45 protein-coding genes and 1 pseudogene (1 of these 46 cut by a window edge) are annotated in these 50,293 nt (G+C 73.0%); 24 read left to right on the top strand and 22 right to left on the bottom strand.

Features of this window, described 5'->3' with window-relative positions; all coding sequences use genetic code 11:
• Positions 1 to 143 precede the first annotated feature (143 nt).
• On the bottom strand, positions 144 to 1,472 hold the full coding sequence (locus ACIA77_RS33550; protein ID WP_395890053.1) for a lactonase family protein: 1,329 nt from the start codon (positions 1,470 to 1,472) through the stop codon (positions 144 to 146).
• 109 nt (positions 1,473 to 1,581) lie between these two features.
• A complete protein-coding gene (locus ACIA77_RS33545; protein WP_395890052.1) occupies positions 1,582 to 1,860 on the bottom strand; it encodes a hypothetical protein in 279 nt (92 codons plus the stop codon).
• Positions 1,861 to 2,052: 192 nt separating this feature from the next.
• Here ACIA77_RS33545 and ACIA77_RS33540 point away from each other — a divergent pair, with 192 nt between their 5' ends.
• Genes ACIA77_RS33540 through ACIA77_RS33530 form a run of 3 tightly spaced genes read left to right on the top strand, consistent with a single transcriptional unit; the run spans position 2,053 to position 3,637 of the window.
• Positions 2,053 to 2,658, top strand: a complete 606-nt coding sequence (locus ACIA77_RS33540; protein ID WP_395890059.1) for a sulfite oxidase-like oxidoreductase — start codon at positions 2,053 to 2,055, stop codon at positions 2,656 to 2,658.
• Positions 2,628 to 3,377: a ferredoxin reductase gene (locus ACIA77_RS33535; RefSeq protein WP_395890051.1), complete on the top strand. Its 750-nt coding sequence runs from the start codon at positions 2,628 to 2,630 to the stop codon at positions 3,375 to 3,377. Before ACIA77_RS33540 ends, ACIA77_RS33535 begins: the two co-directional genes overlap by 31 nt.
• Complete coding sequence (locus tag ACIA77_RS33530; RefSeq protein WP_395890050.1) at positions 3,377 to 3,637, top strand: DUF6510 family protein; 261 nt, start codon at positions 3,377 to 3,379, stop codon at positions 3,635 to 3,637. Before ACIA77_RS33535 ends, ACIA77_RS33530 begins: the two co-directional genes overlap by 1 nt.
• Here ACIA77_RS33530 and ACIA77_RS33525 read toward each other — a convergent pair.
• A complete protein-coding gene (locus ACIA77_RS33525) occupies positions 3,628 to 6,336 on the bottom strand; it encodes an AAA family ATPase (RefSeq protein ID WP_395890049.1) in 2,709 nt (902 codons plus the stop codon). The genes ACIA77_RS33530 and ACIA77_RS33525 overlap by 10 nt on opposite strands.
• A 195-nt stretch (positions 6,337 to 6,531) precedes the next feature.
• Here ACIA77_RS33525 and ACIA77_RS33520 point away from each other — a divergent pair, with 195 nt between their 5' ends.
• Positions 6,532 to 9,732, top strand: coding sequence for an AAA family ATPase (locus ACIA77_RS33520; RefSeq protein WP_395890048.1), 3,201 nt, complete (start codon positions 6,532 to 6,534; stop codon positions 9,730 to 9,732).
• Entirely contained in the window at positions 9,729 to 12,353 is a 2,625-nt protein-coding gene (locus ACIA77_RS33515) for an AAA family ATPase (RefSeq protein ID WP_395890047.1), read from the top strand. Before ACIA77_RS33520 ends, ACIA77_RS33515 begins: the two co-directional genes overlap by 4 nt.
• 6 nt (positions 12,354 to 12,359) lie before the next feature.
• Here ACIA77_RS33515 and ACIA77_RS33510 read toward each other — a convergent pair whose 3' ends face one another.
• The 5 genes from ACIA77_RS33510 to ACIA77_RS33490 all read right to left on the bottom strand — a co-directional run bounded on the left by ACIA77_RS33510 (position 12,360) and on the right by ACIA77_RS33490 (position 17,501).
• Positions 12,360 to 13,592: an urease accessory protein UreD gene (locus ACIA77_RS33510; protein WP_395890046.1), complete on the bottom strand. Its 1,233-nt coding sequence runs from the start codon at positions 13,590 to 13,592 to the stop codon at positions 12,360 to 12,362.
• Positions 13,593 to 13,758: 166 nt separating this feature from the next.
• Positions 13,759 to 15,153, bottom strand: coding sequence for an FAD-dependent oxidoreductase (locus ACIA77_RS33505; protein WP_395890045.1), 1,395 nt, complete (start codon positions 15,151 to 15,153; stop codon positions 13,759 to 13,761).
• A gap of 239 nt (positions 15,154 to 15,392) precedes the next feature.
• Positions 15,393 to 16,589: a PQQ-binding-like beta-propeller repeat protein gene (locus tag ACIA77_RS33500; RefSeq protein ID WP_395890044.1), complete on the bottom strand. Its 1,197-nt coding sequence runs from the start codon at positions 16,587 to 16,589 to the stop codon at positions 15,393 to 15,395.
• A 67-nt stretch (positions 16,590 to 16,656) separates the two neighbouring features.
• Positions 16,657 to 16,884, bottom strand: a complete 228-nt coding sequence (locus tag ACIA77_RS33495; RefSeq protein ID WP_395890043.1) for a hypothetical protein — start codon at positions 16,882 to 16,884, stop codon at positions 16,657 to 16,659.
• A complete protein-coding gene (locus ACIA77_RS33490) occupies positions 16,881 to 17,501 on the bottom strand; it encodes a sigma-70 family RNA polymerase sigma factor (RefSeq protein ID WP_395890042.1) in 621 nt (206 codons plus the stop codon). Before ACIA77_RS33490 ends, ACIA77_RS33495 begins: the two co-directional genes overlap by 4 nt.
• 124 nt (positions 17,502 to 17,625) lie before the next feature.
• Here ACIA77_RS33490 and ACIA77_RS33485 point away from each other — a divergent pair, with 124 nt between their 5' ends.
• From ACIA77_RS33485 to ACIA77_RS33475, 3 genes are read left to right on the top strand one after another with little or no spacing between them, the layout of a single operon-like run.
• On the top strand, positions 17,626 to 18,393 hold the full coding sequence (locus ACIA77_RS33485; RefSeq protein ID WP_395890041.1) for an SDR family NAD(P)-dependent oxidoreductase: 768 nt from the start codon (positions 17,626 to 17,628) through the stop codon (positions 18,391 to 18,393).
• A gap of 36 nt (positions 18,394 to 18,429) precedes the next feature.
• Positions 18,430 to 18,912, top strand: a complete 483-nt coding sequence (locus tag ACIA77_RS33480) for a peroxiredoxin family protein (protein WP_395890040.1) — start codon at positions 18,430 to 18,432, stop codon at positions 18,910 to 18,912.
• Positions 18,913 to 18,944: 32 nt separating this feature from the next.
• Positions 18,945 to 19,292: a hypothetical protein gene (locus ACIA77_RS33475; RefSeq protein WP_395890039.1), complete on the top strand. Its 348-nt coding sequence runs from the start codon at positions 18,945 to 18,947 to the stop codon at positions 19,290 to 19,292.
• Between the two features lie 127 nt (positions 19,293 to 19,419).
• On the opposite strand, the gene ACIA77_RS33470 is transcribed toward ACIA77_RS33475, so the two are convergent.
• From ACIA77_RS33470 to ACIA77_RS33460, 3 genes are read right to left on the bottom strand one after another with little or no spacing between them, the layout of a single operon-like run.
• Positions 19,420 to 19,836 (bottom strand): DUF1707 domain-containing protein, encoded by a 417-nt coding sequence (locus ACIA77_RS33470; protein ID WP_395890038.1) that lies wholly within the window; start codon positions 19,834 to 19,836, stop codon positions 19,420 to 19,422.
• A 22-nt stretch (positions 19,837 to 19,858) separates the two neighbouring features.
• Positions 19,859 to 20,383, bottom strand: coding sequence for an ATP-binding protein (locus tag ACIA77_RS33465; RefSeq protein ID WP_395890037.1), 525 nt, complete (start codon positions 20,381 to 20,383; stop codon positions 19,859 to 19,861).
• A 4-nt stretch (positions 20,384 to 20,387) separates the two neighbouring features.
• Positions 20,388 to 21,080 carry a response regulator transcription factor gene (locus tag ACIA77_RS33460; RefSeq protein WP_395890036.1) on the bottom strand — a complete coding sequence of 231 codons (693 nt, stop codon included), beginning with the start codon at positions 21,078 to 21,080 and terminating at the stop codon, positions 20,388 to 20,390.
• A gap of 377 nt (positions 21,081 to 21,457) precedes the next feature.
• Here ACIA77_RS33460 and ACIA77_RS33455 point away from each other — a divergent pair, with 377 nt between their 5' ends.
• Together ACIA77_RS33455 and ACIA77_RS33450 are read left to right on the top strand one after the other, a co-directional pair.
• Positions 21,458 to 21,820: a BlaI/MecI/CopY family transcriptional regulator gene (locus ACIA77_RS33455; protein ID WP_395890035.1), complete on the top strand. Its 363-nt coding sequence runs from the start codon at positions 21,458 to 21,460 to the stop codon at positions 21,818 to 21,820.
• Between the two features lie 3 nt (positions 21,821 to 21,823).
• On the top strand, positions 21,824 to 22,831 hold the full coding sequence (locus tag ACIA77_RS33450) for a M56 family metallopeptidase (protein ID WP_395890034.1): 1,008 nt from the start codon (positions 21,824 to 21,826) through the stop codon (positions 22,829 to 22,831).
• A 156-nt stretch (positions 22,832 to 22,987) separates the two neighbouring features.
• On the opposite strand, the pseudogene ACIA77_RS33445 reads toward ACIA77_RS33450, so the two are convergent.
• The 3 genes and pseudogenes from ACIA77_RS33445 to ACIA77_RS33435 form a co-directional block, all read right to left on the bottom strand.
• Positions 22,988 to 23,365: pseudogene (locus tag ACIA77_RS33445) on the bottom strand (polysaccharide deacetylase family protein); the annotation flags it as partial.
• A gap of 74 nt (positions 23,366 to 23,439) precedes the next feature.
• Complete coding sequence (locus ACIA77_RS33440) at positions 23,440 to 24,492, bottom strand: glycosyltransferase (protein ID WP_395890033.1); 1,053 nt, start codon at positions 24,490 to 24,492, stop codon at positions 23,440 to 23,442.
• A gap of 108 nt (positions 24,493 to 24,600) precedes the next feature.
• The gene (locus ACIA77_RS33435; protein WP_395890032.1) at positions 24,601 to 26,241 is read right to left on the bottom strand and encodes an alkaline phosphatase family protein; all 1,641 of its coding nucleotides are present in this window, start codon (positions 26,239 to 26,241) and stop codon (positions 24,601 to 24,603) included.
• Between the two features lie 750 nt (positions 26,242 to 26,991).
• On the opposite strand from ACIA77_RS33435, the gene ACIA77_RS33430 reads away from it, so the two are divergent.
• Both ACIA77_RS33430 and ACIA77_RS33425 read left to right on the top strand, forming a co-directional pair.
• A complete protein-coding gene (locus ACIA77_RS33430; protein ID WP_395890031.1) occupies positions 26,992 to 28,275 on the top strand; it encodes a MurT ligase domain-containing protein in 1,284 nt (427 codons plus the stop codon).
• Complete coding sequence (locus tag ACIA77_RS33425) at positions 28,268 to 28,978, top strand: type 1 glutamine amidotransferase (RefSeq protein WP_395890030.1); 711 nt, start codon at positions 28,268 to 28,270, stop codon at positions 28,976 to 28,978. Before ACIA77_RS33430 ends, ACIA77_RS33425 begins: the two co-directional genes overlap by 8 nt.
• 1 nt (position 28,979) lies before the next feature.
• On the opposite strand, the gene ACIA77_RS33420 is transcribed toward ACIA77_RS33425, so the two are convergent.
• The 3 genes from ACIA77_RS33420 to ACIA77_RS33410 all read right to left on the bottom strand — a co-directional run bounded on the left by ACIA77_RS33420 (position 28,980) and on the right by ACIA77_RS33410 (position 30,869).
• On the bottom strand, positions 28,980 to 29,588 hold the full coding sequence (locus ACIA77_RS33420; RefSeq protein WP_395890029.1) for a DedA family protein: 609 nt from the start codon (positions 29,586 to 29,588) through the stop codon (positions 28,980 to 28,982).
• Between the two features lie 75 nt (positions 29,589 to 29,663).
• Positions 29,664 to 30,251: a hypothetical protein gene (locus ACIA77_RS33415; protein WP_395890028.1), complete on the bottom strand. Its 588-nt coding sequence runs from the start codon at positions 30,249 to 30,251 to the stop codon at positions 29,664 to 29,666.
• Between the two features lie 66 nt (positions 30,252 to 30,317).
• Positions 30,318 to 30,869: a dihydrofolate reductase family protein gene (locus ACIA77_RS33410; RefSeq protein WP_395890027.1), complete on the bottom strand. Its 552-nt coding sequence runs from the start codon at positions 30,867 to 30,869 to the stop codon at positions 30,318 to 30,320.
• 71 nt (positions 30,870 to 30,940) lie between these two features.
• Here ACIA77_RS33410 and ACIA77_RS33405 point away from each other — a divergent pair, with 71 nt between their 5' ends.
• From ACIA77_RS33405 to ACIA77_RS33380, 6 genes are all read left to right on the top strand, one after another.
• Entirely contained in the window at positions 30,941 to 31,786 is an 846-nt protein-coding gene (locus tag ACIA77_RS33405) for an NTP transferase domain-containing protein (RefSeq protein ID WP_395890026.1), read from the top strand.
• 19 nt (positions 31,787 to 31,805) lie between these two features.
• Positions 31,806 to 33,614: an aldehyde ferredoxin oxidoreductase family protein gene (locus tag ACIA77_RS33400; protein WP_395890025.1), complete on the top strand. Its 1,809-nt coding sequence runs from the start codon at positions 31,806 to 31,808 to the stop codon at positions 33,612 to 33,614.
• A 53-nt stretch (positions 33,615 to 33,667) separates the two neighbouring features.
• Positions 33,668 to 36,610: a formate dehydrogenase subunit alpha gene (gene fdhF, locus ACIA77_RS33395; protein ID WP_395890024.1), complete on the top strand. Its 2,943-nt coding sequence runs from the start codon at positions 33,668 to 33,670 to the stop codon at positions 36,608 to 36,610.
• Entirely contained in the window at positions 36,607 to 38,337 is a 1,731-nt protein-coding gene (locus tag ACIA77_RS33390) for an NAD(P)H-dependent oxidoreductase subunit E (protein WP_395890023.1), read from the top strand. Before fdhF ends, ACIA77_RS33390 begins: the two co-directional genes overlap by 4 nt.
• Positions 38,334 to 39,554, top strand: coding sequence for a gephyrin-like molybdotransferase Glp (glp, locus tag ACIA77_RS33385; RefSeq protein ID WP_395890022.1), 1,221 nt, complete (start codon positions 38,334 to 38,336; stop codon positions 39,552 to 39,554). The genes ACIA77_RS33390 and glp overlap by 4 nt, the downstream gene beginning before the upstream one ends.
• Before the next feature lie 186 nt (positions 39,555 to 39,740).
• The gene (locus tag ACIA77_RS33380; RefSeq protein WP_395890021.1) at positions 39,741 to 41,648 is read left to right on the top strand and encodes a molybdopterin biosynthesis protein; all 1,908 of its coding nucleotides are present in this window, start codon (positions 39,741 to 39,743) and stop codon (positions 41,646 to 41,648) included.
• 6 nt (positions 41,649 to 41,654) lie between these two features.
• On the opposite strand, the gene ACIA77_RS33375 is transcribed toward ACIA77_RS33380, so the two are convergent.
• Positions 41,655 to 42,149: a DUF3616 domain-containing protein gene (locus ACIA77_RS33375; RefSeq protein ID WP_395890020.1), complete on the bottom strand. Its 495-nt coding sequence runs from the start codon at positions 42,147 to 42,149 to the stop codon at positions 41,655 to 41,657.
• Positions 42,150 to 42,575 (bottom strand): hypothetical protein, encoded by a 426-nt coding sequence (locus tag ACIA77_RS33370; RefSeq protein ID WP_395890019.1) that lies wholly within the window; start codon positions 42,573 to 42,575, stop codon positions 42,150 to 42,152.
• A 451-nt stretch (positions 42,576 to 43,026) separates the two neighbouring features.
• Between ACIA77_RS33370 and ACIA77_RS33365 the strand changes: the two genes are divergently transcribed.
• A complete protein-coding gene (locus ACIA77_RS33365) occupies positions 43,027 to 44,133 on the top strand; it encodes a glycosyltransferase (protein ID WP_395890018.1) in 1,107 nt (368 codons plus the stop codon).
• Between the two features lie 23 nt (positions 44,134 to 44,156).
• Complete coding sequence (locus tag ACIA77_RS33360; RefSeq protein WP_395890016.1) at positions 44,157 to 44,324, top strand: hypothetical protein; 168 nt, start codon at positions 44,157 to 44,159, stop codon at positions 44,322 to 44,324.
• A 64-nt stretch (positions 44,325 to 44,388) separates the two neighbouring features.
• Here ACIA77_RS33360 and ACIA77_RS33355 read toward each other — a convergent pair whose 3' ends face one another.
• A complete protein-coding gene (locus ACIA77_RS33355; protein WP_395890015.1) occupies positions 44,389 to 45,720 on the bottom strand; it encodes an MFS transporter in 1,332 nt (443 codons plus the stop codon).
• A gap of 213 nt (positions 45,721 to 45,933) precedes the next feature.
• On the opposite strand from ACIA77_RS33355, the gene ACIA77_RS33350 reads away from it, so the two are divergent.
• Together ACIA77_RS33350 and ACIA77_RS33345 are read left to right on the top strand one after the other, a co-directional pair.
• Entirely contained in the window at positions 45,934 to 46,524 is a 591-nt protein-coding gene (locus ACIA77_RS33350; RefSeq protein WP_395890014.1) for a TetR/AcrR family transcriptional regulator, read from the top strand.
• Positions 46,525 to 46,544: 20 nt separating this feature from the next.
• Positions 46,545 to 46,763 (top strand): hypothetical protein, encoded by a 219-nt coding sequence (locus tag ACIA77_RS33345; protein WP_395890013.1) that lies wholly within the window; start codon positions 46,545 to 46,547, stop codon positions 46,761 to 46,763.
• Positions 46,764 to 47,001: 238 nt separating this feature from the next.
• Here ACIA77_RS33345 and ACIA77_RS33340 read toward each other — a convergent pair whose 3' ends face one another.
• Positions 47,002 to 47,664, bottom strand: coding sequence for a TetR/AcrR family transcriptional regulator (locus tag ACIA77_RS33340; RefSeq protein ID WP_395890012.1), 663 nt, complete (start codon positions 47,662 to 47,664; stop codon positions 47,002 to 47,004).
• A gap of 159 nt (positions 47,665 to 47,823) precedes the next feature.
• Here ACIA77_RS33340 and ACIA77_RS33335 point away from each other — a divergent pair, with 159 nt between their 5' ends.
• On the top strand, positions 47,824 to 48,813 hold the full coding sequence (locus ACIA77_RS33335; protein WP_395890011.1) for an LLM class flavin-dependent oxidoreductase: 990 nt from the start codon (positions 47,824 to 47,826) through the stop codon (positions 48,811 to 48,813).
• A gap of 20 nt (positions 48,814 to 48,833) precedes the next feature.
• Positions 48,834 to 49,727 (top strand): SMP-30/gluconolactonase/LRE family protein, encoded by an 894-nt coding sequence (locus ACIA77_RS33330; RefSeq protein ID WP_395890009.1) that lies wholly within the window; start codon positions 48,834 to 48,836, stop codon positions 49,725 to 49,727.
• A gap of 238 nt (positions 49,728 to 49,965) precedes the next feature.
• On the opposite strand, the gene mmsB is transcribed toward ACIA77_RS33330, so the two are convergent.
• Positions 49,966 to 50,293 carry the final stretch of a multiple monosaccharide ABC transporter permease gene (gene mmsB / locus ACIA77_RS33325; protein ID WP_395890008.1) on the bottom strand. It continues 896 nt past the right edge of the window, so the window shows 328 of its 1,224 coding nt (coding positions 897–1,224); its start codon lies beyond the right edge, outside the window — the gene reads right to left on this strand; the stop codon is at positions 49,966 to 49,968.

The following is a 50,293-nucleotide window of genomic DNA, read 5'->3' as shown; positions in this document are numbered from 1 at the left end:
CCCCCCCCCCCCCCCCCCCCCCCCCCCCCCCCCCCCCCCGCCCCCCCCCCCCCCCGCCCCCCCCCCCCCCCCCCGCGGCGCCGGGCCCCCCCCCCCCCCCCCCCCCCCCCCCCCCGGGTCCTTCCCCTCCCCGGCCGAAACGGTCAGCTCACGTCGATGCCCGCGGGGCTGCCGAGAGCGCTGAAGTCCGCCGGTGCGTGGTCGCCGTCGGGGGTCTGCGGAAGGCCGCCGAATTCCCCGACCTTCGTGAGCTCACCGTCGGTGCCGATCCGCCAGGCGGCGACCTTGCCCGAACCGGGCAGGACGTCGTAGAGGTTCTTGCCGTCCGGGCTGAGGCCGAGGTCCAGCGGCGTGCTGCCCTGGGTGCTGCCCGGTTTGTCGATGGTGCCGGCGACCTCGTGCAGCAGCGTGAGGCTCCCGTCGCGGTTCACCTTCCAGCTGGAGATGGTGCCGGAGGTGTAGTTGGAGCCGAACGCGTACTCGCCGTTGTTCACGACCCAGCAGGTGTCGATCTGGTGGTCGGCGACGGCCGTGCTGATCGGCGTCAGATGACCGTCGCGGCCGATCCGGTAGCTGCCGGCGGCGCCGGTCGGGTGGCCGTCCTCCACCCCGCCGCCGACGAATTCGGCGAGGTCGACGTTGCCGCGGTTGTCGAAGGAGAAGCCGAACGGGCCGCGGTTGGCGAAGTCGGTGCGGACGAAGTCCTTGCTCGGCCGGCCGGCGAGATCCACCCCGAAGGTCAGCACCCGGCCCGGTCCGGTCGGGTTCGCGCCGGGGATCACGTCGTTGGTGGGACCGTCCTTGATGGACACGAGCAGGTGGTGCCCGTCGGGGCTGAAGGAGATCTGGGTCGGGTCCTTCAGCGCGTCGGGGGCGAAGCGGTCCTGGTTGGCCTGCAGCTGCCGCGTCGAGCCGGGGATCGGGGTGAGCTTGCCGGTGAGCCCGAGCCGGAAACCGGTGATGCTGCCCTGGCCGGCCGCATTGAGCACGTAGACGGTGTTGCCGTGCTGCGTGACGCTGTTCGGGAAGCGCTGCGACGCCGATCCGTCGCCGGTCGGGACCACGTCCACGACCTGCAGCCGGTCGGGCAGGATCCGCAGCACGGACAGGGTGTCGCTGCCGGCGTTGGTCACCAGCAGGAAGCGCCGGTCGGTGGTCACGCGGACCGAGTTGCCCGAGCCGAGGCCGTCGCCGGCGAACCGCTGGCCGGGACCGGAGCCCTCGCCGCCGGTGGCGAACGAGCCGATCAGGGTGAGCGTGCCGTCGGCGCCGCGGTGGTAGTACGCGATCTGGTTGCCCGGCTGGCTCGGGTCACCGCTGTTGTTGTGGTTGGTCCCCACGAACACCGCGCCGGGCACACCCCACGCCGGGGCGGCCGACGCCGTGGCCCCGCTGAACACCGCGGCGAGCGGAACCAGTGCGGCGGCCGCGACTGCGGTGCGCACGATCCGGCGCGACGATGATTTGTTCATTGAATTCCCTCCGGTACCCGCGTCCTCCGAATCGCCGACGCGGCTTGCGATCGACGTTAGGGGCCAAGGGAAATGCCGCGAAAGGCGCGGCGGGGAACCGTAAGATCCCTTACGAAACGGAGAAGTGCAGCCACGCGAGATGCACCACCGTGCATTCGCCGGTGCGGCACAGAATTCCCCCGGCGCTCACCTCGCGCAGAATTCCGGCGCGCACCGCGGCGGCGAGACCGGGAGGGTAGTCGAGCCGGATGCGTTCGCCGGCCGCCTCGACGACAACGTCCAGCCGTCCGTCCTCGGCGGACCGCACCTCGAGCACGCCCGTGAGCACGACCGGACGAGGCGCCGGAATCGCCTGGCTTCCCCGACGGGCGATCAGCACGTCCACCACCTTCGCTCCCTCCACCCCTCGGGTACGCACGATGCCCGGCGCCAAGATCCACTCGCATCGGGGGGAGCCCCGGCCCGCTCCCCCGGTCCGGGTGGTCCCCGTGCCCCGGCTGGGGACTTCCCCGACGCGAAGGAGCCGCCACCCGGCGAAGCATGCCCGCATGAGCTCCAGCGCAAGCCAGAGGTGGTGCCGCTGATGGCGATCTCCCGCGGTTTCCACAGCAAACGCCGCAGCGACGTCGACCCGGCCCGGGTGCCGCCCGGCCAGTACGTGACATCGGGCTTCCCGGTGCTGTCCGCCGGCCCGACGCCGAAGATCACGCTCGCGGACTGGACCTTCACCATCCGCGGCGCGGTCGGCAGTCCCCGGACCTGGACGTGGGACCAGGTGCTCGCGCTGCCCGGCGAAGCGATCACAGTCGACATCCACTGCGTGACCAAGTGGTCGAAGCTCGACACGCGGTGGCACGGGGTTTCGCTCGACACGCTGCTCGCCGGCGTGCACCCGCGGGGCGAACACGCGGTCGCGTTCAGCGAGGGCGGGTACACGACCAACCTGCCTCTGGCCGACCTCACGGGTGGCAAGGCGTGGCTCGTCCACGGCTACGACGGTGCGCCGCTGGCCCCGGAGCACGGCGGGCCGGTGCGCCTGCTGGTCCCCCACCTCTACTTCTGGAAGAGCGCGAAGTGGGTGCAGGGCCTCGAACTGCTCGACGAGGACCGGCCCGGTTTCTGGGAGCACTACGGTTACCACAACTACGGAGACCCATGGCGGGAACAGCGGTACGCGGGCGACTGACCTGGCAGCGGGCCACCGTGGCCGAGCTCGTCGAAGAGTCGCCGACGGCGCGCAGCATCACCCTCGAGCTGTCCTCGTGGGACGGTCATCGCGCGGGCCAGCACGTCGACGTCCGCCTCACCGCGGACGACGGCTACCAGGCCGAGCGCAGCTACTCGATCGCGTCGGCACCCGGCGACGGGCGTGTGGTGCTGACCGTCGAACGCCTCGACGACGGTGAGGTTTCGCCGTACCTCGTCGACGAACTGCGGGCCGGCGACGAGCTGGAGGTGCGCGGCCCGATCGGCGGGTACTTCGTGTGGGAGCCGCAGTTCCGGAGCCCGGCCTTGCTGATCGCCGGCGGTTCGGGGGTGGTGCCGTTCCGGTCGATGCTGCGCGAGCACCACGCGGCGGGCAGCACGGCGCCGATGCGGCTGCTGTACTCGGCCCGCACGCAGGCCGCCCTCCTCTACCGCGCCGAGCTGACCCGACTGGCCGGCAGCGGGGAGATCGACGTGCGCATCACGCTCACGCGCGAGCCGCCCGACGGCTGGCGCGGCTACCGCGGCCGGATCGACCGCGAGTTCCTCGACCGGTTCGGCCGTCCCCCGGCCGAGCGGCCCCTCGTGTACGTCTGCGGGCCCACCGCCTTCGTCGAGGCGACCGCCGACACCCTGGTCGCGCTCGGCCACGAGCCCGGCCGCATCCGCACAGAACGCTTCGGCGGGACGGGAACCTGATGACCACTGTGGACGGCAACGCGATCGCCGGGACCCTGCGCACCACCTTCGGCGCCGAAATGACGGCCGCGAACGGCACGTGCGCGCACTGCGGCGCGAGCGGGCCGCTGGCCGAGCTGCGCGTCTACGCCGAAGCACCCGGCGTCGTCGGCCGGTGCCGGCACTGCGAGAGCATCCTGCTCGTGATCGTCGAACGCCACGGAGTGTCCTGTGTGGACGTATCGGGGTTCGCGACGCTGGAGCAGCCGGCTCACAGGTGAAGCTGCCGGCGCGACGTGACGTTCAGCTTGTCGTAGATCCGCCCGAGGTGCCATTCCACGGTGCGCGGGCTGATGAACAGCCGCGCGCCGATCTCGGCGTTCGACAGGCCGTCGCGTGCCAGCCGCACGATCTGCGATTCCTGCGCCGTGAGGTCGCTGCCCGTCTCGGGCGAGCGGCGGCGAGCGGTGCCACCCGTGGCCCGCAGCTCCCGGGCGGCGCGCTCGGCGAACGCCTCCATGTCCATCGCGGTGAACATCTCGTGGGCCACGCGCAGCTGCTCGCGCGCCTCGACGCGGCGGCGCTGCCGCCGCAGCCACTCGCCGTAGAGCAGGCGCGCCCGGGCGCACTCGCCACGGATGCGCGTGCGCGCGAGCCGTTCGATCGCCTCGCGGTACGCGGCGTCGGCGTCGGCGCCGGTGGCCAGCAGGGCGCGTGAACGCGCCTCGACACCCAGCCCCCAGTCGGTGCCCGCGGCGCGGGTCGTCTCGGTGAGCCGGTCGAACGCTTCGCGCGTCGACGCCGGGTCCCCGCCGCCGCGGACGGCGGCTTCGATCAGCTCGGCGAGCACGAGCCACGGCTCCACGCCCATGACCGGCGGCTGCTGCCGCGCGGCCTCGGCCGCGGCCAGCGCGTCGGCGTAGCGGCCGAGGCTGTTGAACAGCACCGCACGCGCCGAGCCGAGCACGAGCAGGCCGAACCCCTCGCCGCGGCGCAGCGCCTCGGTTTCGGTGGCGCTGATCAGCTCGAGCGCTTCGGTTTCGCGGCCCTGCCACGCAGCGAGCAGCAGTGCGCCGTACGGGGCGGTCGGGATCCTCGTCGCTTCGGTGAACTCGGCGAGCTGATCGCACAACGCCGACGCCGTCGTGAGGTCGCCGGAGTACACGTGCGACCCGATGTGTGACGTGAGGGCCAGCGGCAGCGTGTTCAGCGCGCCTTCGTCCCACGCCAGCTGGACGTGCCGGGCCGTGTCGAGCGTCTGCTCGTCCCACATGTGCCCGGCCATGATGTGCGCGAGCCACAACCAGTGCAGCTCCTTGAGCGACAACGCGGGACCGCGGAAGGCGTCGAGCGCGCGCCGCAGCACCGGCAGCGACGCGGCGTACCCCTCGGTGAACCGCAGTGCGAGACCGTCGAGCAGCAGGTCGGCGGGTCCCGGCGGGTGCCGGGCCGGTGGGGCCGCACGAGCGGCCTCGGCCACCTCGCGCAGGGCGCCGGGGGTGGCCAAGGTGCCCACGAACATGGCCGCGAGCACCGCGTCCAGGTAGGTCTCGCGGGCCGCCTGCACGTCGAGGGCTTCAAGCTGCCGCGCGGCGGCGAACAAGAGCGGGAACGCTTCGCGGCCCCGGTTGACCGTCAGCGAGATCTGCCCGCGCAACCGGTCGGCCCGGGCGTGGGCGAGCTTGCCCATCGGACCCGCCTCAGCGACCGACACGAGCCGCAACGCGTCTTCCGGCACGCCGGCCACGTGGGTGACCTGGGCCGCGTTGAGCGCGCGCTCGGTTCGGACGTGCGGGTCCGGCGTGAGTTCCACCGCGCGCTCCAGCATCGCGGCAGCGGCGGCCAGGCCGCCTCGGGACTGCGAACGGCAGGCCGAGCGCTCGAGTTCGGCCGCGACGTCCTCGTCCGGCCGCTCGGCCGCCCGCGCCGCGTGCCAGGCGCGGCGATCGGCGTCCCCGTCCGGCGAGATGACCTGCGCCAGCGCCCGGTGCGCGCTTCGGCGCTGCGCCGGGGTCGCGGCCTGGTAGACCGCCGAGCGCACGAGGGGGTGGCGGAAGCGCACGCGCGCGCCGATGTCGATCAGCCCGGCCGCGACGGCCGGCGCCAGCGCGTCGGCGGCGATCTCCAGTTCCGCGGCGGCGCGCCACAGCGGCACGGGATCACCCAGTGGTTCGACGGCGGCGACGAGCAGCAGCGTGGTCGTGTCGGCGTCCAGGTGCGCGAGCCGTTCCCGGTAGCGCTGCTCGATCCGGCCGGGGATCGTCGTCGCCCCGGCCAGGGCGAAGCCTTCGGCCAGCTCCGTGGGGCTCAGGCCCTTCGGGAGTTCCACCAGCGCCAGCGGGTTGCCCCGGGTCTCCGCGACGATCCGGTCGCGGACCTCGTCGTCCAGCGGCAGCCTCAGCACCGAGTCGAGCAGCTCGCGCGCCGCCGAGTCCGGCAGCCCGCCGACCACGAGCTGCGGGACACCGGCCGGCTCCGCGGTGCCGGCCGGCTCGCGCACGGCGAACACCAGCCCGACCGACTCGGCGACCAGCCGCCGCGCCACGAACGCGAGCGTCTGCGCCGAAGCCGTGTCGAGCCACTGCGCATCGTCGACGACGCAGACGAGCGGGCGTTCCGTCGCGGCCTCGGCCAGCAGGCCCAGCACCGCGAGCCCGACCAGGAACCGGTCCGGCCGCTCGCCGGCCCGCAACCCGAACGCGGTCTGCAGCGCTTCCCGCTGCGGCGCGGGCAACGCCTCGGCCCAGCCGAGCATCGGCGCGCACAGCTGGTGCAGCCCGGCGAACGCGAGCTCCATTTCGGACTGGACGCCCGCGGCGCGGACCACGCGCGCACCGGCCGCCTGGCCCACCAGGTAGTCGAGCAGGACGGTTTTTCCGGCGCCGGGTTCCCCGCGCAGGACCAGGGCCTGGCTCTTGCCCGCCCGGACGGCGTCCACGAGCCGGTCCAGGGTCACGCGCTCCGCGCGCCGGTCCAGCACCCGTTCTCCCGTCCGTCCTCCGGCCCGCGCGAACTCTCCGCCGGGCGTGTGCAGGATAACCCGGCCCCGCGGTACCGGGCCGGTGCGGGACGTGCCCGGATCGGGCGGGTTTGCGCAGGTCGGAACCTGACACCGGGGGGTGTGCCCGGGCCGCCCCTGGTCCGAACGGACCAGCGCCCCGCAACGGTGGACATCGTGCCCTGCCCGATGCCGCCCGGCCCGGTGGCCGACGCCACACCGCCCGACCGCGCCGCCGAACTCCGCACCCTGGACCGCCTCCTGAGCGAAGCGCGCACCGGGCAGAGCGGGGTGCTGGTGCTGCGCGGCGCCGCGGGGATCGGCAAGACCACGCTCCTCGGTCACGTCGTTCGCGCCGCCCGGGGATTCCGGATCGTGCGCGTGCACCCGCCGGAAGCCGAGGCGGCCGCGCCGTACTCGGGGTTGCAGCGCGTCCTGGCGGCCTTCGGCGAGGACCGTGGGCGGCTGCTCCCGCACCACAGCCGCGTGCTCGACGAACTGAACGAGACCCGCCCGGACCCGTTCCTGGTGGGGGTGGCGACGGTGTCCCTCCTTTCCGAGGCCGCGGAGAGCCGGCCGTTGCTGTGCGTGGTCGACGACGCCGTGCGGCTCGACCCCGCCTCGGCGAAGGTCCTGTGCTTCGTGGCCCGGCGGCTGCAGGCGACGCGGGCCGTGCTGCTGCTGGCCGAAACGGCCACGGCCGGGCCGAGTGCGTTCGCCGGGTTGCCGGAGCTCGTGCTGGGCGGGCTGAGCCGGGAGGCCGCGCGCCGGCTGCTGGACGTGCACCTGCCCGGGCGGGTCGACGAGGTGGTGCTGGACCGCGTGGTCGCCGAGACGCGCGGGAACCCCGGCGCGATCCTGGCCGTCGCCCGCCTCGGCCAGCCGGCCGGCGGCTTCGGGGTTCCGGCACCGCAGGGCGACGACTGGCAGGTCCGGATACCCACGCTCAGCCCGGCCGTCCGCACGGTGCTGCTGATCGCCGCCGCCGACCCGACGGGCGACGCCGCGCTGGTGTGGCGGGCGGCCGCGAGGCTGAGGGTGCCGGCGCTCGCACGTCACGAACTGGCGGCCGGCGGGCTTTCGACGTGCGGGACGCTGGTCGTGTTCGACGATCCGGAGCTGCGAGCCCGGGTGTACGGGCTGGCCACGGTCGGTGAACGCCGCGCTGTGCACCGGGCGCTGGCGGACGCGACGGACGCCGACACCGATCCCGACCGCCGCGCCTGGCACCTGGCCCACGCGGTCCCCGGCACGGACGAGCACACCGCGGACGAACTCATCGTGCAGGCGACGAAGGCGCGCGAACGCGGTGGCCCCGCGGCCGCGGCCGCGTTCCTGAGCTCGGCGGTCTCGCTGACCCTCGATCCGGTCCGTCGCGCGAAGCGAGCGCTCGCCGCCGCGGCGGAAGAGCACGACGCCGGTCACTGCGACCAGGCCCTCACCCTGCTCGCGACCGCGGCCAACGGACCACTCGGCGTGGCCGATCGGGCCGAAACCGAGCGGCTGCGCGCGTCGGTCACCTTCCTCGCCACTCGCCGCGCCGGGTCCGCCGAAGCGCTCCTCGACGCCGCGCGGCAGCTGGTCCCCGTGGATCCCGCGCTGGCCCGGCGGACGTGCCTCGACGCGCTGGGCGCCGCGCTGCTGAGCGGAAAGCCGGAACCCGGCCGGATCGCCGACGTGGTCCGGGCGATCCCGGCGCCGGCCCGCCCGGCCGCACTCGACGCGCTGCTCGACGGCCTGCTGGCGCGCAGCACCGCAACGTTCGCCGACGCGGCCGAGCCGCTGCGAGCCGCGCTCTCGGCGGTGCGCGAGACGAACCTCCGCGGCGGGCTGCTGCACTCGGCGTGGCTGGCCGGCCTGGCCGCCGCCGAGTTGTGGGACGAGCCGGCCTGGCACACCGTGGTGACTCGCGCCGTCGAGGCCGCGAAGGAAGCGGGTTCGGTCCCCGAGCTCCCCCAGGCACTGACCGGGTTGGCCCTGTTCACGCTCCACACCGGCGATCTGACGACGGCCGCAGCGCTCGCGAGGCAAGCCGCCGCGATCAGCGACGCGGCGGGGCACCCGCCACCAGACCACGTCGAACCCCTCATCCAGGCCTGGCGCGGCACCGCACCACCGACCGCCCACTCCGACGGCCTCGCCGCCGCCGTGCGCGCCAACTCCCCCGGGCAACACATCGCAGCGCTCACGGGACAAGCCCCCGCGACCAGCGACAAGGCCGGACACCCACCACCAGACCACGTCGAACCCCTCAACCAGGCCTGGCACGGCACCAAACCATCAGCCGCCCGCGCCGAGGGCCCCGCCGCCGTGCGCGCCAACTCCTTCGGCTGGCACAGCGAAGCCGCCGCAGCGCTCACGGGACAAGCCACCGCGAGCAATGAGAAGGTCGGCCACCCACCACAGGACCACGTCGAACCTCTCAATCAGGCCTGGCGCGCCACCGAACCGCCAGCCGCCCGCTCCGACGGTCTCGGCGGCACCGCGTCAGCTCTCGCCGCCGCCGTGCGCGCCAACTCCCCCGACCAACACACCGCAACGCTCACGGGACAAACCACCGCGACCAGCGACAAGGCCGGACACCCACCACCAGACCACGTCAAACCCCACAACCAAGCCCAGCACGACACCGAACCGCCAGCCGCCCGCCCCGAGGGCCTTGCCGCCACCGCCGCGGACCTCGCCGCCGCCGTGCGCGCCAACTCGCTCGGCCGGCACGCCGAAGCCGCCGCAGCCGCTCGTCGCGCCGCCGACGCCGCCGACCCGGTGCTGTCGGGCTGGGCACTGGCCGAACTCGTCGAAGCCACTGCGCTCTCGGGCCGGGCGGACGAGGCCACGAAAGCGGCCGCACGGCTGGCGGAGCGCACCGGCGTGTCCGGCACGGACTGGGCCGAAGGTGTTCAGGCGCGGGCGCGGGCTCTCGTGTCCAACGGCGCCGAAGCCGACGCGAACTTCCACGAGGCCGCCCGCCGGCTGGCCCGGACCCGCGCCCGCGGCGAACTGGCCCGCACCCATCTGCTCCACGGCGAACACCTGCGCCGGCTGGGCCGCCGCGCGGAGGCGCGCGCTCCGCTGCGCGAAGCCCGTGACCTGTTCGACGAACTGGGCGCGGCGGCGTTCGCCCAGCGCGCACGGCGCGATCTGCTCGCCACCGGGGACCAGCCGCGAGCCGCAACGGCGCTGACGCCCCAGGAAACCCGGATCGCCGTGCTCGCCCGCGAGGGGCTCACGAACTCCGAGATCGGCGGGCGGCTGAACGTCAGCCCCCGCACCGTCGAATACCACCTGCACAAGGTCTTCGCGAAGCTGAAAGTCGGTGCCCGCACCGAATTGCCGCTCGTCCTGACCGAATCCGCGGCCGAAGGAGACGAAGCGTGACTGAGCCGGACACCGGCCGCCCCTTCGCCGGGCGCGAACGCGAGAGTGCGCGGCTGCGCTCCCTGCTCGCGGCGGCGGTCGCCGGGGACGGCGGTGGTTTCGCCCTGCGTGGTGCGCCCGGCACGGGGAAAACGGCCTTGCTCGACCACGTGGTGGGCTCGCTGCCCGGGCACCGGATCGTCCGGATCCGGGCGGCCGCGGCGGAAGCAGAGCTGCCGTTCTCGGCGCTGCACCTGCTGTGCTCGGCGCTCGCACCCGACCTGGCCGGCCTCGACCGGCACCGGCGTGAAGCACTCGAAACCGCCGTCGCGCTGCGTCCCGGCCCGGCCCCCGGCCGGATGCTCCTGCTCGTCGGCCTCGTCGACCTGCTGGCGAGGGCAGCCGAGGCCGAACCCTTGCTCTGCGTCGTCGACGACGCCCAGTGGCTCGACCCGGCCTCGGCCGGTGTGCTCGCGTGCGCCGTCACCCGCGTCGGGGCGCTCCCCGTCGCGCTCGGTTTCGCGGGCCGCGGGGAACCGTTCCCCGGCCTGCCCGGTGTCGTCCTCGGCGGGCTGGCCCACGCCGACGCCCGGCGGTTGTTCCAGGCCGCCCTGCGCGCGCCGGCGGACGCGGCGGTGACCGACCGGATCGTGGCCGAGTCTCGGGGCGTTCCGGGCGTGCTCCTCGACGCTGCGCAGGCCACGTCGGCCGTCGAGACCGGCGGCGGGTACCGCGTGCTCCCCTCGGCCGGGGCCGAAGTGCTCGCTCTGCCCCCGGACAGCCGGGCCCTGCTGGTGCTCGCCGCCGCCGAACCCCTCGGCGACCCGGCCCGGTTGTGGCGCGCCGCGGCCCGCCTCGGCATCGCGGTGAACGCCGCCGACCGCCTGGAGTCAGCGGGGCTCGTGTCCTTCGGCACCTGGGTCGAGTTCCGCCGGCCCGCGCTGCGGTCCGAGATCTACGGCCAGGCGTCCGACCGGGAACGACGCCGGGCCCACGCCGCGCTGGCCGTCGCGGAGACTGAACCCGACCGTCAGGTGTGGCACCGCGCGCTGGCCTTGCTCGGTCCGGACGACGCGGTCGCCGGCGACCTGGTGCGGGCCGCGGACTCGGCCCGTCACCGCGGAGGTCTCGCCGCCGAAGCTGCGTTCCTGGAACGCGCCGCCCTCGCCACGGCCCGGCCGGGGCTGCGCGCCGAGCGGGCGATCCGGGCCGCCGAGGCGCACCACGCCGCCGGCGGCACGGACGGCGCCGTGCGGCTGCTGGCGGCAGCCGGTCTGGGGTCCGGCGGCACCGCGGCCCACCGCGTCCGCGCCCGCCTCGCCTTCGATGCCACCCGCAACCGCGCCGCCGTCGAGCAGTTGGCGCGGTCCGCGGCGGAGCTGGCCGGCGGCGACCCGGCACCGGCCCGGTCCGCCTGCCTCGAAGCGCTGGGGGCCGCCGCCTTCACCGGGCACGGGGACCTCGTCGGCGCCGTGCTGAACCGGCCCTGCCCTTCGGCCGGCACCGACCGGCTGCTCGACGGCGTGGTCCGCCGCTGCACAGCCGGGTACGCCGCGGCCGTCGAACCCCTCAAGCTGGCCTTGAAGACGCTCGACTGCGACCACGAGGACAACGCACGGGCAAGAGTGCTGGCGTGCCTCGTCGCCCCCGAACTGTGGGACGACGCCGCCTGGCACGAGCTGACCCACGCCGAGCTGACCCGGGCCCGCAGCTCGGGCGCCCGGGCCATCCTGCCGTACGCGCTGACGCACCGGGCACTCGTCGAAGTCCACTCAGGACGGTTCCCGGCCGCACAGACGTTCGTCACCGAAGCCCGCGAGCTCACCGACGCGGCCGGCTGGGCGCCGTTCCCGCACGCGGCCGCCGTGCTGGCGGCGTGGCGCGGCCGAGCGGTACCCGAACCGCCGCACGAGGGCACCGGACTGGCCGCGGCGCTGACCCGATACGCGAAAGCCGTGCTGGCCAACGCCTTCGGCGACTACGGCGAGGCCGTCACCGCGACCCGCGAGGTCCTGGATCGCGACGCCCCGGAGTGGCAAGGCTGGTCCCTCGTCGAGCTCGTCGAAGGCGCGGCGCGCTCCGGCGATCACCCCACCGCGGCGGCCGCCCTCGACCGGCTCTGCGAACGCGCGGTCCTGAGCGGCAGCGACTGGGCGCTCGGCGCCGCCGCCCGTTCCCGGGCCCTGCTCCAGCACGGCCCGGCGGCCGAAGACCTCTACACCGAGGCGATCGCCCGGCTGGGCCGCACGAGGATCACCACCGACGTCGCCCGCGCGCAGCTGGTCTACGGCGAATGGCTGCGCCGGCAGGGCCGCCGCGTCGATGCGCGCAGGACACTGCGCGCAGCGCACGACTCGTTCACCGCGATGGGCGCGGACGCGTTCGCGCAACGCGCGCACCGCGAGCTCCTCGCCACCGGCGAGCGCGCGCGCCGGCGCGTCCCCGAAACCCGCTCCCAGCTCACCCCCCAGGAGCTGCGCATCGCCCTGCTCGCGCGCGACGGCCGGTCCAACCCGGAGATCGCGACCGCGCTGTCGATCAGCCCGCGCACCGTCGAATACCACCTGCACAAGGTGTTCACCAAACTCGCCATCACGTCCCGGACCGAGCTCCACCTCGTGCTCGCCGGGTGCGCGGACTGAGGCGGCTCAGCCCTTGCGCAGATCGGGCGCGGGCACGCCCAGCACCGCCGAACGGACCCGGTCCCAGGCGAGGTGCAGCGCCCCCGTCACCGCCCGCGACGGGTGTCCCAGCAGGCGCACCGCGACCCCGCGGGCGGCCGGCAGCTCCGTGACCCCCGCGAGGACCGCGGGGCAGGACGCCGGCACTTCGCGCAGGAGTCCGACCACTTCGGACGGTCGTGGCTCGCCGCACAGCACGGAGAGCGAGCCGACGACGTCGAACCCGCCGAGGACACCGGCCGAACGCGGGTCACCGGTGTCCGGGCGCAGGCGGAGGGTGTCGGCGAACAGGGCCGCGCCCGTGGGATCGCCCACCTGCAGCTCGGACCAGAAGAGGTCGTAGACGTGCTCCTCGTCGTGGGCGACCCGGCCCGGCAGGAGCACCTCGCCCAGGACGACCGTCGCCTCCGGGTCCGCCGTGACGCAGGTGGGCTGGAAGAGCCGGGAGCCGCGGAAGGGCACGACGGGGTCGGGCACGTACTCGAGCACGGCACCGGCGCCGACGCACAGGTTCACCAGCTGCGAGGCGAAGTTGTCGCGGGCGGAGAAGATCTTGGTCGCCGCCTGCGTGGTCAGGTGGACGGCGGCGCCGGGCGCGCGGGTGACGCCCACGCGGTACCGGTCGCCCTGCACGAGCCCGGCACCCTGCTGCTGCAGGAACACGAACGCCAGACCGGGCCGTCCCGGGTCCAGGTGGATCGGCCGGTAGACGTGCAACGGCGCGCGCTGCACGGTGTAGCCCTCGTCTCGGGCGGTGAGCTTGCCGTCGGGGTCGACCGTCATGAGCCGGACGTGGTCCGGGCCGAAGGAGTGCAGCACGTACAGCGTGCTCGTGGTGGGCGAGAAGGCCAGCGATTTGGCCGTGCCGCTGCGTCCGTCGACGATGTTGCCCGTCCGCTTGACGTCCACGAGCGTCAGCTTGCCGTCGGCGCCGAGCGCGAAGCTGGACACGGAGTTGTCGCCGCCGTTGGTGGTGAACAGGAGCCGCTTGTCTGCGGTGAGGATCACGCTGCCCGCAGCCTCGAAGGCGTTGGGGGCACTGGCCTGGCCGCTGACCGGCTTGTACACGCCGGAACCCGCGCCACCGGTGGGAATCCGCTCGACCTCAGTGAGGCCGCCGTCCGCGCCGCGCGTGTAGTGGATGATGACGTTCTTGACCTCATTGGTCTGCATGGAGAACAGGTGGCCGGCAGCGCTCATTCCTGCTCCCTGGGGAGTTCCCGGTTGTCGGCTCAGAGCATCTCCGCGCGGCGGTGGCGTTCGCGTTGGGGAGACCACCCGGGGACCGTCCACACGGGAGGAACGCGAAAGAGCTCCGGCGCGCCCCTTCGAGCGGGGCGCGCCGGAGCTCTCGTGCCGTCCGGGTCTACTCGTCGTCGCTGCGGACGACGGTGCCGATCACGTCGTTGAAGGCCTCCGTGGACGACGGGTGCGTGTAGATCGCGGTGCGCAGGTCCTCGGCCTTGATGCCGTGGCGCATCGCCTGCGCGACGACGTTGACGAGCTCCTGCGCGTCGACGGTGAGCAGCGCGGCACCGAGGATCTCGTCGGTGTCCAGGTCGATCACGAACTTCATCACGCCGCGCGTCTCGTCAACGACGTAGGCGCGTGGCATCGCGACGATCTCGGCGACCGGCTGGCTCGCCACCTTGATCCGGTACCCGGCCGTGCGCGCCTCGGTCTCGGTGAGCCCGACGTTCGCCAGCGGCGGGGTCATGAACAGCGTGCGCGGAACGGCGACGCGGTCGGTCGTCCGGCGCACACCGCCCGAGCCGGTCAGCTGGTCGAGCACGATCCGGCTGTCGTCGAGGGAGACGTAGGTGAACTGCGGCCCGCCGTTCACGTCGCCGAGCGCGAAGATGTGCTGCCGGCTGGTCCGCAGGTATTCGTTGACCTGGACCGCTCCCTGCTCGGTCGTGCGGACGCCGGCCGCGGCCAGCCCGAGGCCCTCGGTCGCCGGCCGGCGGCCGGCGGCGGCCAGCACCGCGTCGGCGGTAAGCGTGTGCTCGCGGCCGTCGTGCATGTACTCGATCGTCGCCGCGCCGTCGCCGTCGTGCACCCGGGTCACGTTCGCGCCGGTGACGATCTCGATGCCCTCGTCGACGAGGATCTTCTCGGCCGCGGCCTGGATGTCGTCGTCCTCGTGGTCGAGGATCCGGGAACCGGTCTCGAAAACGGTGACCTGCGAGCCGAACCGCCGGTAGATGGCGGCGAACTCGATGCCGAGGTACCCGCCGCCGACGATCGCCAGCCGCTCCGGCAGCTGCGTGCGGTGGATGAGGTCGGTGCTCGTCACCAGGTGCCTGCTGGCGCGCAGGCCCGGGATGTCCGGGACGACGGGAACCGACCCGGTGTTGATGAGGATGTGCTCGGCTTCGATCGTCACGTGCTCACCGCCGGTGTCCACCCGCACGGTGTGCGCGCCGGTGAACTCGGCGTGCCCGGTGAGCACCGACGCGGTGTCCAGGCCGTCCATCGCGTCGAAGTTGCCCTTGCGGAACAGCGAGGTGATCGCGTGCACCTCGCCCACCGCGCGCTCGTACCACTCCTGCGGCGGATCGGTGGGCCGCCGGTGGCCGGCGCGGTGCACCAGGGCCTTCGTCGGCACGCACCCCACGTTGGGGCAGGTGCCGCCGTACATCTCGGGCGACTGCTCGACCACCACGACTCGCTTGCCGAGCCGGGCCATCGTCCCCGCCACGGCCTTGCCGCCCTTCCCGAAGCCGATGACCAGCAGGTCGGCTCTCTCAACACTCTCCATGATTCGGCCCTCTGCCCGTGTCGTTGCGCTACGGGCGGATCGTGCCCGTTCCGACAGTTCCTTCGCATCGGGGAACGCCCCGGCCCGGACCCCGGCCGCGCGCCGGGCGCGGGCGTCGGGGTGGTGACCGGGGAGTCCCCCGAGGCGAGGTGCCCGGGCGAACGCGAACGCTGGAAACCGGAAACCGAAGGAGTGCGCGGATGGTGTCCGGCGTCGTGCTCGGGAGCAGTCCCGCGAGGTCAGCCGATGGCGGTGACGAAGCCGGTGCGGCTGCCGATCACCAGGAGCCCGCCGCCGGTGAGGGCCGGGTAGCTGTCGGCCTTGCCGCCGAGGTCGACGTCGACCAGCTGCGCGCCGGCGCGGTCGAACCCGTAGGCGTGCCCGTTCTGGCCGCCGAAGTACACGCGGTAGTCGCGGTCGACGACCGTCGAGCTCCAGATCTGGGCGCCGATCGGGCCGTAGTGCGTCTTCTCCCGCCCGGTGCCGGTGTCGAACACGTGCACCTGTCCACTGTGGTCGGCCACGTAGGCGAGCCCGGTCGCGGTGACCGCGGGCGAGGAGTACGTGATCACCCGAGGCGCGTGCCAGGCCGGTGTCCCGTCCGGGTGGTAGGCCCATTCGTCGTGGCCGTTGGTGCCCAGCAGCACCGTGCCGTCCGGCGCGAGGCCGGCCGACACCTCGGTGAGGTCGTCGTGCGGATCGGCGCGCCAGGCCACGCCGGCCGAACCGCCGCGGTCGTCAATCGCCACGAGCGACGAGTCGGCGGTGGTGTAGACGCGCCCGCGGCCGTCGGTGACCACCGAACCGTAGGACGCGGTTCCGGTGTCGACGCTCCACGCGAGCCGGTGGTCACCGGCCGCGGAGGTGTCCACCGCGGACACCGTGCCGTCGCCGGTCCCCACGTACACGCGCCTTCCGTCGGCCGACGCAGGCGAGGTGACGCGACCCGGGAAGGTCTGTGTCCACAATGGCTTTCCGGTGGCGGACAACGCGATGAGCTCGTCGGCGTTCGGGAAGAGGATCGTGCCGCTCGGGAGCACCAGCGGCGAGATCGACAGATCACCCCCGATGGAGGTCTTCGCGTCGAAGGTCCACCGGTCGTGCCCGTCGGCGGGGTCGAGCGCGTGCAGCACACCGCCGTTGGAGGCGACGTAGATCGTGCCGTCGGCGCCGACGACGGGTCCGGGGGTGACCGCGCCTTCGAGCCGGCGCCGCCACCGGATGGTGCCGCGGGTCGGTCCGGCGGTGGTCGCCGCGCCCGAGTGCCGGGCGTCGTGCAACGCCGACGGCCAGGGCGCCCAGGTGGCCGCACCCGCCGATCCCCGGGGGAACTCCACGGCGGCGGGCGCCTGGGGGGTCGCCGATTCCGCTGTGCAGGACGGAAGAACCACCGCGCCCACGAGAGCGAGGCCGAGTGCTGTGCGCCGGAATGCCATGTCCGCGAACCTAGCGATCTTGCCGCCCGGCGGGCCGCCGATCGGGCTTACGAAACCCTGACCGTCCTCAGTGCCGATCGACGTCGGTGCGAATCGCCGCCAGCAGACCCTGCAGGTCTTCCCGGCAGGGACCGCAGGCGCGCAGGTGCGCCGCGACGCGGGGGTACAGGTGCGCGGCGTCTTCGTCGCGTGCAAGCACTTCGGCGTAGACGTGGAGCAGCTCCATCGCTTCATCGCACCCGCTGTCCTGCGGATCGGTGTCGAGGAACCGCAGCACCCTGCTCAGGTCACTCACGCCTGCCTCCCTCCGGTGTCGTCCAGGTGGCCCTCGGCGACGAGCCTCGCCCGGATCTTGCGCCGGGCGTCGTAGAGCGTCTTGTAGAGCGCGTTGCGGTTCGTGCCGAGTTCTTGCCCGAGCGCGTCGAGCGGGACGCCGCCCAGCACCAGGGCGGTGAAGACGCGGCGCTGGCGGTCGCTGAGTTCCTCGTGCACGGCCTTGCGGATGCCCAGCACCAGGTCCTGCCACTCCGCGTGCCGATCCGGGCTGAGGCCGAACCGGTCGGGGAAGGCCGACCAGTCCTCGATCTCCCACCCGTCGGGCGATGTGCGGCGGAAGTGGTGTGCGAGCCCGTTCGACACCGCGAACACCACGAACTTGTAGGCCCAGCTGGTGAACCGGCTCTCCCCGCGGAATTCGCTCAGCTTGGCGAGGACCGTCACGAGCGCGTCGGTCGCCGCCTGCTGGACGAGATCGTCCGCCGCGGTACCCGCGAGCCCCCGCCGGGCGCCCCGCCGGGCGACCTCGGCACCGGCGATCCGGAGGAACTTCGCGTGCAACAGCGCGACGGCCTCGTCCCGGCCGGGAGCGCCCGCCGAGAGCACGCGCACCCACTCGGCCGACTCGTGATCCACGGCCGCCGATGCTACCCCGAAGAATTTCCCCGCCGACGGGTAAGACGCGCGCCCGAGGCGACACAAAGATGGGTGGGAAGCCGATCCTCTCGCGATCGGCTCGGCGAACGACCAGGAGGCAAGCGTGCCCTTCGACGGCAGGACCGCACTCGTGACCGGCTCGGGCAGGGGGATCGGACGGGAGATCGCCGTGGGCCTGGCCCGGGGCGGGGCGCGCGTCGCAGTGCTGGCCCGGTCGAGTGCTCAGGTGGGCGAGACCGTCGAGCTGATCCGCCGGGCCGGCGGTGAAGCACTCGCCGTGCCGGCCGACGTCACCGACAGCGCCGCACGGGAGGACGCCCTCCGCACGATCGCGGATGCCTTCGGACCGGTGGACGTCCTGATCAGCAACGCCGCGGTGGTGGGGCCGCTCGGGCCCAGCACCCGCGTCGACCTCGGCGAGTGGACGCGGAACCTGACGACCAACGTCATCGCGCCCGCGGCACTCGCGTTCGCCGTGGTGCCGGCGATGGTGCAGCGCGGCTGGGGCCGGATCGTCACCGTCTCCAGCGGGATCGTCGCCAACCCGGCCGGGATGGTCGGCGGCAACGCCTACGTGACCGGCAAAGCAGCGCTCGAGGCGCACACCCTCAACCTCGCGGCCGAGACGGCGGGCACCGGCGTCACGGTCAACGTCTACCGCCCGGGCTCGGTCGACACGGCGATGCAGGAATGGGTCCGCACCCGCGACGAAGCCGACGTCCCGCAGCTGCACCGCCGGTTCACCGACGCCTACCGCAGCGGCCGGCTCATCACCCCCGAGGCCTCGGCGGCCGCGTTGCTGGCCCGGCTGCCCGGATCGGGCACCGGCGAGATCTGGGACGTCGCCGACGACCTCCTGCCCGCCACCTGAACCACCTCGGAAATCCCCTCACGAAAGGAAACCGTCATGCCCTTGCTCCACCCCGGGGACACCTTCCCCGCGCTGTCGCTGACCACGGTCGACAGCGTTGTCCACGACGTGCCCGCCGAACTCGCCGGGCACTACGGGGTCGTGCTCTTCTACCGCGGCAGCTGGTGCCCGTACTGCAACGCGCAGCTGCGCGCGTTCCAGCGCGCCGCGGACACCTTGGCGGAGCTGGACATCAAGGTCCTCGCCCTGTCGGTCGACGACGAGGCGACCACGAAGGAAACCGTGGACAAGCACAAGCTCGCCTTCCCGGTCGGGCACAGCGCCGACGCCCACGCGCTGCGGGAAGCGACGGGAGCCTTCGTCAACGAGGACCCGCTCTACGTCCAATCCACGGGTTTCGTCCTCGACCCCCGGGGCAAGGTGCTCGTAAGCGTGTACTCGAGCGGCGCCATCGGCCGCCTCGTGCCCGAGGACGTGATCGGCATGGTGCGCTACGTCCGTAGCCACGAAGCGGGCTGACGGCCGTTAGCCGACGGTAAGGGATCTTCGCGGTGACGCGCGGCACACTGAACACAGTGGACATCGACGCGAGGAGCGACGTGATGCAGAGCCCGCAGGAATCCGCGCCCGCACCGCACCCGGCCCGCAAAGCCTGGGCCATCCCGGCCACGGCGGCGGGGTTCGCCCTGTTCGTCGCGGCCGGGGCCCGGGTCATGGCCGTGTTCGCGGAGTCCATGATGAGCGGCGTGGCGCTGATCGGCTCCTGGCTGATCCTCACGCTGGGTCTGGCCTACGCGGGCATCCGCCTGCGCCCCGGCCTCACCGCGGCCCTGCTCTTCGGCTTCGGCGCGGGCGTGGTCGCCGTCGCCTTCTTCGGCGGCATGCACATGCTGACCTGACCGGCCGACGAGCACGGCCCGCGCACCGGCCCTGAGACAGGCTTCCGCACTCGCGTGCGAGAAGCCGCCGTCGCGGGTAGCGGAACGCCGGCCGCTGTCTGTCCGTTGTCGACGCCGGTTCGCCGGGTCAGTGGTGGCCGAACCCGTGGTGCGGCCCGTCGCCGATGCCGTGGGCCGCGAGCAGCAACAGGACCGCGAAGGCGAACACGGTGGCCGCGATGAGGGCGGCACGCCGGCGGGCGGCGGCCGGGCCGCCGCGGCCGGTCAGGGTCACGACGTCGGCGGCGAACTGCTGAGCCGCCAGGGCGAGGACGGGACCCCAGCCGGGCACCGACGGCGCGGCCCGTGGCAGGTCGGCGAGCACCTCGTCGAGTTCGTGACGGTACCGGGCGGAGTAGATCGTCGCGGTGCGGTCTTCGACTTCGGCGAGCGACAGGCGGCCCTCGCCGGCGGCCGTCTGCAGCGCGGCGGCCGCGGCGTCGCGCTCGGCGTCGGAACAGCGGAGGCCGCCGGGCTCCGGTGCTGTGGGTTCTTCTGCGGCCATGGTTCCCTCCCGGTTCCGTCGGCTACCCCCGCACCGAAATTCTACACGAACGTAGTAGTAAGCAGGAGCGTGAAACCGGCCGGGTCAGGCGCAGCCGCCCGCCTGCGGCTTCCGCGAGCGGGCGCGCGAGGGCGAGGCCGATCCCCGTGCCGCGGGCGCCGGGTGAGCGGCGGTCGAACACGTCGGCACCGGCGCGGATACCCTCGCCTTCGCCGGCGATGTCGACGGCCAGCACGTCGCCGGCGTCGCGCACGGTGACGGTGACCGTGCCCGCCTCGTGGCGGAGCAGGTCGTCAAGCCGCTCGCCCGTGGAGTCAAGGAACTCCCCGACCGAGTCGATCTCCGCGATCCCGGCGCGGCAGGCGCGGATGCCGAAGTCGCCGTCGCCCAGCTCGCGGGCGGTCGCGGAGAGCCGTTCGAGCGGACGCGCCAGCCGCCGCGCGTGGCGGCGCGCCACCAGGTAGGCCGACAGCAGAGCGGGGACGCCGAAGAGCCCGATCGCGACGAGCGCGGCGAGCACCGTGGTCAGGACGATGCGGCGGCGCACCCGCTCATCCGCCCGGGGCCTCGAGGCGGTAGCCGTGCCGGCGCAGGGTGAAGATCTCCGGCATCGGACCCGCGCCGCCCGCGTCGGCCAGCTTGCGCCGCAGCGTGGTGATGTGGACGTCGAGCGTTTTGGTCGAGCCGAACCAGCGCGCGTCCCACACGTCGGCCATCAGCGTCTCCCGGCTCACCGCCTTGCCGGGTTCCTGCGCCAGCCGCAGTAGGAGCTCGAACTCCTTGGCGCGCAAGGGGAACTCGATCCCGTCCACGGTGACGCGGCGCGCGGCCGCGTCGATGCACAGCCGCCCGAGCGCGATCTCGGCCGGGCCGCGGCCGGTCGAATGCCGGCGCAGGTGTGCGCGCAGGCGCGCGTGCAGTTCTCCCAGCGGCACCGGCTTCACGAGGTAGTCGTCGGCACCCGCTTCGAGCCCGACGACCACGTCCATCTCGTCACCGCGCGCGGTCAGCACCACGATCACGCAGGCGGGCACCGCGCCGCGCAGTGCGCGGCACACCTCGGCACCGTCCAGGTCGGGCAGGCCGAGATCGAGCAGCACCAGGTCGCACGCCTGCCGAGCGGCGTCGTCCACGGCCGTGCGGCCGCGGGTGTGCCACGCGACGTCGTGCCCGTGCCGGGCCAGGCTCGTGCGCAGGACCTCACCGATGGTGCGGTCGTCTTCGACGAGGAGGACTCGGGCCATGGCCCCGAGAATATCCGGCTCTCGCGGTTCCCGAACGGCCCGCGATCATTTTGCCCGCCGCTAACCCGAGCCGATCGTCCTCTTACCCGTCACGGCGGGAAATCGCCCCGGGAACGCGTTTTCCCGGTTGCCGACGTGCGTTTTTCCGGGTGCGCAGAATGCTTTCGCCGGAATCGCCGCCGGGCCGGGTCCGCCCGGGTCTTTCGTGCCCGAGGACAATTGCGTCCGCACGAGCGACCGGTTGTGGCCGGCCACGGCGCTCCGGTCCCGGCACCGACCGCGCGGGCACTCCGATCTACGTCGGCGGCAGCGGGCTGACGGTGCGCACCCCGCCGGCGAGCGCACCGCGAACTACGACAACAGTGTAGATTCGCAGCATGCGCAGAGGACGGGGTGAGCTGGAGGCCGAGGTGCTGGCCGTGCTGTGGCAGCGCGACGAGCCCGCGACCGCGGCCGACGTGCGCGAGCGGCTCGGCGACGACGCGCTCGCGTACACCACGGTCGTGACGATCCTGTCACGGCTCCACGAGAAGGGCGTGCTCACGCGGGAGAAGCAGGGCCGCATGTTCGCCTACCGGCCCGTCGACGACCCGGCCGGCCTCGCGGCGCGGCGCATGCGCGCGGTGCTGGACAACGAGGACAACCGCGAGAGCGTGCTGGCCCGGTTCGTCTCGAACCTGCCGCCCGGCGACGAGCAGGCGCTGCTGCAGCTGCTGCAGAGCGACCGCGGAAACCGGTGACCGATGCTCCTCGGCCTGGTCCTCCCCCTGCTCCTGCCGCTGGTCTCGTGGCCGGTGGCCCGCTGGCTCGCGCCGCGGCTCGCGCCGCAGAGCGCGACGCGGCTGCTGACGGTCCTGGCCGTCGTGTTCGCCGCGGGCAGTACGTGCGCGCTGGCGCTGGGCACTGCCACGGGCCTCTCGCTCGTCCCCGAGGTGGCCGAACTCGGTGAGTTCTCCCCCGCCGCGTTCAGCGCTCAAGCGAGCGTGGACGTGCCGTTCGCGATCGGGTGCGGTGTGCTGCTGGCGGGCGCGGCCTTCGGCCTCGGGCACGCCGTCCGCGCGCAGTGGCGGTGGTACCGGCGGGTGCACTCCGAACTGGACCAGCACTCCCGCGAGAACGGCGTCGTGGTGCTGCCCGGCGCGGAGCCGGTGGCGTTCGCGATCGCCGGCCGCGGCGGGCGCATCGCCGTGTCCACCGGGATGCTGGCGGCGCTTTCGGCCGGCGAACGGGTCGCGCTGCTGCACCACGAACGCGCCCACCTCCGGCTGCGCCACCCGGTCTACGCGAGCCTGGGTGTCCTCGCCGCCGCGCTCAACCCGTTCGTCCGTCCACTCACGACGGCCGCGCAGTTCGCGATGGAGCGCTGGGCCGACGAAGCCGCCGCGGCCGGGGTGGGTGACCGGCGCGTGGTCGCGACGGCCGTGGCGAAGGCGGCGCTGGCGACCAAACACGAACCGTCCTACGCGCTGGCCGCCGGGGGCGGCCCGGTGCCGCAGCGCGTTCGCGCGCTGCTCGACGCCCCGTCACCGCATCGCCTGCGCGGCCTGACCGCGGTCGCCGTCGCGGTGGTGTTCGGCGTGTGCGGCGCCGCGGCGGGCGTCGGCGCCCAAGCGGCGTTCACACTGCACGCCGACATCGAGGCCGCCCAGCTGGCGACGTGCGCGGCCCACCCCGTGCTCACGCAACGGCCCCACGGCCAGGCCACGCTCACCGCAGTCCGCGAGTACCGCCGGGAGTGCACCCAGGGCTGACCGCCACGCCCCGACGGCGGCTTCGACGTCGGAGTCGTGCAACAGGATCGTGCCACCACCGCGAAGTCCCTTGTGGACGGTCGCGGCGACCGACCGTGGCGTGGCCCGGGCGGTCCAGTCGAAGCCCCACGCCGTCCACAGCACCGGCCGCAGGTCCAGGCGCCGCGCGGCGAACAGGGAGCCGGCGGAGAAGACGCCGTAGGGCGCGCGCAGCCAGCGCGGCCGTTCCCCGGTGACCGAGCCGATCAGGTCCGCGGTCCGCGCGAGGTCGTCGTAGAGCGCGGACGGCCGGCGCCGCAGGAAGCACCGGTGATCCCAGCCGTGCACCGCGAGTTCGTGCCCCGCCGCCACGATCTCGCGGCCCAGTTCCGGAGCCCGGGCGAGTTCGCGGCCCAGCACGAAGAACGTCGCCCGCGTGCCGGTCCGCGCCAGCAGCGCGAGGAAACGCGGGGTCGACCGCGGGTGCGGCCCGTCGTCGAAGGTGAGGGCGACGTGGCCCGGATCGCCGACACCGGACAACGCGGGCGCCAGCACCGTGCGCACCGGCGGCAGGAACAGCGCCGCCGGCGCCACGTGCACCGCGACCGCGCCGGCCGCCGCGGCCCGGATCACCCGGCCACCTCCACCGGCAGCGCCGGGCGAGGCACCGGCGCCAACGCCGCGCGCAGCGCCGCGCCGAGCTCGTCCGGCGAGCGCACCCACGGCACCGTGCCCGCCTCGTCGAGCACCGCAGCGTTGGCCCGCCCGTGGCCGGGCAGGCACCGGTACGTCAGCACCGGCACCCCGCTCGCGAGCGCCTCCGACGTCGTGAGCCCGCCCGCGTTCTGGACCACGACGTCGCACGCCCGGATGAGATCGGCCATGTCGTCCACCCAGCCGAACACGTGCGGCACGGTCTCCGCCAGCCGCTGCCGCAGCGCGTCGTTGCGGCCGCACACGACCACCGGCTCGGCCGTGCCGTCCGCCCGCAGATCGGCCACCGTGCGCTCGACTTCGCCGACACCCCACGACCCCGAGACGACCAGCGCCAGCGCCCGCTCCGCGGGCAACCCGTGCGCCAGCCGCAGCCGTGCGCGTTCCGCCACTCCGCCGACGGGCCGGAACTCGGGCGCGACGGGCGGTTCGACGACGGTGGTGCGGACAGCACCGAGGGTCCGGGCCTGGGCGGCCGCGATCTCGTTGGGCGCCACGGTGAGATCGGCCCAGCGGCTGATGCACAACCGGTGCACCGACGGATCGGTGAGGTACGCGACCAGCTCGGCCTCGAGACGCCCGCGAGCCTTGAGCCGCGCGGCCGCGAGCGTCGCCAGCGGGTAGGTCGACACGACCAGCCGGGCGCCGGCGACGGCGTCGGCCAGCTTCGGCGCCGCCAGCCCGGCGAACCGGTGCGCCACCGCCGCCGGCGCGGGCGAGCCGAGCGCGCCGAGCAGCCAGTCCCAGCTGCGCGGCGCGACCTGCAGCTGCCGGTGGTAGACGCCGCACAACAGGCGGCCGAGCGAGCCGGGGAGCAGGTCCAGGAAGTCGACGACCTCGGTGGTGCTGCCGCGCTCCCCCAGCCGCCGGGCCAGTTCCTTCGCCGCACCGTCGTGCCCCGCCCCGATCCGGGCGGACACGATCACCACAGGCTCCATGCGCTCGCCTTCCAGAAGATCTACAGGCACGTAGTAAATCTACAGATGTGTAGATGACACTGTCTTCCGGGTACGAGCGGGTCCGGTTCGCCGGATTGGTCCTCGCCCCGGCGATTTCCGGGGCGAGGACCGGCCGGCTCAGCCCTGGCCGACCCCGGGGAGCACGGCGGTTCCCTCGGCGCGCACGGCGGCGAGCGACCGCGGGTCGAGGTCCAGCAGCCGCAGGATCGTCGGGGCGATCTGCGTCGTCTCCACCGGAGCCCCGATCACCCGGCCGGCACCGGCGCCGCCGACCACCAGCGGGACGGCGCGGTCGTCCGCCGCCGCGCCGCCGTGTTCGGCGATCTTCGAGTGCCCGCCGGTGTAGACGACGCCGGGCACCGTCAGGCTGACGAGGTCGGGCACCCGGTCGTCACCCGGCCGCACGCCGAAGTAGCGCGCCGCGTCGGCTCCCGCGTGGACGGTCGCGAGTCCGGAGTGGACGAACGGCTTCGGCGCGCCGGTGACGCCGTTGCCGGTGCCGGACTGGGCGAACAGGTAGTTCTTCGCGAACGTCGTCGCCGCGGGCGAGCGGTCGGAGAGCCACAGCAGCATCGCGTCGTCGTCGGTGGACTGGACGACGAGGTCGGGCGCGCCCGGGTGGGCGGCGCGCCACGCAGCGTTGAGCCCGTCGAGCAGCGGGCCGTCGTCGATGCGCGTGAGCGTGGCTGAATCGATGGGCGACTGGCCGTGCTTGGCGGACAGGACGATGGTCGTGCTCCGGTCGAGGTGGCGCCGCTCGAGCTCGGCGGTGAACGCGCCGAGCTGGCTGTCGACGAAGTCGAGCGCCGAGCGCACGACGGGACCCGGTGCGCCACCGGCGAGGTAACCACCGGCCTGCCCGCCGGACACGGGCAGCTTCTGCGCGGTGGAGACCGACTGGAAGTTCAGCCCGAACACCGCGGGGGTGCCGACGTTCGTGGTGCCGCTGTGGTCGTAGCCGTCGATCTCGTTGAGCACCGCGCGGGCCTTGTAGGCGTCGTAGCGCTGGGTGTCGGCGTTGTCGGCGGTCCAGTCCGTGCCGGCCGGCGCGCCCGGCACCTGACTGTTGATCTCGGGCGTGAACAGGTCCTGCACGCCGGTGCCCGACGGGCCGTTCAGCAGTTCGTACGCGGGGTGCTTGTCCGACCACGCGGTGCGCAGCCCGGCCTGGCGGGCCACTTCGAACACCGTGTTGACCCGCAGGTACTGGTGCGGGTACACGGGTTCGCAGGTCTTCGGGTCGACGGGCAGCTTCGCCGGATCGATGAGCGTCCGGGGGTTCCCGGTCATGGCCAGGACCCCGTTGGCCAGGTTCGCCACGCCCTGGCCGGCGTCGAGCGCGTTCTGGTCGTGGTCGAGGTCCTCGGTGTAGTCGACCGCCGCACCCGGCTTCGCGCCGGCGCAGTTCGTGGTGCCGGCCGGCAGCAGCGCGTGGTTGTACGTGGCGTCGTAGTACACGCCGGTCGTCGCCGGGTTGCCGCCGGTGAGCTGGGCGACCATGCCCGGGAACGAGTCCGACGGCACCGGGGTGCTCGCGTGCGTGTACTGCGTGCCGTGCGCGACGAGCTGCGCCAGCGCCGAGTTCGGGTGGGTCGTGGTGTACCAGGCGAGGTCCGACTGGTGCATGCCGTCGACGGAGACGAGCAGGACGTGCTGCTGCCCGCCCGGCGCCGGCTGGGCCGCGGCAGCCGGCGCGGCGGCGGCGAACAATCCCGCAGCGGCGAGCAAGGCGAACAACGGAGTGCGGTTTCTCGACACGAATCTTCCTCCTGGCCATTGCGCCGCCGAAGTCGGCGGCGCCCGGGGTATTCCAAGCCGTCGAGACGGACGAAGGGAAACGTGAAAGAGAACATCGTGTGAACTGGCTTTTGGTGCACAGCCGGGAAAGAGCGCCGCACGATACCGCTTCGAAGGTTAGCCGGAGGTTTTCAGTTCGCTATTTGTCGGCAAGCCGAAAACCGGCAAAACAAGCAACCTGAGCACCGCCGGACCATTCCTCCCGACTGCTTCGGCCGCTCGGAACGCGAGAATTTCCCCGTGGCAGCGGCGGCCCCGCAGCGTCGGCCTCGCCCGGTGCCACCCCCACACCACCGGCTACGCCGTCGCCCTCCACCTCGGCCGCCTCGCCGCCGAGATTGACGGCCACCGCCTCACCACCCCCACCAGCACCCGCCGGCGGCCTACCTGTGCTCGCAGCCGAAACCACCGCCGCCCGCCTTCTTCCCCGGCGGCCACCGCGCCCGCGCCCTCCTCGGCGGCGACCACCGCACCGAAGCCCGACGCCACGCCGCCGGGTCCGGCCGGGACACCGCCGCCGGGCTCCTCACCGTGTACAGCGAATTCCGCACCGGCGCGCCCACGCCTTCCGCCCGATGACCTCCGGTTCTTGCTTCCCCCTAACCGTGTCCACAGTGGATCTCGTGTGCGGCGGACACCACGTTCTCAGCGTCCTCACAGCAGGTCCCGACCAGGGTGAGCCCGGTTCCCCCGGTACGTGAAGGAGATCCTGTGGCGAGCCCCAGTCCGCCGGCCGTTCTCGAGGCGCGGACGCCGGTGTCGCCGGCGCGGCGAAGGCTGCCACCGCGCACGCGGCTGGCCGTCGCGGCCGCGCGGTGCGCCGCGGCGGTGTCGCGCCGGCTCGGGCTGGGGTCCGGTGGGGTCATCGGCGGGCGGATCGCGCTGCGGCTGGATCCGGGCGTGCTGCCCCGGCTCACGCGCGATCGCACGGTGGTGCTCGTGACCGGCACCAACGGCAAGACCACCACCGCACTGATGCTCAGCCGGATCCTGCAGACGCTGGGTGAGGTCGCCGGCAACGGCGACGGCGCGAACATGCCCGACGGTGTGGTCGCCGCTCTCGTGGCCAGACCCGAGGCACCGGTCGCGGTGCTCGAGGTGGATGAGACGTACCTGCCGGGCGTCGCGGCGCAGATCCGGCCGACGTGCTTGGTGCTGCTCAACCTCAGCCGCGATCAACTCGACCGCGTGGGCGAGGTGCGCACGATCGAACGCGAGTTCCGCGCGATCGCCGCGGCCCTGCCGGACACGACGGTGGTCGCCAACTGCGACGATCCGCTGGTCACCTCGGCCGCGCTCGCGTCGGCGCGGCCGCTGTGGGTCAGCGCCGGACAGCGGTGGCACGCCGACGCGCTCGCGTGCGCCCGCTGCGGCCAGGCCGTGCTCCACACCCCGGACGGCTGGTGCTGCGGGTGCGGGCTCACCCGGCCGGATCCACTGTGGACGCTGCAGGACGACACCCTGGCCACCGCGGGCGGCACGGCGCTCACCCTCGAGCTGCGCCTGCCGGGCCGCGCGAACGCCGCGAACGCGGCCGTCGCGGTCGCCACCGCCGAGCGGCTCGGCGTGTCCCCGCACGTGGCCGTCGCGCAGCTGCGCGCGATCGCGGACGTCGCGGGCCGTTACCGGCGCGCCGATCACGACGGCCGTGCGGTGCGCGTACTGCTGGCGAAAAACCCCGCGGGCTGGCGGGAAACCCTGCCGCTGCTCGATCCGCGCACGCCGGTGGCGATCGCGGTCAACAGCGGCGAGGCCGACGGACGCGACACCTCCTGGCTGTGGGACGTGCCGTTCGAGCAGCTGCGCGGGCGGCCGGTCGTCGCGGCCGGTGAGCGAGCAACCGACGTGGCCGTGCGCCTCACCTACGCCGAGGTGCGGCACACGCTCTGCCGCCGCCCGCTCGCCGCCGTCGCGGCACTGCCGCCCGGACCCGTCGAGCTCGTCGCCAACTACACCGCCTTCCGCGACGCCCGGCAGCAGCTCGGCGATGCCTGACTCCACGCTCGGCATCGGCCTCGTGCTGCCCGACGTCCTCGGTACCTACAGCGACGGCGGCAACGCCCAGGTCCTCGAGCGCCGCCTGCGGTGGCGCGCGATCGCCGCCACCGTCGTGGCCATCCGCCACGGCGACGCCGTCCCGGCCGCCCTCGACGTGTACCTGCTCGGCGGCGGGGAGGACGACGCGCAGGCCCTGGCCGTCAACCACTTGCGCGCCCAGCCCGGCCTGCAGCACGCCGCGGCGCACGGCGCCGTCGTCTTCGGCGTCTGCGCGGGCTTCCAGGTCCTCGGCACCGAGTTCACCACCTCCGACGGCGTGACCCACTCCGGGCTGGGCCTGCTCGACGCGGTCACCACCCCGGGTCCGCGACGCGCGGTGGGCGAAGTCGTCGTCGACACGACGCCGGACCTGGAACCCCTGACCGGCTTCGAGAACCACTTCGGCCGCACCCGCGTCGGCTCCGGCAGCCGCACCTTGGGCCCGGTGCGCGCCGGCGTCGGAAACGGTGACGGCACCGAGGGCGCCGTCACCGGGCGCGTGCTCGCGACCTACCTGCACGGCCCCGTCCTCGCGCGCAATCCGGCGCTGGCGGACCTCCTGCTGGGGTGGGCACTCGGCTCGCCGCCCAGCGCGTTGCCGCTGCCCGAAGTCGTTGCCCTGCGGGAAGAACGCCTGCGCGCGGCCAAGCGCGGCCGCTAGCTCAGCTCTTCCTGCTGCGCCTCAGCTCGAGCGCGAGCGGGATGAGCGAAACGACCACCACGAGCGCGACGATCGGCAGCAGGTACTGGTCGATCCCCGGCACGCCGGCACCGAGGAGGTATCCGGCGAGGGTCACGCCCACGGACCACAGCAGCCCGCCAAGCACCTGCCACAGCGTGAACGTGCGCGTGGGCACGTCCAGGATGCCCGCGAGCGGGTTCAGCACCGTGCGCACGACCGGGATGAACCGAGCGAGGACGATCGCCTTCGCGTGGCCGTAGCGCGTGAACAGCTCCTCGGCCCGGGCGATCCCGCGGTGCAGGTGCGCGTTGCCCGTCCGCGCCAGCAGCGCCCGGCCGCCGCGGCGGCCCAGCACGAACCCGGTCTGCGCCCCCAGCAGCGCGCCGGCGACGGCGGCGACGAGCACGAGCGGCAGTGACAGGTGCACGGCGGCCGTGGCGCTGGTCGTGCAGAACAGCCCCGCGGTGAACAGCAGCGAGTCACCCGGGAGGAAGAACCCGATCAGCAGCCCGGTTTCCGCGAACAGCACGAGGAACACCCCCGCGGTCCCGAGGCTCGACAGCCACGACGTCGCGCTCAACGGATTCATGCAGGAGACCGCCTTCCCCGAAGGCCAAAGCTTCGACAAGTATGTAGTATTTCTACACCGTTGTCGATTTACGCGTCACGCGACCCCGGGCACGCTTCCGGACAGGCGCCGCCACGCGCTCTCCCACCCCCGCGCGCGGCTGCGGTCCAGCAGCGCCCGGGCGATGGCGTAGGCGAGTGCCGCCGCCGCGAGGCACCCGGACTCCGCCGCGGCGCCGTACATCACCCCGACGAACACCAGATCACCGGCGGAGCGCGGCGCGTCCGCCTCCAGCCCGGCGCGGTCCACCCAGATCTGCGTGATCGCCGGCGCGCCCGGGCTCAGCTCGACCGTCACCAGTCCGCTGCGCGCAGCGCCGTCCGGAGCGGTCCACGTGGCGTGGACGTCGCGCACCACCGGCGGCTTCCCGTGGGCCGGCAGGTCGGCGGGGAACAGCTTCGCCGTGACCTCGTACCGCACGCCGAGCCGCGTGTCCGCCGCCCGGCCCGCGGCGAACACCGCCGCCCCTACTCCCCAGCACACCGGCACCGACCCGAGCAGCAGCACACCCAGCACGAGGAGGACGACCGCCTCGATCCGGTCGCAGATCCGCACCGCGGGCCGCCTCCGCACGGCCGGGCGCACCAGCCGCAGGCCGCGCACGACGCGAGCGGGGACAGTCATGCCCCGAGCCTGCCCCGCCGCGGGGCGCCGAGTTGGCCGGGATTTTGCCGGGCCCTGACCGAATTCTCAGGCGGTCACGCGGTAGCGGAGCCGGACGAAACCGCCCGGGAACCGGTGCTCGTCCAGGAGTTCGAGCGGGCGGCGGACGCCGTCGGCCAGGGCGCGGTGCCCGCCGCCGATGAGGACGGGGACGAGGAACAGGTGGTACTCGTCGACGAGGCCCGCGGCGGCCGCCACACCGGCCAGATCGGCGCCGGCGATCGTGAGGTCGCGCGGCGCGGAAGCTTTCAGCGCGCGGACGGCGCCGGGGTCGAAGGTGCGCTCGATCCGGGTCCGCGCGCTCGACGGCGCGTCGAGCGTTCGCGAGTACACGATCTTGTCGGCCGCCCGCCACAGCCGTGCGAAGTCCCGGGTTACCGGGGAATCGTCCCCGGCGGTTTCCCAGTAGAGCATCATCTCGTACATCCGGCGCCCGTACAGGTAGGTGCCGACCGTGCGCTGGAGGTCGTTGACGGCGGCGAACACCTCTTCACCGGGAGCCGCCCAGTCGAAGTCGCCGCGCTCGTCCGCGGTGTACCCGTCCAGCGAGCAGATCGCCGAGTAGATCAGCTTGGCCACGGCGCGGCCCCTCTCGTATCGGCACCCGGCGCCCAGCCTACGACGCCCCGACCGCCGCTATCCTCCGAAGAATGACTGACGCTGGTGTCGTCCTCGCGGGTGGCCGCTCGTCCCGGATGGGCCGGGCGAAGGCCGAGCTGGAGTGGCACGGCTCGACCTTCCTCTACCGCACGTGCGCGGTCGTCGGCCGCGCGCTCGACGGTCCGGTGGTGGTCGTCGCAGCGCCGGGGCAGCGGCTGCCGGACCTGCCCGCGGGCGTGACCGTCACCGAGGACCCGGTCGAGGGGCTCGGCCCGATGCAGGGCGTGGCGGCCGGTCTGGCCGCGGTGGCCGACCGGGCCGAGGTCGCGTTCGTCTGCTCGACGGACCTGCCGTTCCTGCACCCCGCTTTCGTGCGGCGCGTGCTGCGGGGCATGGCGGACACCGGAGCCGACATGGTGCTGCCGGTCGCGCGCGGGTTCCGGCAGCCGCTCGCCGCCGCGTACCGGACGTCGCTGTCCGCGCTGATCACGAAACTCATCGGTGAGGGCGACCTGCGGCCGGGCATGTTGTTCAAGCACTGCACCGTCGAACAGCTCGACGACGCGCAACTGCTGGCGGACAGCGCACTGGCGCGGTGCGATCCCGAGCTGGAGTCCGTGGTCAACGTCAACACCCCCGAGGACTACGAGAAAGCCCGCGACCGCGCGGCGCCGGAAATCACCGTCGAACGGTTCGGCGCGCTGGCGGGCAAGGACGGGCACCGGCCCCGCACCGGCCGCGCCGCGACGCTGGGCGAAGCCGCCGGGCTCGCGGGTCTGGAGCTGGACCGGCACATCGTCGCAGCGGTCAACGGCGACCAGGTCACCCGCGATCCGTTGCTGCCGCTCGCAACCGGCGACGTCGTGGCCTTCCTTTCAGCGGACGCGGGCGGCTGAACCGGCCTACAGTCGTCGTATGGCACCAGGCGGGTTCTTCGGCCGGGCGCTGGTCGTCGACGTGGACAACGGCACGGGCGAGGCGACGGGCGTTCCGTTCGAGCTGCCCGAGCCCGTCCTGCGCGCCTACCTCGGCGGAGTCGGCCTGGGTACGTGGCTGCTGCACCGCTTGGCCCCGCCGCGGATCGATCCCCTGGCACCGCAAGCGCCACTGGCGTTCGTCTTCTCCTCCCTCGTCGGCACGCCGCTGACCACGAGCGCGAAATTCGCCGTGGTGGCGAAATCCCCGTTGACGGGGCTGCTCACCGACGCGCTGGCGTCGAGCCAGTTCGCCATCGCCGGGAAGCTGACCGGGCACGACGCGATCGTCATCCGCGGCCGCGCCGCGCAGCTGTCCGTGCTGCTCGTCGACGGCGACGGGGTCCGGCTCGAACCGGCTCCGGAGCTGGCCGGCCTGCCCGCCGCGGAAACCGAAACGCAGGCCCGGAACCGGTTCGGCCGCGGCTGGCGCACCGCGGCCATCGGCCCGGCCGGCGAACGCCAGGTGCGCTACGCGACGATCAGCCACGACGGCCGCCACGCCGGCCGCGGTGGCCTCGGCGCGGTCCTGGGCGCCAAGAACATCAAGGCCGTGCTCGTCCGCTCGGCGACGAAAGTCGCGGTGGCGGATCAGGCCGGCGTCCTGGCCGCGGCGAAAGACCTGCGGCGGCGCAGTTTCGGCCCGGCCACGGCCAAGTACCGGGAACTCGGCACGCTCGCGAACCTGCTGGCGTTCAACGCGGTCAGCACGCTGCCGACGCGCAACTTCACCGCGGCGACGTTCGACGGCGCACCGCAGCTGGCCGCCGAGGAGCTGCACGAACTGCGCGGCGTGGCCCGCAACAGCTGCGCCTCCTGTTCCATCGGCTGCGAGCACATCTACTCCCGCAAGGGCGGCGGCAGCCAGCGGATGGAGTACGAGAACGTCTTCGCCCTCGGCCCGCTGTGCGGCGTGTCCGACCCCGACGACGTGTTCGCGGCCAGTGCCAAGTGCGACGAACTCGGCCTGGACACGATCTCGGCCGGCGGCACGATCGCGTGGGCGATGGAGTGCGCCGAACGCGGCCTGCTCGACGAACCCTGGCTGCGCTTCGGCGACGGCGGCGCGCTGCTGCGGGCCCTCGACGCGATCGGCGCCCGCTCCCCCGGGCTCGGCGAGCTGCTGGCCCAGGGCTCCCGCCACGCGGCGGGTGTCGTCGGGCACGGCTCGATCGACTTCGCCCCGCAGGTCAAGGGCTTGGAGCTGCCGGGTTACGAACCGCGCAGCCTGCAGTCGATGGCGCTGGGGCTGGCCGTGAACGCCCGCGGCGCCGACCACAACCGGTCCGGCGCCTACGAAGCCGACCTCTCCGGCGCGGTGAACCGCTTCGACGGCGGTGCCGCGCACGTGACCGCGGCCGTCGGCACCGAGGACCGCGCCGCGGTGATGGACTCGATGATCCTGTGCAAGTTCCTGCGCGGGGTGTTCGAGGACCCGTTCACCGAGTGGGCGCGGCTGCTGTCGCTGGTCACCGGCTGGGCCGTCGACGCGGACGAACTCCAGGCGACGGCGCGGCGGATCGTGCGAGCCAAGCGCGCGTTCAACCAGCGCGAAGGCGCCACTGCGGCCGACGACACGCTGCCGGCCCGCCTGCTGACCACCCCGCTGGAGCTGGCGTCGGGCCGCACGGCAGCTCTGACCGTTGAGCGGTTGCGGACGATGGTTGACAATTATTACGTTGCCCGTGGGCTCGATGAGGAAGGACGGGTGCGCGCAGGCGATCTCCCGGAACTCCTCCTCGACGCCTGACGGTACGGCGTATGTTGTATGCAACATGCGCTCTCCCGCGACGGAGGTCAGTGATGACAGCAGTCGAAGAGCCGAGCACCGCGGTGCGCACCGTGACCGCCACCATCGACGGCCGAGCGGTGACCGTGCCCGAGGGAACGAGCATCTACGACGCCGCGAAACAAGCGGGCGTCGACATTCCCGTGCTGTGCCACAACGAGCGCTACGACCCCGTCGGCGTCTGCCGGATGTGCGTGGTCGACACCGGCGGCCGCGTTTTTGCCGCGGCGTGCGTGCGCCCGTGTGACGACGGCATGGAAGTCAAGACCAACACCCCCGAGCTGGAGCGCAACCGCGCGACGCTCACCGAGCTTCTCCTGTCGGACCAGCCCGAGCGCGCCGAGGACCCGAAGCAGACCACCACCGGCGACAACCTGCTGCTGGAGCTCGCGGACCGGTTCGACGTGGCCAGGGAGACGACCGAGCTGCCCTGCGGCTCCGGGCGCGGGCACGACGGCTCCAACCCGGTCATCGACGTCAACCACGACGCGTGCATCCTGTGCGACCGCTGCGTCCGCGCGTGCGACGACATCCAGGGCAACGACGTGATCGGCCGGTCCGGCAAGGGTTACTCGACGAAGATCGCGTTCGACTTCGACGACCCGATGGGCTCGAGTTCGTGCGTCACGTGCGGCGAGTGCGTGCAGGCGTGCCCGACGGGCGCGCTGACGAACAAGCCGATCAACCTCATCCCGATCCAGCCGCGCGAGCAGCTGGACGCGGTCGACAGCGTCTGCCCCTACTGCGGCGTCGGCTGCGCGCTGACCTACTACGTCGACCGCGAACGGGGCGCCATCGCGTTCGCCGAAGGCCGCGACCAGCCCGGGTCGAAGAGCCGCCTGTGCGTCAAGGGCCGCTACGGCTGGGACTACGCCGCTTCACCGCAGCGGATCACGGTTCCGTTGATCCGCAAGGACTCCTCCTACCCCAAGGGGCCGCTGTCGGCCGACGTGCGCGGCGACGCCTTCAACGACCGGGGCCGCACGGGCGGTGGCGGCGGGCGCAGCGGCGGCAAGAAGGGCCGCGACGGCCGGCGAAAGCCGGGCGGCCTGGTCGACTACGACGAGGTCATGCCGCACTTCCGCGAGGCCACGTGGGACGAGGCCCTGGATCTGGTGGCGCAGCGCCTCATGGCGATCCACGCGGAAGGCGGACCGGGCGCGATCGCCGGGTTCGGCTCGGCCAAGTGCTCCAACGAGGAGGCCTACCTCTTCCAGAAGCTCATCCGCACCGGGTTCCACACGAACAACGTCGACCACTGCACCAGGCTGTGTCACGCCTCGTCGGTCGCCGCCCTGTTCGAAGGTGTCGGCTCCGGCGCGGTGTCGACGACGTACGGCGACGTCGCGAACGCCGACGTCGTGATCATCACCGGATCCAACCCGACCGCGAACCACCCGGTCGCGAGCTCTTTCTTCAAGCAAGCCCGCCGGCGCGGGACGAAGATCGTCTACGTGGACCCCCGGGCCAGCACGGTCGCCGAGCACGCCGACTACTACTGCCAGGTCAAGCCCGGCACCGACGTGGCGTTCTACAACGCGATCATGCACGAGGTGATCCGGCTCGGCCTGATCGACCGCGAGTTCATCGCCGAGCGCGTGTCCAACTACGACGAACTGGCCCGCACGGTCGCCGACTACCCGCCGGAACGGGCGGCGCAGATCACCGGCGTGGACGCGGACCTGATCCGCGCGGTCGCGCGGGAATGGGGCGAGGCGGGCGCCGGGGTCATCTACTGGGGCATGGGCATCTCCCAGCACACCACCGGAACCGACAACGCCCGCTGCCTGATCGCGCTCTGCTCGATCACCGGCAACGTCGGCCGGCCCGGCACCGGCCTGCATCCGCTGCGGGGCCAGAACAACGTGCAGGGCGCCTCGGACGCCGGCCTGATCCCGATGTTCTACCCGGACTACCAGGGCGTCGACCGGGAAGGCACTCGCGAACGGTTCGAGCAGGCGTGGGGGACGCAGCTCGACCCGAAGCGCGGCCTCACCGTCACCGAGATCATCGGCTCGGTGCTCAAGCCCGGTGGCGTGCGCGGCATGTACATGCTCGGCGAGAACCCGTTCCTGTCCGACCCGAACATCAACAAGGTCCGCAAAGCACTGGGCGCGCTGGACTTCCTCGTCGTGCAGGACATCTTCCTCACCGAGACGGCAGAGTTCGCCGATGTGATCCTGCCCGCCTCGTCCTACCTGGAGAAGGAAGGCAGTTACACCAACACCGACCGGCGCGTGCAGCTGGGCCGGAAGGTGCTCGACCCACCGGGCCAGGCCCGGGTCGACTGGCGGATCGTGCAGGACATCGCCCGCCGCATCGGCCTGGACTGGGCGTACTCCTCACCCAGCGAGGTCTTCGACGAGATGGTGTCGCTGATGCCGTCGTACCGGAACCTGCGCCACGACAACCTCGGTCTGTCGGGCAAGCTCTACCCGAACGACGACCCCGAGCACTCCGACGGCACCGTGGTGATGTTCGACGAGCGGTTCAACACCGACGACGGCCTGGCGCACCTCGTGCCCGCGCAGTGGCTGCCGGCCAGGGAACTCCCGGACGCGGAGTACCCGCTGGTGCTCAACACCGGCCGTTTGCTGGAACACTGGCACACCGGGTCGATGACGCGGCGGTCGTTCGCGCTGGACGCGATCTCGCCGATCCCCGAGGTGTACATGCATCCGAAGGACGCCGCCGATCGCGGACTGGCCCACGGTGAGCTGGCCCGGGTACGGTCCCGGCGCGGCACGATCGAGCTGCAGGTCCGGATCTCGCACCGAGAGCAGCTGGGCAACTGCTTCATCCCGTTCCACTTCCGGGAAGCGGCGGCGAACCTGCTGACCATCGACGAGATCGATCCCTTCGGCAAGATCCCCGAGTTCAAGTTCTGCGCGGTCCAGGCGGAGGCGCTGGGCGCGGCGCACACGGAACCGGTCGAAAAGGCGGGAGTCGCGGAATGACCTTGAGCCCCGAGCGGGTGCCCGGCGTCGAGGCGCGGGCGGGCAAGTTCCCCGGCCCGTCGCTGATCCCCGCGCTCAACGCGATCCAGGCCCGCCTCGGCTGGTTGCCGCGCGAGGAGCTGGAGGAGCTGGCCCGCGAAGTGCGGCGGCCGCGGTACGAGATCGAAGGCCTGATCTCGTTCTACCCGCACTTCCGCACCACGCCGCCGAAGAAGGTGCAGGTCAGCGTCTGCCACGACCTGTCGTGCTGGCTGCGCTCCGGCGCCGACCGGATCGCCGAGCTCAAGCGGGCCTACGGCGAGGACACCGACGTCGAACTGGTCGAGGTGTCCTGCCTCGGCCGGTGCGACGTCGCACCGGCGGCCGCGGTGAACGAGCACCCGGGCCCGGTGTCCGAAGTGGACACCTTGGTGACCGCGGCCCGTGACGGCGGCGTCGGGGACGCGACGGCGGCCCGGCGGGTCGAGCCGTGGCCGAACGACCCGTACCCGGCCGGTTCGGGGGTCCGCGAGCGGTACCGGTCGTTGCGGGCGTTCCTGGCCGGTGAGTTCACCGCCGACTCCATCGTGGACACGGTGAAGGACTCCGGGCTGCGCGGTATGGGCGGTGCCGGGTTCCCGACCGGGCAGAAGTGGAGTCTGGTCGCCGGAGCGCAGCCGGGCACGGTGAAGTACGCGATCTGCAACGCCGACGAGTCCGAACCGGGCACGTTCAAGGACCGCCAGATCCTCGCCGACCAGCCGCACCTCGTGCTGGAGGGCCTGCTGCTGGGCATGGCGGTGGTCGGGGCCGAGGAAGGCTGGGTGTTCATCCGGCACGAGTACGGGCCCGAAGAACGCGTGCTGCGCGAGGAAATCGCCGCGCTGCGCGACGCCGGGGTGATCGGGCCGGACGCGTGCGGCAGCGGCCGCCGGCTCGAAGTGGACGTGTTCGTCTCCCCCGGCGGCTACATCCTCGGCGAGGAAACGGCGCTGCTGGAGTGCATGGAAGGTCACCGCGGCGAACCGCGGAACAAACCGCCGTTCCCGGGCAACTACGGGCTGCACGGCCGTCCGACGCTGATCAACTCGGTCGAGACGTTCGCCGACGTGCCGGTGATCCTGCAGCGCGGCGCCGCGTGGTGGCAGGACCAGGGCGCGGGCGAGTCCACCGGGTGGAAGTTCTTCGCCGTGTCCGGGCACGTGCGCGAGCCCGGCGTGTACTGCGTGCCGATGGGCACGACCGTGCGGGACCTGATCGACACGGCCGGCGGGGTGCCCGACGGCGCCGCGATCGGCGCGGTGCAGCCGGGCGGGGCCTCGTCGAACTTCATCGGCCCCGACCGGCTCGACCTTCGGCTGGACTTCGGCGCGCTCGCCCAGGCCGGCACGATGCTCGGTTCCGGCGCGGTGGTGGTGCTGGCCGAAGGCACCGACCTGCTGGCCGCGTCGACGAACGTGCTGCGGTTCTTCCGCAACGAGTCGTGCGGCAAGTGCGTGCCCTGCCGGGTCGGTTCGACGAAGGCGCACACGCTGCTGCGCGGGGTGCTCGACGCCGGGGCGGAGCTGGACGAAGCCGGGCGAGCCAGGATCCGGCAGCTGGAGGAGGCCATGCGCAAGACGTCGATCTGCGGTCTCGGCCAGGTGGCGCTCGGGCCGGTCGTGTCGGTGCTCGGGCTGGCCGGGGGCGGGGCGGCGGCGCGCCCGCAGCCGCGGCCCGAGGGGGCGAAGGACCAGCCGGGTCGGTGAGCGGACGAGAGTTCTTCACCACCCGCACCGTCACCGAGGCGCTCACCGGGTTCCGCCCGGCCCACCGGACGGCGGTGGAGACCGTGCCGCTGTCGGCCGCGTTGCACCGCGTGCCCGCCGCGGACCTCCCAGCGCCCCACCACCTTCCGGGGTTCGCCCGGTCCACGGTGGACGGGTTCGCCGTCCGGGCCGCGGACACGTACGGCGCCTCGGACGGCCTGCCGTCCTATCTGGACTTGCTGGGCGCGGTCCGGATGGGCACGGAACCGGCGGTCGCGGTGCGGCCGGGCGGGTGCGTCGCGATGCCGACCGGCGGCGTGCTGCCCGAGGGCGCCGACGCGGTCGTGATGGTCGAGTTCACCGCCGAGACCATGCCGGGCACGATCGAAGTCACGCGCCCGGTCGCGCCGGGCGGCGGTCTCGTGCGGGCCGACGACGACGTGGCCGCCGGCGCCGCGCTCGTCCCCGGCGGGCGGCCGCTGCGCGCCCCGGACCTCGGGCTGCTCGCGGCCGCGGGAGTGGTTTCGGTGCCGGTGCACGCCCGCCCGCGGGTTTCGATCATCTCCACCGGTGACGAGGTCGTCCCGCCGGAGACCGGGTCACTGCGGCCCGGTCAGGTCCGCGACGCCACGGCGTCCGCGCTGGCCGGGCTGGTGCTCGACGCCGGCGGCGAACCCGTCATCGCCGGCATCGTCTCCGACGAACCCGGTGCGCTGAAGGACGAACTGGCCGCGGTGCTGCCCGGCTCGGACCTGGTCGTGGTCTCGGCCGGGTCGTCGGTGGGCGCGCGGGACGAAACCGCGGGCGCGGTCGCCGCCGTCGGCGAGGTCTGGTGCCACGGGCTCGCGATCAAACCGGGGAAGCCGACGCTGCTGGCCGAGTGCGGCGGGATTCCCGTGGTCGGCCTGCCGGGCAACCCGCTGTCGGCGCTGGTCGTGTTCGGACAGATCGGCGTGCCGCTGCTGTGGCGCCTCAGCGGCTGCGCAACGCCGCCGCCGCGGCCGGCCACCCGCGCCCGCCTGTCCCGCAACCTGGCCTCGGCGGCCGGCCGGCTCGACGTCGTCCAGGTGACGGTGCGCGACGGCGTCGCGGAGCCGCTGTTCGGGCCTTCGGCGCTGCTGTCGGTTCTGACCCGCGCCGACGGCTACGTCGTCGTCCCCGAACCCGCCACCGGCCTCGACGGTGGCACCGAGGTCGAGGTGACCCTGTACGCATGACCCGTTCGGCTCCGGGTCCGGCGGACGGCTCGCGCCGCACCGGACCCGCCACCGATCCCGACGGCACTCCCCCGGCGAGCGCGCACGGCCGTTCCGTCCCGAACCCGCTCCCAGCTCCGCTGACAACCCCGACCGATCCCGCCACCCGCCTCGACGGCGGCGCCACACCGAGGTAACCCTGTACTCATGAGCAGCCCGTTCGTCTCCGATGTCCCCGCCGCCGAGGCCCTCGCCGCGTGGCGGGAGGCGCGCGCCGCCGCCGGGTGCCCGCCGCGCGTGGGTACCGTGCGGGTGCCGGTCGGCGCGGCTGTGGGGCGAGTGACCGCGGAGCCGGTGTGGGCGCGCCGGTCGTCGCCGGCGTTCGATTCGGCCGGCATGGACGGGATCGCCGTGCTGGCGGCCGACACGACAGCGGCGTCCGAAACGAAACCGGTGGTGCTGACGGACTTCGAGGTCGTCGACACCGGTGATCCGCTGCCGCCGCGGTACGACGCGGTGGTGATGCGCGAGCACGTGCACCACACGCCCGAAGGGGCCGAGCTGCGCGCGGCGGTGCCGCCGTACCAGCACGTGCGCTCGATCGGCGAGGACATCAGTGCGGCGGAGCTCCTGCTGCCCGAGGGCCATCGGCTGCGCCCGGTCGACGTGGCCGCCTGCGCCGCCGCGGGCGTGACGGAGCCGGTCGTCCGCCGGGCTCCGGTCGTGGTGATCATCCCGACCGGGGACGAGATCCGGCCGATCGGGACGGCCGTGGAGCCCGGCGAAATCCTCGACACCAACTCGCTGATGCTGGCCGCGCAGGCGCGCGAAGCCGGGTGCGACGCGCGGGTCACCGACATCGTGCCCGACGATCCGCAAGCCATCACCGCGGTCCTGCGCGCCGCCGCGGCCGAGGCCGACCTGGTCCTGCTCATCGCCGGCTCCAGCGCGGGCCGCGACGACTACACCGCCCGCGTGATCGCCGAAGCCGGGGCCGTCGCCGTGCACGGGGTCGCCGTGCGGCCCGGGCACCCCGTGGTGCTGGGGGTCGTCGCGGGGGAACCGGCCACGCCCGTGCTCGGCGTGCCCGGTTATCCCGTGTCCGCGGCCCTCACCTTCGACATCTTCGCCGCGCCGCTGCTGGCCGAGCTCGAAGGCGCCGGGCCGCGCGAACGCCCGGCCACCACGGCACGGCTCGCCCGGAAGCTGCCGTCCGTGGTCGGCATGGACGATTGGGTGCGCGTGCGGCTCGGCCGGGTGCAGGACCACGTCGTCGCCACGCCGCTCCCCCGCGGCGCCGGCGTGCTGACGTCGCTGGTCCGCGCCGACGGCCTCCTCGTCGTCCCGGCCGGTGTCGAGGGCCACCACGCCGGGTCCGAGGTGCGCGTGGACCTGTTGCGGGGTCTGCGGGAGATCGACCGGACGATCGTCGCGATCGGTTCGCACGACCTCGTGCTCGACCTCGCCGCCTCCGCGCTGCGCGCCGCCGACCCGCTCGTCACGCTAGCTTCGTCCAACGTCGGCTCGCTCGGCGGCCTCGTCGCCCTGCGCGACGGGCTCTGCCACCTCGCCGGCTCGCACCTGCTCGACCCCGCCACCGGCGAATACACCTTGCCTTATGTGGACAAGCTCCTCGGCCCCGACGCCGCCGTGATCCGCCTCGTGCACCGTGACCAGGGCCTCCTCGTGGCGCCGGGCAACCCGTTGGGGCTCAAGGGCATCGACGACCTCGCCCAGCCGGGGGTGCGCTACGTCAACCGCCAGCGCGGCGCCGGGACCCGCGCCCTGCTGGACCACGAACTGGCCCGGCGCGACCTCGACCCGGCGGCCATTCCCGGCTACGCCCGCGAGGAGCACACCCACCTCGCCGTCGCGGCCGCAGTCGCCGCCGGGCGCGCGGACACCGGCCTCGGCATCCTCGCCGCCGCGCGTGCTTTCGGCCTCGGCTTCGTGCCCGTCGCGCAGGAACCGTACGACCTGGTTTTGCGCGCGGCCGATGTCTCAGGTGAATTGCTCGCACCGCTGTGGGACCTGCTGGAGAACCCCGGGTTCCGCACCAGCATCGAGGACCTGGGCGGGTATTCGTGCGCCGAAACCGGGACCCGCATCCGCTGAGCGCCGTCAGAGGATCGCGTACCCACCCGCGTCGTCGACGACGAGGATCTTCCGCTTCCCGTCCGTCGAGAACGCCGTGACTCCTTCGGGCTTCGCACTCCGGTGGAAGGTGACGTCGAACGGCCGCACGGTGTCCTCGCCCGGCCGCCACCGGCACAGCCGGAACGGCTCGTCCCCGCGGCCGGCCGAACGCCCGAGCACCCTGAGGAACTCCCCCGCCCGCGGGCCGTAGGAGAGGTCACGGATCCCTTGCGCCGCAGAGGGTCTCGGCGTCCCGATGGACACCATCGCCGGTTCGCCCAAGCACGCCGTCGTCCACCGCGCACCCCCGGCGTCGACGGGCACGACGACCACTCGCACGTGTCCCGGGCTGACCGGCCCTCGTAACCCGAACAGCAACGCGCCGGCGCCCGGATCCCACGCCACGCCCTCGACGTTCAGCCCGCTGTCTTCCGGCTGCCGGACCCCGGCCCCGCCGAGGTCCGGCAGCCGCGCCAGCAATCACTCCCGGAAGCCGCTCATCACCTCGGCGGGCAGGTCTCCACCGGCGCCGTACCGGACGCGCAGCAGGCCGTCGTTGATCTCCCGCCCCCGCGCGACGGACAGGGAAGAGGCGACGATGAAAAAGATCTCCCCGTCCCGGTCGACGCGGGCGAGCCCTTCGGGATCACCCAGCGCTCCCCCGCCCGCACCGGCCAGTCTGCGCCGCCGGATCCGTACGGCCACGTCGGTGTCCGCGTCCAGCGTCAGCTCGAACAACGACCCCGGATCCTTGTTGTCCACGAACACGAACCGCCGCTCCCCGACGGCCACCACACCCGAGGCGTTGAACGGCCGCTTCCCGTTCCGCGCCGGAAACGGCGCCGGCTTGACCTTCTCGCGCCCACCGGCACCCCGCGGCGCCCGATCCGCGGCCCGCTGCTCCACGCCGCCCTCCCCGGCCCGGCCCCCTGCCCCGCGAGTGCAAGCCGGGCCGGGCCGGCGTCGTCAGGTCTCCAGCGCGCCCCGCGGCATCCCGCTTTCGCGCCCGCTCGAGGTCAGGCCGAGCACGCCGCGGCCCCCCACCCGCGTGCGCGGGCCGAGCGCCGCCGGGTCGGCGGACGTGCGGTCTGGGATCTTCTTGTTCTTGAGTCACGCAACCACAGTGTGTCACCAGAATCCGGGCGGCCCTGGAACTGGTTCCGAACCACCGTCCTCGACAAAAGAGCTGTTCAACGCGTTGCCTTCACGTTCCGTGTACGTCAAAACCTCACCCTTCCGGGTGATCTGTTGAAGTTTCACGTAGCATTCCGTGTCCTCCGGCGACCTATCTGCCAAGCGCGACGGATCGCGCGAAGCCCGCCGCCCCCGCGGCTCCGCATCGAAGGACCCTCCACCCATGCCTGCACCTGCCCTGGCCGAACCGCGTCCCGGCTACCTCGGCCGGCACCGGAACGGCGGCGCGCGCGTCGTGGCCGTGATCCCGGCGCACGACGAGGCAGCGCAGATCGGCCTGACCATCGCGGCCCTGCGCGCGCAGGAGCACCCGGTGGACGAGATCTTCGTCGTCACCGACAACTGCACCGACGACACCGCGGCGGTCGCGCTCGCCGCCGGGGCGCGGGTGCGGGCGTCGGTCGCCAACGAGCACAAGAAAGCCGGTGCGCTGAACCAGGTCCTGGCCTGGCTGCTGCCCCGGCTCGACGAGGACGACGTGATCCTCGTGCAGGACGCGGACTCCACTGTGGACCCCCGATTCGTCGGCACGGCGCTGGACCACGTCGAGCGCGGCTACGGCGGCGTCGGCGGGGTGTTCCGCGGCGGCCCCGGCGGCGGGTTCGTCGGGCACCTGCAGCGCAATGAGTACGCCCGCTACGCCCGCGACGTCCACCGGCTGCGCGGGAAGTGCCTCGTGCTCACCGGGACCGCGGCGATGTTCCGCGTCGGCACGCTGCGCGAGGTCTCCGCCGCGCGGCTCGCCGGCACGCTCCCCGCGGGCGACGGCGCCGGCGGGATCTACGACACCACCGTGCTCACCGAGGACAACGAACTCACGTTCGCCCTCCTGCACCTGGGCCACCGCGTGATCTCGCCCAGCGCGTGCACGCTCGAGACCGAGGTCATGACCAGCTGGCGGGCGCTGTGGGCGCAACGCCTGCGCTGGAAGCGCGGCGCCGTCGAGAACTGCGTCCAATACGGACTCACGCGCATCACCTGGCGCTACTGGGGCCGCCAGCTGCTGACCATGGCCGGGGTGCTCGTGTCCCTGCTTTACCTCGCGACGATCGTCGTCGGCCTGTGCGACGGTGGTCTGCACCTGCAGCCGCTGTGGCTCGGTATCTCCTCGATCTTCGTGGTGGAGCGGGTGGTGACCCTCCGGTACCGGGGCTGGCGCCGAATGCTGCTCGCCGCGTCGATGTACGAACTCGTCCTCGACTACTTCCTGCAAGCCTGCTACGCCAAGGCCTGCGCCGACGCCCTCCTGCGCACCCGCAAGAGCTGGTAACCCACGGAAAACGAAGGAAAACCATGTACCAGAAGATCGGCGCCGCCACCGCGGCCGGAGTCACCGGCGGACTGGCCTACACCGGCGTCAGCGTGTTGTGGCTGGTGCTGGCCGGGTTCGCCCTGCTGGCCGCGGGCCTCGCGCTCAGGCGCATCGTCCCCGTCCTCAAACGACGGTCCACCGGCCACTGAGGACAGTGCGCCTCGGCGCCCGCCCGGGCACCGAGGCGCACTGCGCCATCCGTCGAGATCGGGGTCATCCGTCGAGATCGGCGCTGCCCCGGGCCAGCGCCGCCCGGCTCACCCCCAGCACGCAGCCCAGCGACAGCAACGACGCCAGGCACACGTACACGGCCACCGAGACGACCGTGCCGGTCGCCCGGACCAGCGCCGCCGCGATGATCGGCGCGAGTGCACCGCCCAACAGCACACCGAGCTGGAAGCTCGTCGACGACGCGCTGAACCGGACCCGCGCGTCGAACATCTCCACAATGAACGTGGCCTGCGGGCCGTAGCTGACGCTGAAGAAGATCGCGCCCACGACGTAGGCCGCCAGCACCGCGAGGAAGTTGCCGCTCGCGACGGCGAGGATCGTCGGGTAGATCCACACCGCCATCGCGGCCAGTCCGATCAGGATCATCCGGCGCCGGCCGAACCGTTCGCTCATCGAGCCGAAGTACGGCAGTGCCGCGCACGCGACCACACCCGAGATCATGATGGCCGTGAGCAGCGAAGCCCGATCCATCGACTTCGCCGACGCGGCGTAGCTGAGCGCGTAGGCGTTCACGATGTAGTAATACGCGCCGGTGCTGACCATCGAGCCGACGGCGAGCAGGATCTGCTTGGGGTACGCGCGGATCGCGGTGACCAGCGGCGCGCGCTGCTCCTCGTTGCGTTCCCGGACCTTCTCGAACACCGGCGTTTCGCGCAGCTGCAGCCGCACGACCAGCCCGACCACGACCAGCACGATGCTGATCAGGAACGGGATCCGCCAGCCCCACGCCAGGAACTGCGCGTCGGGCAGCTGCGACACCAGCAGGAACACCAGCGTCGACAGCACGAGCCCGGCGGGAACGCCGATCTGCGGGAGGCTGCCGTAGAGCCCGCGCTTGCGGGGCGAGGCGTACTCCACGGCCGTGAGCACGGCACCGCCCCACTCGCCGCCGACGCCGAAGCCCTGCACCAAGCGCAGCAGCACCATGAGGATCGGCGCCCAGACGCCCATCTGCGCGTACGTCGGCAGGGCGCCCATCAGGAACGTCGCGAAGCCCATCATGGTCAGCGACAGGACCAGCATCTTCTTCCGGCCGATCCGGTCACCGAAGTGGCCGAGCACGATGCCGCCGATCGGCCGCGCGCCGAACCCGATCGCGAACGTGGAGAACGCCAGCAGCGAACCGGCCAGCGGATCGGCCGACGGGAAGTACAGCGGCGCGATGACCAGCGCGGCGGCGATGCCGTACAGCTGGAAGTCGTACCACTCGATGGTCGTGCCGATCAGCACGGAAAGCGCCACTCTGCGCATCGGCGGGCCGGTGCGGGCCGCGGACTGCGCGGTCTCCCGCGCAGGGGTCAGCTCACTCGCCATGGGTACGTCTCCTCGTCGGTTCGAGGCGGCGTCCGGTCCGCAACCGGGAACGGGCGCCGTCCGGGTCCAAGATGGCTGCTCTGGCATCCAGGTGCGAGGGCGGCCGCGTGGCTGTGGCTGGTTCGGCCGTTCGCGTCACCGGCCGGTGACCTCTCCGGCCGGTGGTTAATTAACGTTCATTCAGCGGGTGGCACGAGACAGTAATGTGGCGGGGTGACCAAGTCAACCGCCGTCTCGCCGCAGGCCGTGCACGAAGCCGCCCGCGACCTGTTCGCGAGCCGTGGCTACCGCGGCACCTCGATGAAGGACATCGCCGAGGTGCTGGCGGTCTCGGCGCCGAACCTCTACAACCACGTCACGTCCAAGCAGGATCTGCTCTTCCGGATCATGGACGTGGCCATGGACCGCGCGCTCGCCGCGCTCGCCACCGCCCTCGACGGCGTCACCGACGTCGCCCAGCAGCTGCGGCTCGCCACCGAGGTCACGGTCCTGGACTTCCTCGAGAACCCCGCCGAGGTCACCGTGTGCAACAGCGAGATCCGCAACCTCCCCGACCCGCTCCGGCAGGCCATCATCGACAAACGCGACGCCTACGGCCGCCGCCTGCTCGCCATCGTCGACCGCGGCTGCGCCGAAGGCGTGTTCGACGTGCCCGAACCGCGCGTCGCCTCCTTCGCGATCCTCGAGATGGGCAACAACGCCAAAGCGTGGTTCCACCCGGGCGGCCACTACACGGCCACCGAGGTGGCGGCGCTGTACGGCGCGTTCGCGTTGCGGATCGTCGGCTACCGGGCGGCTGGCTGAGCCGCACCGAAGTTGATCGGATGTCGCGGATCGAACCCAAGAGCCGCCTCGCGGCCGGCCTCCGGTCGCCGCCCGCCCAGCAGCGGCTGACTTCGCGAACCCACGACACGCGGGAAGCCGACGCGCGGCTCGTGCCTCAGCGGCTGCTCGAAGTAGCTCGTACCGAGCGCAGCGTCATGATGGCCGTGACCGACGACCGTGTCCGGGAGGTGCTTCCGGTGGGGCGGCTGTGCCGGTGATCTGGTCCTGAAGCGACCCGGTGGCCGGGATCGTCGTGGTGGCACGGGTTCCAGAGCATCGGTACTCAGCCGTCCACTTCGGACTCGATCCCCGCTCAAGCCGGCAAGCGGCCGCGGAAGAGGGAGAAGGACTTCTTCGTCCCTCGCGCGATGTGGCCCACGCCGAACCGCCCGTCGGTGAGCGGCACTGCGAACCAATCGCCTTCCCGATACTTCTGCGCGGCTCCCCTGCGGGTCATCACACGCCGTCGCCGGAAGGAGTTACCGTGCCGGCGGCGGTGACCATGCCGAGGGCGAGTTCGGCGTAGAAGTGGCCGACCTCTTCGGGTGAGTCGGGGCCGTCGAGGCGGTACCAGCGGACCAGGTCGACGCACAGGGACAGGATCGCGCGGACCACGCGGTGGTCGTCGACCGGGCCGAAGGCTCGTTCGCGGGTGCCGCGGCGGATGGCTTCGTGGAAGACGGCCGTCGTCTGCTGGCGGAGGGCGATGATCGTCGCGTAGTGGTCGGGGGTCAGGCCCGAGAGTTCGTACTGGCCGACGCGGCCGGCGACGTGGTAGCGGGCGTGCCAGGCGACGAAGCGCGCGACGAGCGACTTCAGGTGGGCCGCGGGGTCTCCGGTGGCGGGTGGTTCGCTCACCACCGCGAGCACGCTCTTGTGGGCCGCCCGCACGATCTCGAAGAGCACGTGTTCCTTCGACGCGAAATGGACGTACAAGGCCGCCGACGACAGGCCCGCGGCGGAGGTGATGTCGCGGGTTTTCGTGGCGTGGAAGCCGTTCGTGGCGAAGCACCGCACGCCCGCGGTCAGCAGCCGCCGGGCGGCGTCGCCGAAGCCTTCGTCCCACAGGTCCGGCGACTCGTCCACCAGTTCCGGAACCGCGGAGTGCTGGGCGCCCATGACCGTCTCCCTTCCGCCGACAACGCTGCCACACGGCCGCCTTGCCGGACCCGATCGACGTGTGTACCGTGCCACACAGATCGCAAGGTTACTGGGCGCTTAGTCATTTGCCCTGGCAGAGGCGCTCGAACGATCGGCCACTCGATCGGAGGAGGGCACATGGACGTGTCTTGCGCGTTTCCCACCGCTCTGAGTTCCCCTGACGACATCGCCCTCGCCGAGCGCCTGGGCTACCACCGCGCGTGGGTCTACGACACGCCGCAGCAGAGTCCCGACGTGTGGATGACGCTGGCGCTCGCGGCGGACCGCACCGAGCGCATCGGCCTCGGCCCGGGCGTGCTCGTGCCCAGCCTGCGCCACCCGATGGTCAACGCGGCGGCGACCGCCACGCTGGCCGCGCTCGCACCGGGACGCGTGGCGGTGGCGTTCGGCACGGGGTTCTCGGGCCGCCGGGCCATGGGCTACGGCGCCGTCAAGTGGGCCTTCATGGAGGCCTACATCCGCGCGTACCGGGGACTGCTGCGGGGCGAAGTCGTCGAGTGGGAGGGCGCGCAGATGCGGATGCTGCACCCCGACGGGCACGCGCCGGCCCGCCCCGTCGACGTCCCGGTCCTCGTCGGCGCGCTCGGGCCGAAGGGCAACAAAGTCGCCCGTGAACTCGGCGACGGGCTCTTCGCCACGCTGGCCCCACCGGAGTTCATGACCGAGCACAGCTGGGTGCCCTACCTCGAATGGGGCACGGTGCTCGACGAGGACGAGGACGATTCGTCCGAACACGCGCGGGTGGCGGGCGGCCCCGGCTGGGCCTTGTCGTTCCACGGTGCGTACGAGTTCGGCGGCCCCGACGCCGTCCGCGCCTTGCCCGGCGGCGAGGAGTGGCTGAAGGTCGTCGAGGCGGTGCCGCAGGAACGGCGCCACCTGGCCGTCCACTCCGGACACTGCGTCGAGCTCAGCGCGGCCGACGAAGCGGCATGGCGCGCGGGCGGCAGCAGCACCCTGCGCGAGGTCACGCTCAGCGGGACCCGCGACCAGATCCGGCGCAAGCTCGACGACTACCGAGAACGCGGCGTCACCGAGATCGTCTTCCAGCCCTGCGGACCGGACACGAAGCGCGAACTCGAGCGCTTCCTCGAAGCCAGCACCTCCTGACGACCCGCGATGGAGCAGCCATGAGCCGTGACCTCACCACTGTCCTCGAAGGACTCGCGTACCTCGAATGCCCGCGCTGGCACGACGGGCGGATCTGGTTCGCCGACTTCTACACCTACCGCGTACTCTCGGCCGCCCCGGACGGCAGTGATCTGCGGACCGAGGCCGAGGTCCCGCAGCAGCCCTCCGGCCTGGGCTGGCTCCCGGACGGGCGCCTCCTGGTGATCTCGATGCGCGACGCCCGCCTGCTGCGCCGTGAGCCCGACGGCACGCTGGTGACCCACGCCGACCTCTCCGGGCACGTCAAGGGCCACCCCAACGACATGGTCGTCGACGCGCACGGCCGGGCCTACGTCGGCGAGTTCGGCTTCGACCTCATGGGCGGGCAGCCGCTCGAGACGGCCGTGCTGCTGCGCGTGGACCCGGACGGCACCGTCACCACGGTCGCCGACGACCTGTGGTTCCCCAACGGCAGCGTCCTCACCGACGACGGCGTGCTCCTGGTCTGCGAGACCTTCGCCAACCGCGTCACCGCCTTCGACGTCACCGGCGACGGCTCGCTCACGAACCGCCGCACCTGGGCCACATTCGGCGAGCAGCCCACCGCCCGCACCCAGGACGCCTTGTTCCCCCAGGTCACCGTCGCCCCGGACGGCTGCTGCCTCGACGCCGACGGCGCCCTGTGGATCGCCGACGCCATCGGCAACCGCGCCCTCCGCGTCCACGAGGGCGGCGCCATCGCCGACGAAATCCCCGCCGGCACCGGCATCTTCGCCTGCACCCTCGGCGGCACCGACGGCGACACCCTGTTCCTGTGCGCCGCACCGGATTTCCACGAGGAGGCCCGCAAGAATGCCCGGGAGGGCAAACTCCTGGCCACCCGCGTCGAGTCACCTCGCGCCGGCCGGCCCTGACCACGAAACACCGAGCAAGGACGAGTCACGGCGAGCGCCTCAGCACAGTCAGCGTCCGCACGTGGCGCCGTGTTCTCCAACGCCGAGCTGTGCGGGGACCACCACTACGCCGGTTCGCACGAGAACGACCAGGAGGGCAGCCACTTCGACCCCGTCCTCGTAGCGCGCCCGGACTACTGCGAAACAACGGGCTGGAACAAGGCTCGGCCGTCGGCCGGGACGGCCGAGCGTCGCTCCCCTACGCGGTGCCCCGGCGTTTGGTCCAGATGTCGTACGCGACGGCGGCGAGGAGGACCACGCCCTTGACCAGCATCACGCGCTCGCTCGGGGCGCCGATCAGCGACATGCCGTTGTTGATCACCGCCATGATGAGGCCGCCGGTGATCGCGCCGACGACTTTGCCCACGCCGCCCTGGACGGCGGCGCCGCCGATGAACGCGGCGGCGATCGCGTCCAGTTCGAAGTTGACGCCGGCCGTGGGGCCGGCCTGGTTGAGGCGGCCGGCGAAGATGATGCCCGCCAGTGCGGCCAGCACGCCCATGTTCACGAAGATCCAGAACGCCACC

The sequence above is a fragment of the Amycolatopsis sp. NPDC051903 genome (assembly GCF_044452505.1).
GTDB lineage: Bacteria > Actinomycetota > Actinomycetes > Mycobacteriales > Pseudonocardiaceae > Amycolatopsis.
This window is presented reverse-complemented; position numbering and strand designations above follow the sequence as displayed.

Bases quoted from the DNA above. Each gene is read 5' to 3' on its own strand.
- ACIA77_RS33400 (WP_395890025.1), top strand. From the start codon at position 31,806: ATGGCACCAGGCGGGTTCTTCGGCCGGGCGCTGGTCGTCGACGTGGAC.
- ACIA77_RS33510 (WP_395890046.1), bottom strand. From the start codon at position 13,592: ATGAGCGCTGCCGGCCACCTGTTCTCCATGCAGACCAATGAGGTCAAG.
- ACIA77_RS33450 (WP_395890034.1), top strand. From the start codon at position 21,824: ATGCTCCTCGGCCTGGTCCTCCCCCTGCTCCTGCCGCTGGTCTCGTGG.
- ACIA77_RS33415 (WP_395890028.1), bottom strand. From the start codon at position 30,251: ATGACTGTCCCCGCTCGCGTCGTGCGCGGCCTGCGGCTGGTGCGCCCG.
- ACIA77_RS33535 (WP_395890051.1), top strand. From the start codon at position 2,628: ATGGCGGGAACAGCGGTACGCGGGCGACTGACCTGGCAGCGGGCCACC.
- ACIA77_RS33335 (WP_395890011.1), top strand. From the start codon at position 47,824: ATGGACGTGTCTTGCGCGTTTCCCACCGCTCTGAGTTCCCCTGACGAC.
- fdhF (WP_395890024.1), top strand. From the start codon at position 33,668: ATGACAGCAGTCGAAGAGCCGAGCACCGCGGTGCGCACCGTGACCGCC.
- ACIA77_RS33360 (WP_395890016.1), top strand. From the start codon at position 44,157: ATGTACCAGAAGATCGGCGCCGCCACCGCGGCCGGAGTCACCGGCGGA.
- ACIA77_RS33365 (WP_395890018.1), top strand. From the start codon at position 43,027: ATGCCTGCACCTGCCCTGGCCGAACCGCGTCCCGGCTACCTCGGCCGG.
- ACIA77_RS33470 (WP_395890038.1), bottom strand. From the start codon at position 19,836: ATGGCCGCAGAAGAACCCACAGCACCGGAGCCCGGCGGCCTCCGCTGT.
- ACIA77_RS33425 (WP_395890030.1), top strand. From the start codon at position 28,268: ATGCCTGACTCCACGCTCGGCATCGGCCTCGTGCTGCCCGACGTCCTC.
- ACIA77_RS33500 (WP_395890044.1), bottom strand. From the start codon at position 16,589: ATGGCATTCCGGCGCACAGCACTCGGCCTCGCTCTCGTGGGCGCGGTG.
- ACIA77_RS33330 (WP_395890009.1), top strand. From the start codon at position 48,834: ATGAGCCGTGACCTCACCACTGTCCTCGAAGGACTCGCGTACCTCGAA.
- ACIA77_RS33550 (WP_395890053.1), bottom strand. From the start codon at position 1,472: ATGAACAAATCATCGTCGCGCCGGATCGTGCGCACCGCAGTCGCGGCC.
- ACIA77_RS33380 (WP_395890021.1), top strand. From the start codon at position 39,741: ATGAGCAGCCCGTTCGTCTCCGATGTCCCCGCCGCCGAGGCCCTCGCC.
- ACIA77_RS33505 (WP_395890045.1), bottom strand. From the start codon at position 15,153: ATGGAGAGTGTTGAGAGAGCCGACCTGCTGGTCATCGGCTTCGGGAAG.
- ACIA77_RS33405 (WP_395890026.1), top strand. From the start codon at position 30,941: ATGACTGACGCTGGTGTCGTCCTCGCGGGTGGCCGCTCGTCCCGGATG.
- ACIA77_RS33460 (WP_395890036.1), bottom strand. From the start codon at position 21,080: ATGGCCCGAGTCCTCCTCGTCGAAGACGACCGCACCATCGGTGAGGTC.
- ACIA77_RS33345 (WP_395890013.1), top strand. From the start codon at position 46,545: ATGTCGCGGATCGAACCCAAGAGCCGCCTCGCGGCCGGCCTCCGGTCG.
- ACIA77_RS33420 (WP_395890029.1), bottom strand. From the start codon at position 29,588: ATGAATCCGTTGAGCGCGACGTCGTGGCTGTCGAGCCTCGGGACCGCG.
- ACIA77_RS33355 (WP_395890015.1), bottom strand. From the start codon at position 45,720: ATGGCGAGTGAGCTGACCCCTGCGCGGGAGACCGCGCAGTCCGCGGCC.
- ACIA77_RS33390 (WP_395890023.1), top strand. From the start codon at position 36,607: ATGACCTTGAGCCCCGAGCGGGTGCCCGGCGTCGAGGCGCGGGCGGGC.
- ACIA77_RS33340 (WP_395890012.1), bottom strand. From the start codon at position 47,664: ATGGGCGCCCAGCACTCCGCGGTTCCGGAACTGGTGGACGAGTCGCCG.
- ACIA77_RS33455 (WP_395890035.1), top strand. From the start codon at position 21,458: ATGCGCAGAGGACGGGGTGAGCTGGAGGCCGAGGTGCTGGCCGTGCTG.
- ACIA77_RS33480 (WP_395890040.1), top strand. From the start codon at position 18,430: ATGCCCTTGCTCCACCCCGGGGACACCTTCCCCGCGCTGTCGCTGACC.
- ACIA77_RS33530 (WP_395890050.1), top strand. From the start codon at position 3,377: ATGACCACTGTGGACGGCAACGCGATCGCCGGGACCCTGCGCACCACC.